A 57,671-nucleotide genomic window follows, 5' to 3' on the forward strand; every position below is an offset into this window, starting at 1 on the left:
GAGCCGATCGGCTGGGTGGAGTGGCTGCCTGGGTGTGGGAGCCGATCGGCTGGGTGGAGTGGCTGCCTGGGTGTGGGAGCCGATCGGCTGGGTGGAGTGGCTGCCTGGGTGTGGGAGCCGATCGGCTGGGTGGAGTGGCTGCCTGGGTGTGGGAGCCGATCGGCTGCGTGGAGTGGCTGCCTGGGTGTGGGAGCCGATCGGCTGGGTGGAGTGGCTACCTGAGAGTGGGAACTGATCCGCCGGGCACGGCGACTATTCGGGCGTGGGAGCCGCGGCCGGGTGGAGTGGCTGCCTGGGTGTGGGAACCGATTGGCCGCGTGGAGCGACTAGTGGGATGTGGACTGCACAACCTGCCGTGAGGCCCTCTCCGCCCGGCTCGACGGCGAGACCGAGCCCGTGCCGGCCGGCGACACCGACGCGCACCTCGCGCGCTGCCCGGCCTGCGTCGAGTGGCAGGTCCGGGCGACGGCCGCCACCAGGCTGATCCGGGTGCGCCCCGCCGATCCCGGGCCCGACCTCGTCGAAGCCGTCCTCGCCCGCCGTCCGCGCCCGGTTGCGCTGGTGCCCAGGCTCGCGTTGGCGGTCGTGGCGCTCACCCAGCTGTGGATCGCCCTGGCCCAACTCCTCTCCGGGGCGACCGGTGGCGACCACGCGGGGCACACCGGCGGCATCGCCGGTCATGTCTTCAACGAGGGCGCGGCCTGGAACCTGGCCCTCGGCGTCGGCCTGCTGTTCGCCGCCGTGTCGGTCACCAGGGCGGCGGGCCTGCTGCCGACCCTCGCCGGGTTCGTCGCCCTGCTGGTCGGCCTGTCCGTCCACGACCTCGCCCAGGGCACCGCCACGGTGTCGCGGGTCGCCTCCCACGCGCCGTTGCTGGTGGGGCTGGTGCTGCTGGTCCTGGTCAGCCGCGCCGCACGCGAGCGCCCCGCGCCGGACAGCACGGCGCTGCGCGACACCGACTCGCACACCGACGCACCCACCGGGTCCACCGGTGAACCGGCGCCCGCGCGCGGCCGGGGCAAGGGACACCTCCGACCGACCGGCCACCACGAGGCGGCTTGATCGGCCCGTGCCACGCCGGATCGGTCACGCACCACCGACCCGGTGTCCGCCCGCCCCGGGTGTGTTCAATGCTGAGCACACCCGGAGCGGGACCCGGTCACGAGCCCGCGGGGCTCGCGGTCCGCTTGCGCCACAGGCCGATCAGGCCGTCCAGCACCAGGAAGGCGAGCAGGCTCACGCCCAGGACCGGCATCGCCCAGCCGATCGCGATCAGCACCAGCGGGGCGGGGACGAGCGCCCACAGCGGGAGCTGCCGCCACGCTCCCCGGCGCGGAGGTGCGCCGACCGACGCGCGGCGGTCGGCGCGCGTGGGGCGGCGTTGCCACCACATGCGGTAGCCGAGCACGACGAGCGTGAGGATCGCCGCGGCCAGCAGGAACAGCGCGATCTGGTTGGCCAGGCCGAACAGCACACCCATGTGGGCCTGGATACCCAGTGAAGACAGTTTCGCCAGCAGCGGCCGGTCGCCCCAATCGGTGCGGGCGGTGACGGCCGCCGTGGTGGGGTCGACCGCGACCTTGTCCAGGCGGATCGGCCACGTGTTGTCGGCCTGCGCGGCGGTCCACGCGGTGCCCGGCTCGCTCGCCACGCCGATGTCGATCGGTCCGTCGAGCCCCGCGGCGCGCGCCGAGTCGAGCACGCGGTCGAAGGTCGCCGGAGCCACGGCAGTGGCTCCGCCCGAGGTCCCACCGCCGTGTTCGGCGTGTTCGCCCGACGCGGTCGAGGACGTGCCGGGCAACGCGGTGTCCAGGACAGGGGCCTTGGCGTTCAGCGCCACCAGCGCCGCGGCGAAGTTGTCGCCTGCGTAGGTGGACCAGGTCAAACCGGTGGCGGACAGGAACAGCGCGCCTGCCAACGTCCACACGCCGAGGCTGGCGTGGAACGAACGGGTCCGGCGCACCCCCTTGCTCTTGGTGTCCGGCAGCACCACCGCCCGGACGCGCCTGCGCGCGGTGCGTTGGCGGACGAGCCACAGGACCACACCGCCCAGCGCGATCACCCACAGCCAACTCGCGGCCATCTCCGAGTAGAGCGAACCCGTCTCACCGAGGTGCAGGTCCCGGTGCAGCTCGTCGAGCCAGGTCGCGGCCGGTGTCGACCCGAACCAGGTGGTCAACTGGCCTTGGACGCGAGCGGTGTAGGGGTCGACGAACACCGCCTTCGAGTGCTCTTCCGGCAGCCCGGGCGCCGTGAACACCACCCGCGTCGCGAGTTCGGGGTCCTCGGGCACTGAGACCGAGGTGACCGTGCCCTCGGGTAGCGCCGCCTGGGCGGCGGCCACCTGTTCGGCCAACGGCCGGGGCGTGCCCGCGGTGGTGGACGCGGTGAGGACGTCGCCGTAGAGCACGTCGTCGATCTGCGGCGCGAGCGAGTACAGCAGACCCGTCGCCGCGGCCACGACGAGGAACGGCGCGACGAACACGCCCGCGTAGAAGTGCAACCGGCGTAGCAGCGGCACCACCGACCACCGTTCGGCCACCGGCGCCTTGGTGGGAATCACATCGTCAACTGGGGGAGCGGACATCGAACACCTCACGCGGGAAGGGGAATCTGACGCAGTGGTCGTGCGCCAGTCCGTCCTGGTTCCCGAGGTGGCCGAGACCACAATGACCGGTGACAAAAGGTGCGTCGCCCGAGGCGGGAATCGCGGATGTCTCGATGCGCGAGTCACTCGTCGCCAATACCTCTCACCGGGACGATCGAATCCGGCGGCGACACTGTAGACGGTGGAGATAACTCCTCGCGATCGCTCGAAATCGGCGCTCTTACCTCATTTGCGGAGATCAGGTGCGCCCGGAAAGAGTAGAGACGATCCGGACCCGCGGCGATACGCTCTTCCGAGCGTCGAATTCGACGCATCGCGGATAGGGGAATCCGGCGGGGTGTCGCGTTTCGCGCTCTCGGTCGCCCCGCATCGAAAGGCGTGGAGTCGTGTCCATTGTGCGAAAGATTGCGGCGGGGGCGTGCGCGGTCCTGTCCGTGGCGGGGTTATCGGTCGTCGGCGCGCCTGCCGCGAGCGCCACTAGCGTAGCGGCGAACCGCTGCGTGCGGGTTTCGGTGGACGCCACCCGCACGGGCCCAGTCAGCTGGTACGTGACCTCAGCCAGTGTGGACAACAACTGTACGCCGTTCTACGGGCACTTCCAGTTGGCCGGCCCCACCTTCAACACCAGCAACCAGGACTCGCCCTCGTCCACCGGTTTCACCGTCACCCTCAACCAGAACTGGGGCGGCACGGCCCCGTCCGTGTGCGGCACGGCGTGGTTCAAGGTCACACCGTCGTACTGGGCCGACTACGGCTACGTCTGCGTGACCCTCACCTGAGCCTGCCCCGCCTTCCCCAAGACAGCCGTGGAGCCAGTGCCGCCGAGGCGGTCACTGGCTCCACGGGCTCCCTGCGAGGAGCGTCTCGGGAAACTAGCGCACCGTGATGGTGTACTCAGTCGTGCCGGTCTTGCCCGCGCTGTCCGTCGCCGTGATGGTCACCTTGTAGGTGCCGCGCTGGTACGGACCCGCGACCGTCATCCGCGAGGTGCCGCCGGGCTTGATGGTCGGCGGCGAGAACGACGGCGCGGACAGGCCACCGGTGCCGGTGAGCTTGATGGTGCCGGTGCCGCCGGTGACGGTGACCGTCGGGTTGACGTAGCCGCCGGGGCCGACGGTGCCCGCGTTCGGGGACACGGACGGCTTGGGGCCGTCGGTGGGCGGGGTGCCGCCGCCGACGGTGAGGGTGTACTCGGCGGTCTTGGACCCGGAGGTCCCCTTGGCCGTCACGGTGACCTTGTAGGTGCCGTTCGGGGTGGTCGCCGAGGTCTGCAGGGTCAGCTTGGCCACGTCGCCGGAGTTGACCGAGGTGGGCTGGAAGGTGGCGGTCGCCCCGGTGGGCATACCGGACGCGCTCAGCTCCAGCTTCTCCGCGCCCTGGTCACCGGCCTTGGTGGTGACGCTGGTGGAGACGTACTTGCCCGCGTCCACCTTGCCGGTGGCCGGGGACAGGGCGACCGCGAACGTGCCGTCGGTCGGCGGGGTGCCGCCGCCGATCTCGGTCTTGGCCCAGTCGCCCATCGCGTTGGTCAGCCTGCCGAAGATGCTGTACCGGTCGCACTTGCTGGAGCCCCACGAGGAGACGCCGATGATCACGCCGTCCACGATGAGCGGGCCACCGCTGTCGCCGGAGCAGTTCGCCGTGCGCCCGTCGTTGTAGCCCGAGCACACCATCAGGTCGCCGTTGACCTTGATGTCGAACACGTTGCAGCCGGACGGGTCGTTGATCGGCAGCGTGGTCTTGCGCAGCTCGCCGGAGCCACCGCTGGACGAGGTCTTGCCGTAGCCGAGGGACAGGGCGGACTTGCCCGGCGCGCTCAGCGCGGTGTCGCCCGACCCGGCCACCTTGGCCCACTGGGCCTCCGGCACCGGGAGGTCGTCGGCGGTGGTGACCACCGCGACGTCCCAGCCGGTCTTCCAGCCGCCGTTGCCGGTGTAGTTGGGGTGGGTCTTGAACGAGGCCACCTTGGTGCGGAAGGTCTCGTCGCCCGGGGAGTTCAGGTCGTCGTCACCGTAGATGTAGCTCTTGTCGCCGACCGCGTCGATCATGCAGTGCGCGGCGGTGATGATCTTGCGCTTGCCGACCACGGAGGCGGTGCAGGACTGCCCCTGCGGGCCGCCGCCCCCGACGCGCATGCCCGCGATGATGAACGGGTTCTCCTTGACGGTGGTCTTGGTCCCGTTGACGATCTGCGCGCTCGCGTCCGGTCCGCGCAGGTCGGCGGTCGGGTTCGCGGCGATGCTGATCCGGTCGGGCTGGGCGGCACCGGCGCTGGTCGTGATCGCCACGGTCACCGCGGCCAGCGCCAGGGTCACGGCGGCGGCGAGGTGTCGTTTCCTCATCGTTCTCCTTCAATGGCAGGGTTCACCGGACTTGGGACAGTCCGGTCAGAACGTGATCGACCAGCCGGTGAGGGTGCCGGTGTCGAACTGGTAGACGTCGCGGACCGCGAGCTTCCAGGTGCCGTTGGCGTCCTCGCGCGAGGCGTCCACGGTGAAGTTCTGGTGCACGCCACCGGATTCGCCCACGCCGCCGGACTTCTTGAGCGGGTAGGACGTCCCGCTCGGGCCGACCAGGTCGACAGCGAGGTCACCGGTGTAGCCGTGGTCGATGTCCACCCGGACCGCGAGCGCGGCCGATGCCTTGCCCGAGCAGGAGTCCTGGCTCACCGAGCTGCCCACCGCGGCGCCCGCGTCGGGGATGGCCACGTCCTCCTCGTTGGCCTTGACCCCGCACTTCGACGGCGGCGTCCCGCCGCCGATGTCGCCGACGTAGAGCAGCTTGTTGGGCGAGCCGGTCCCGGGGTTGCTGACCAGGTCCGGGGAGGCGCTGCGCACCAGCGCGTCGCTGACCTGCGCCGGGGTGGCGCTGGGGTTCGCCGACAGGTACATCGCGGCGGCGCCCACCACGTGCGGGGCGGCCATGGACGTGCCGCTGGAGTTGCGGTACTTCCCGGTCTGGTCGCTGGAGTAGATGTTGCCGCCGGGTGCGAACAGGTCCACGCAGGTGCCGTAGTTCCCGCCGCGGGTGCGGTCCTTGTTGAACCACCCGACGGTGATCACCTCCGGGACGCGGGCCGGGCTGACCCCGCACGCGTCCTGGCCCGCGTTGCCCGCGGAGACCACGACCACGATCCCCTTGGCCACCATGGCCTTGGCCTGCTCGTCACCGACACCCACGGTGTCCATGCCCAGGCTCATGTTCACCACGGCGGGCTTCACCGCGTTCTTGGCGACCCACTCCATGGCGCTGACGGTGGCCGAGTCCGGGCCGGAGCCCTTGCAGTCCAGCGACCGCACGGCCACGATCTTGGCCTTCTTCGCCACGCCGACCGTCTTGCCCGCGATCGTCCCGGCCACGTGCGTGCCGTGGAAGTAGCAGTCGCTCGCGTCGGTGTCGTTGTCGAGGAAGTCGTACCCGTAGCTCGCCCGGCCCTCGAACTCCGTGTGCGCGGCGTACACCCCGGAGTCGATGGTGTAGGCGGTCACGCCCTCACCGGAGTTCGGGTAGGTGTACTTGCTGTCCAGGGTGGTGGTGCGCTGGTCGATCTGGTCCAGGCCCCACGACGGCGGGTTCGGCTGCTCGGCGGTCGCCCTGGTCGTGCCGTCCTGGTGCACCGACTTGACCGACGGGTCGGCCGCCAGCCGCCGCGCCTGCTGCTCGGAGAGCGAGCGGACCGAGAAACCGTTCAGCGTGACCGAGTACGTGTCGGTCACCTGGCCGCCGTAGCGCTGGGTGAGCGCCGCGGCCTGGCCGCCGGCCGCGGCGCCGGCACCGGCCTTGAGCACCACGATGTACTGCCCGGCGTAGGGGTGCTGGGCTTGGACGACGGCTGCTTCCGCCTGCTGCGCCACGGCCACACCCGCGGTCGTCACGGCGGCGGCGGCGGTCACCGCGACGGCGAACCCGCTCGACAACCATCGACTTCTGCGCTCTTGCATCGATTCCTCCATCGTGCGTTCGAGCGGCCGTCGGCAGGGGGTTTGGGACATCGGGCCGCTCGGGATTCACCCTTCGGCCTGGGCGATCGGCGAACAAGTGTGGTGCCGACCCGTATGGGTACGGGATCGGTCACGGGCGCGGTGCCGTGCGGAGCGGGGTTACGCCCGCCCGCTCGCGGACCTACCCTGTCGGGAATTCCCCGCGGGTGGGTCACCGACAGGAGCGAGCATGGCTGAGGGTCGCGCGAGTCCCCTCCAGGTCCGGTCCGGCGCGTTGCCGATGATCGGCCGCGACGCGGAACTGGCCGCCCTGCTCGACGCGGTGCGGTGCCCGCCGTCGGCCGTCTTCGTCGAGGGCCAGGCCGGGGTTGGCAAGACCAGACTGGTCACCGAGTTCGCCGCGGCCGCCCGCGGCGGGCCCGCGCGTGTGGTCATGGGCTCGTGCCAGCCGTTGGCCGAGCCGTTCCCGTACGGGGTCCTGCTGGACTGCCTCAGCCAGTGCGCCGACCAGCTGCGCGACCCCGGCCCGGTGACCGGCGCGCTGCGCGACCACCTGCCCGAACTCGCCGACCGGCTGCCGCCCGCGCCGGGCCCCCTCGGCGATCCCGACGCCGAACGGCACCGGCTCTTCCGTGCCGTGCGCGACCTGCTCGGCGCCCTGGGGCCGACCGTGCTCGTGCTCGAGGACCTGCACTGGGCGGACGAGGAGACCCGCCGGGTGCTGCGGTTCGTGCTGGGGAACCCGCCGCCTGGCCTGTCGGTCGTGGCGACCTACCGCCGCGAGGACCTGCCGACCGGGGCCCCGCTCGGCCGCGCCTTCCACGTCCCGCACGGGGTCGACCTGGTCCTGCGCCCCCTCGGCGCGGCGCAGGTGCGCGCCATGGTCGACGCCCTCGTGGGGGCCGAGGTGACCTCGGAGCGGTTCGCCGAGCTCCTCCTGCGCGAGACGGCGGGGATCCCGTTCGTCGTCGAGGAGACGGTTCGATCGCTGCGCGACCCGGTGCGCGACGTGCGCGCCGAAGACGACCTCGCCCGGCGGGTACTCGACGGGATCGACGTGCCGGTCTTGGTGGCGGACACGATCAGGGACCGGATGGCGGCCCTGCCCGCCGCCGCCCGGTCCATCGCCGAGGCCGCCGCCGTGCTGGGCGTGCCGGAGACGATCGCCGTCCTGGGCGCCCTCGCGGGGGACGCGGGAACGGAGCACCTGACCGCACTGGTGGAGTCCGGTGTGCTCGTGGAGGAGGCGGCGAACAGGTACGGCTTCCGGCACAACATCGCCAGGCGCGCGGTGTGCGCTTCGCTGCCCGGTCCCCGCCGGTGGGAGCTGCACGAACGCGCCGTGGCGGTGCTGTCGGCGCTGGACAACCAACCCGTTGTCCGGCTTTCCGCGCACGCCAAGGCGGCGGGCATGACCGACGAGTGGCTGCGGTACAGCGAGCTCGCCGCCGAGGCCGCGGAGGAGGCCAAGGACGTGCCCGCCGCGGTCCACCTGCTCTCCGAGGTGCTGGTCGACCCGGAGATCAGCGCCGAGGACGCGAACCGGCTGGCCACCAAGCTGTGCGGCTACGCCCTGACCGGACTGCCCGGCGGCGAGGTGACCGCGCGGGTCGAGGCCCTGCTGTCGGACCCGCGGCTGACGCCGGACGTCCGGGGTGAGGTGCACCTGTGGTTCGGGCTGCTGCTGCAGCGCGAGGCAGGGGAGGTCGACCGCGGCGCCGAGGAGATCGCGCACGCCATCGACCTGCTCGGCGACCAGCCGGAACGCGCCGTGCGCGGGATGGCGGCCATGGCCGGGCCGTACCTGGGCAGCGCGTCCATCGCCGAGCAGCAGGTCTCCCTCGACCGGGTGGAGGGGATCCTCGACCACCTGCCCACCCAGGCCCTGCGCACCGCCATGCTCGCCACGACGCTCGGCGGGCGGCTCATCGTCGGCGACCCGAGCACCTGGGAGCGCATCGCCGAGCTGCCCTCGCCCGCGGAGGTGCGCGACCCGGACGACGTGCACAACCTCGCCCGGGCGTACTGCAACCTGGCGGACGCCTGCTCGTGGATCGGGCACTACGCGCGGGCGCGGGAGTTCCTGCGGGTCGGGACGTCCCTGGCCGAGCGGGTCGCCGCCTCCTACGTCGTCGGCACGGCCGAGGAGACCGCGGTCCGGCTGGACTGGTTCAGCGGCCGGTGGTCGGGGCTGGAGCAGCGGATCGACCGCCTGGCCGGGACGTACGCGAACCTGCTGCTGACCAGCCACCTGAACCTCACCCGCGGCTGGCTGGCGGCGGCCCGCGGCGACTGGGTCCGGGCCAAGGGGGCCTTCCGGGCGGCGGAGGGGTCCTACCCGGCGGGCATCTCGGCGGCAGGCGGGATGGCGGGCATGCTGCTCAGCCGGGGCGAGACCGCCGCGGCGGCCGAGCACGTGGAGCGCGGCGTGGCGACACTGCGGCGCAAGGGCGCGTGGGTGTGGTCGGGCGACATCCTGCCCCAGGCCGTCGACTGCTACCTGGCCGATGGCCGGGTCGACGCCGCCCGGCTGCTCATCGCCGAGACGGCCGCCGGTCTGGGCGGTGTCGACGCCCCACTGGCCCGAGCCGCGCTGACCGCCTGCCAGGCGAGACTGGCCGCGACGGCGGGCGACCAAGACGAGACCGACCAGCTCTACCGGGAGGCGATCGACCTGCACCGGGGCCTGGGCCTGACCTACCGGGCCACCCAGCTCGCCGAGCAGGCCGAGGGCGAGACCCCCGCCGACCTCGCGGTGTTCGACGCGCTGGCCCAGACCTACGACTCGCTGGGGGCCACTGTGGACGCCGCCCGCTGCCGCCACCGCATCCGCGGCACCGGCGCGGCCACCCCGTCACGCCGGGGCAGGCGCGGCTACGGCAGCGAGCTGTCCCCGCGCGAACAGGACGTCGCCCGCCTGTTGGCGGGCGGTCACACCAACCGCGAGATCGCCCAGGCGCTGTTCATCTCCCGCCGCACGGTCGAGGAGTACGTCGTCAAGGTCCGCCGGAAGCAGAACGCCCCCTCCCGGCACGACGTCCACATGTGACGGGGCGGGCGCACGGTCGCGAGACCGTGCGCCCGCCGACGAACCAGGGGTCAGGCAGCCGGTGGGGTGCTGAAGGGAGCGCTCCACGTCTGGTTCGGTTGGTAGCTGCCGCAGCTGTAGGTGGCCACGGTCGCGTTCACGTTGTCCAGGGCGCCGCCCGCGATGTCGGCGCACAGCCCGTTCGCCTTGAGCTGGCCCGCGCGGTTGTAGGTCCACGTCTGCTTCGCGTCATTCGCGTTGCAGGCGGCCAGTTTCAGGCCCGTGGTCTCGCCGGAGACGCACAGGCCGGTGTTGGCCAGCGACGCGATCTGGCCGTTCGCCTTGCGCTGCCACTGCTGGTTGTTGTTGCCGGTGCAGCCGTACAGGCCGACCGAGGCACCCGCGGTGGCGCCGCCGTGGGCGTCCAGGCAGAAGGCGGCGGCCTGGAAACCGGGCTGGGCGGCCTGGATCTGACCGACCGGGAGCGCCGCGCCGCAGTTGCCCGCGGCGATCGTGTACATCGCGTTGTCGTGCGCGGGGATGGTCGTGGTGATCGAGGCCGTCACCTGGCTCGTGGTGTGCGTCCACAGGTTCTTGGCCGACCGGGCGCAGGTGAGGTTCCCGAACCCGACCCGCGCCAGGTCGATGGTGTAGTTGGTGCTGCTGGTGCCCTTGTTCAGGACCGTCACCGCGCGGGCGCCGTTCGCGAGCGGCTTGACGACCACGTCCACGCCCGGCGACCGCGAGGCCAGGTAGCCGCCCGCGGTGGTGTCCTGGTCCACGGCGATGATGTCGGCGTTCTTCAGGATGCCCAGCTGGGTCGCGTACGCGGTGGGGTCGGCCGCCATCCTGCGGACGTCGGTGCTGATCATCAGCGGCGAGCCCATCGCCGACCACAGCGCGAACTGGCTGCGCTGCTCGGCGATGGTGAGCTGGTTGTTGTCGCCGATCAGCAGCATGTCGGCGTCGTTGTGGTTGCCGGGGCCGTTGTAGCGGGCGAGGGCGACGGTGTCGGTGAGGTTCTGCAGGACGCCGCCCTCGTAGTAGTCGGCGCCGTGCTGCCAGTCCCACGCCGAGGCCGGGTTCGCGTGCCACACGGCGATGTCCGGGCTCACCCGCCACATCTGGCCGAGACCGCGCACCCAGTCCATCGTGCGGTACTTCTCCGCCTGCGCGGGCGAAGCGCCCGCGGGCGCGGACTCGTTGAAAAGGATCTTGCGCGGGTTGTTGGCCGTCGCCGCGCCGAGCGCCCTGGCCGTGGCGGTGAACTCCTGCTGCCGGTTGTCGAACGTCGTGCCGCAGTTGTCCAGCTTGAGCGAGTCGACGCCCCAGTAGGCCAGCGAGTTCGCGTCGGCCTGCTCGTGGCCCTGCACGCCGCCGGGCACGCCCTGGCAGGTGTTGACGCCGGACGTGCTGTAGAGCCCGGTCTCCATGCCCTGGGAGTGGACGTAGTCGGCGTAGTCGGTCAGCTCCCAGTCGAACCCGGGCTGCGAGCTGCCGCCCCAGTTCGCCGCGCCGTGCAGGTAACCCGCGCTGGTGCGCTGCATCCAGCAGTCGTCGACGGTGAGGTTGGTGTAGCCGGCCGCGACCAGCCCGGTGTCCTTCATGGCCTTGGCCTGGTCCTGCATGAACTGCTGGAACGAGTACCCGGTGCGGGTCCCGTCGAGCCTCGCCTGGGCGGCGCAGGTGAACCTGGCCCAGTTGTTGAAGCCCATCATCGGCTTGACGCCGATCGCGGTGGAGGTGTTGGCGGCGATCGGGTCCGCGATCGCGGGCGGCCCGCTGTCCAGCACCGTCACCGCCGTGATCACCGCCAGGACCGCGTACCCGAAACCGAACGCCACGTGCTGCCTCGCCATGCGCGCTCCCAAGGTGCGTACTGCGTCAATGTGCTCGAAAGGTGGCAACTTCGAGCATTAATGAAAGAAACGGTGACAGGTGAGCGCGGTCACGTCAACCCTCGCCGGATGATCATCCGGCTGCGCGGTTATGGTGAATGTTGGGTGATCTCTTGCAACTTCGTGCAATTGGCTGCACGATGTTGTGCACGCGCCGACCGGATGTCCCGGCGGGCCGGTGGCCCGAGCGGTCGGTGTGCGGCGCACCCGGGTGCGCTGACAACCGCCATCTCCCGTGAGCCCGCGCCGTCGCGAGCGGATCCCGGCGACGGGCCCGCGCGACCGACTGAGGAGTCCCGATGCACCCTGCCACCTGCGAACCCCCACCCGCTCGACGCGGCAGGCGCGCCGCCGCCGTGGCGGCCGTCGTCGCCGTGCTGACCGGCGGCGCGCTGACCGCGGGCCCGGTCGAGGCCGCCCCGCCCACCGGCGGCTACACCGTCTCGGTCGGGTCGAAGGGGTCCTGGTCCTACCCGACCGACGCCCCCGCCAGCCCGTACATCGACAAGGACGGCACGTTCTACTTCCAGCAGTCCTTGGCCCTCTACGGCGCGAGCGACCCGCGGCGGTGGGACTTCTACACCGGTACCAACTTCGACAACGCCACCAGGTCGAGCGCGATCAGCGACGCGGTGAACCCGGCCAACTCCAGCGACAAGAACAACGACACCACCTGGCGCTGCAACAACAGCCCGACTGGGAAGGAGGCCGCCGCGCCGCCCTCGGGGTCGAGCTACGCGCACAAGAACTTCTGCGACCTCATCGGGACCTGGGTCGACCCGGACACCGGCGACTGGTACGGCCTGGTGCACAACGAGTTCACGCCCAACCCGTTCGGCGACGGCCTGCACTACGACGCCATCGACTACGCCGTCTCCACCAACCAGGGCAAGACCTGGGCGATCAAGTCGCACGTGATCACCTCGCCGTACAGCACCAAACGCGGTGACACCACGGCGTTCCCGAACCAGACGTACTACTACGGCGACGGCGACCAGCGCCTCTACGTGGACACCGCATCGGGCTACTTCTACGTCTACTACGGCTCGCGCGTGGTGGACAAGAGCGGTGGCTGGAAGGCGTTCTACTCCCGGGTGGCGCGGGCGCCGATCTCGTCGAAGATGGCCGCGGGCTCCTGGCAGAAGTGGTACGACGGCGGCTGGGCGCAGCCGGGCATCGGCGGCAAGGAGAGCAACCTGGTCCCGGTGTCCTCGGGCAACCCCAACGGTTACACGCCCGCGGCCAAGGAGTACAACCCCGCCAACACCGGCACCGCCGACCAGCAGATCGCGGCGGGCACCATGCCCGCGACCTCGCCGCTGTTCGTCATGGACATCACCTACAACGCCTACCTGGGCCTCTACCTCGGTGAGCCGCAGGCGGTCGACCAGAGCGGCAACGCGCCCCAGCAGTACTACGCCACCGACGACCTCGCCTCCCAGAAGTGGTACGCGATCGGCGGCACGGGCAGCTACCACACGGCGTCGTGGTACCGCTGGTTCGTCGACGGCGTGAACAAGACCAACTCCACCATCGTCGGCAAGAACTTCCGCGCCTACTGCTCCTTCGGTTGCTCCGGCGACGCTTCCGGTGAGTACATCAACGTGTCGGTCGACAACGCCACGCGCCCGGCCGCCCCGTTCGACCCGGCCAAGACCTACAAGATCGCCAACGGCGACGGCCGCGTCCTCGCCCAGGTCTCCGGCGGCTCGGCCACCACCTCGGTCGCCTCGGGCAACGGCTCCACCTCGCAGGCGTGGTCGTTCGCCGGCAACGGCGACGGCTCCTACCGGATCACCAACGCCGCCACCGGCCAGCTCCTCGGGGTGGATTCGTCCACAGTGGGCACCCGGGCTTGGGGCACCGCGCCGACCGTGACCGCGGCGGGCACCGGTGGTCCGACCGTGGGGCAGCAGTGGTTCATCGTCCGGAGCGGCTCCGGCCACCGGCTCGTCAACCGGTACAGCGGCCTGGTGCTCGGCCTGTCCGCGACCTCCGGCAGGCTCGTCGAGACAACCCCCACCCGCCACTGGACCGACAGCACCGGAAACCCGGTCGGCGGCGGCCGCACGGCCGCCCAGCAGACCCTGGCCATCACCGCGGTCGGCACCGCCGGACTCGGCGGCAACCACAGCATCGCGGTGGGCGGCAAGGCACTGGACGTCCCCGGCCACAGCACCACGGCGGGAACCCAACTGAACACCTGGACCGCCAACGGCGGCGCCAACCAGACCTGGACCTTCACCGCCCAGGCCGACGGCTCCTACGAACTCCGCAACGTCGAGTCCGGTCTCTGCGCCGACGTCAACGGCGGCGCCACGACCGCGGGCGCGGCCATCATCCAGTGGACCTGCAGCGGCGGCGCCAACCAGCACTGGAAAGCCACCCAGCAGTCCGACGGCAACTACACCTTCAGCTCGGTGAGCAGCGGCCTACTGCTGACCACAGCGTCCACATCGGATGGCGCGCTGGTGACCCAACAGGCGAGCACCGGCGGCAGCCTCCAGCGCTGGACGGTGAACTGACCTTTGACAGGCGAGGAAAGCGGGGGGTGGCCGAATACCGGCCACCCCCCGCTTTCCCGTCAGCGGGCGAACCTGGCGATGGCGGCTGGGGTGAAGAGGTTGACCAGGTTGCCGTCGGGGTCGCGGAACAGGAGGGAGCGGTTGCCCCAGGGCATCGTGCTGGGCCCGGTCAGGTGATCGGCCACGGCACCGCGCAGGTCCTGGTGTGCGCTGTCCACGTCGTCCACCAGGAACTCGATGATCACACTCCGGTTCTCGGCGGGGCGCGCGGCACCGGGGGTGAAGACGCCGACGGTCCTGGTGCTCGCGATCACGAGGGTGGTCGAGGTGGTCCTGTGGGTCGACGGGACCGCCGAGCAGATCGACCAGCGGCTCCCCGCGTCCGTCGCCACCGTGGCGCAGCCACCGGGCGGGTGGTCCCGCGTGGAACCTCGCGCCGACCGGCTCGGCTGTGCGGCGGCGACTCCGGACGAGGTGGGTGTCGCGGTCAGCCCTTTCCCGTCTGTCGCGTGGCTGAAGGTTGAAACGCACGCCACCGGTTGCGACCGCTCGTCCATCCAGGCGGAAGATGTCCACTATTTGTCCATTGCCGCGGTGAATCTGACCCGTCGTTGGAGGTGTCTGGTGCGCGAGACCAGTGTTATTGTGCGGTGCGCTGCCGAGGGTGATCGGAGGGTGTTGTTGTCGGGCAACGTGCACAACGAGCACTCGGGTGACGCCCACGTGGTACTCCAGGTCGGCAGCATTCAGGGAGGGGTGACATTTACCCTCGCCCAAAACCGTGACATCGAATTATCGCTTCGGCACAAGAGGCGGGAGGCCCGTCTTGTGCCGGGCGTGCGAGAGACATTTTACCTTACCGTCACCAACACGTCGCAGCGTGCCCGCAGTCTCGATTTCGCGGTTCGCGGTGCCGTCGGGCTCGAGTGGCAGGTGGCCACTGGTGGTGCGAAGGTCGAGGACTTCCAGGTCGGCGCGGGTGAGAGTGCGCATCTCAGCTTGTTGGTGCTGTGCAAGCCCACCGAGCCTGTCGCGGGCAGTGGTGAGCTGGCGGTCGTCGCGACGGACAAGGAGTTGGGGAACGAGGAGTGGTGGGCGAGCGATGTCCGGCGCTTTCTCATCGAGGAGAAGCCCGGGATAGCCCTCGTCTTGCTCCCGCCGGAGCGGAAAGTGACGAACTCGGGTCTCTATCGGATGCGTGTTCGCGTCGAGAACCTGGGAAACTCCGAGTTGTGCGGGATTCTGCGAACATCGCCGGACCGCGATGGGTTCGAGCATCCGGATTGGCTTGATTCCAGGCTGGTCAACTTCATCGGCGAGGCCCGGTTTCATCTGATTCCAGGGCAAGGTGGCGTGGTCGCGCTGGATCTCGAGGTGTTGCTACCCCACTGGGGGATGGCGGACAAAGTCTGGCACGTTCCCTTTTTTGCCGATCTGTCGAGTGGTGTTGTGGAGGCGACTACTGTCCACAACACACTCGAACAAGTGGGGATTTGGCGTGAGATTCCCGTGCTGCTGCGTCGCGCCCGCGCGTGGTCGGGTGTCAAGCGGGAACGGCGACGCGGCGTGGTGCTGTTGTGGGGGCTGCTGCTGTTCCTGGCCGGTGTCTTCGGCTCAGGTGTCTTCGGCGCGCCGAAGGAACCGCTTGCCCAAGCACCCCGCGAGACGGTAGCGGCGGAACCCGGTCGTCCCCAGGGGCTCACCTACGCGCCTCGCATGGAGTCCTGTGAGCCGGGCACGGTGTTGCTGGTCCTCGAATCGCTCACCGCGGAGGACCTGCGGCTGCACGGTCAGACCATCCTCGACTACGACGCCATGGTGCTCGACCGCCGAGCGGCGGCTGTGCCCGCGCTTCGGCCGTACCGGGTGCAGTTGAGCAGGCGTCAAGACCTTTGTCAGGTGACCCAGCAGAAGGCCGGGCCCGCCGAGTTCACCGACCTCGTCTCGATCGGGCCGGTGCCCGCGGCGGATGGTCTCCAGCTCTGCTCGGACCTCGGGCGGAGCTACCCGACGTCGTGTATTCCCGTCGCCGTGGCGTGACGGGGGCGCCACCGGCCGGCTGCGGTTGAGCGCGGCGCCCGGTCGGGGGGCCGTCCTCTCGCGCGCCCGGTCCGGCTCGTCCGCGGGACCCGGGTACCCGGGTCTCTCGACGGTCGACAGAATTGCCGTCAATTCTGGGAATGTCCGTGAATTGCGGGTAATTCCGGGCAATGACCTGGGTGACGTCGCCTTCCACCGCGAGCTCTTCTAGATCGAGATTGGCGCGAACGGGCAAGTATGGACACGGGCTGAGCCCTTTATGATAATTACGGTATGTGGAACATTTCTTTACCATCGAGATTTTCGAGGTCCAAGAGATTGGCGGCCGCGGTCGCCGCCGGTATTGCCGTTTCCGTGGCGACGACGATCGTGGTCGCGGGCAACGGGCAGGCCTCACCGCACTCCGCCGCCGCGCTCGCGCCCTGTACCGCCCCCGCCTGGGCCGAGGGCACCACCTACAACGCCGGCACCGAGGTGACGTACCTGGGCAGGCTCTACAGCGCCAAGGTCACGCACACCGCGTGGCCGGGGGCTGGGTGGAACCCGGTCGCGGGGCGGTCGCTCTGGACGGACCTGCGCGCGTGTGACGGCAACCCGCCCACGACGACCACCACCCGGCCGACCACGACGACGACCACGACCACCACCCCGCCGACGACCACCACGACCCGGCCGACGACGACCACGACTTCACCGACGACCACCACGACCACCACGCCCCCGACGACGACCACCACGACGACCGAGCCCGGTGGTGACACCTGCGCGGTCAAGTCGAAGCCCGCCGGGAAGGTCCTCGTCGGCTACTGGGAGAACTGGGACGGCGCTGTCAACGGGGTGCACCCGCCGTTCGGGTGGACGCCGGTGGCCAACCCGGCGATCCGGCAGCACGGCTACAACGTGCTCAACGCCGCGTTCCCGGTGATCCGCTCCGACGGCACCGCGCTGTGGGAAGACGGCATGGACAGCAACGTCAAGGTCGCCACGCCCGCGGAGATGTGCCAGGCCAAGGCCGCGGGCCAGACGATCCTGATGTCCATCGGCGGCGCGGCGGCGGGTATCGACCTGAACTCCGCCACGGTCGCCGACAAGTTCGTCGCCACCATCGTGCCGATCCTGAAGAAGTACAACTTCGACGGCATCGACATCGACATCGAGACCGGTCTCTCCGGCGCGGGCAACATCAACCAGCTCTCCGCCTCGCAGACCAACCTCATCCGCATCATCGACGGCGTGCTGGCCCAGATGCCGTCGAACTTCGGGCTGACCATGGCCCCGGAGACCGCCTACGTCACCGGCGGCAGCGTCACCTACGGCTCGATCTGGGGCGCCTACCTGCCGATCGTCAAGAAGTACGCGGACAACGGCAAGCTCTGGTGGCTGAACATGCAGTACTACAACGGCAGCATGTACGGCTGCAGCGGCGACTCCTACCAGGCGGCGACCGTGCAGGGCTTCGTCAAGCAGACCGAGTGCCTCAACCAGGGCCTGGTCATCCAGGGCACCACGATCCGGGTGCCCTACGACAAGCAGGTCCCCGGGCTGCCCGCGCAGCCGGGCGCCGGTGGCGGCTACATGTCACCCGCGCTGGTCTCCCAGGCGTGGAACAGCTTCGGGGGCAACCTCAAGGGGCTGATGACCTGGTCGCTCAACTGGGACGGTTCGAAGAGTTGGAGCTTCGGCGACAACGTCAAGTCGTTGCAGGGCCGGTAATCCGGGACACGACAACCCGGGTGCACGGCGATGTGAACGCCAAGGGCCCGTCCGGCCCGAACACGAGGGGCCGGACGGGCCCTTTCCCGTGCCCGTCCCGAGGACGCCGGGACCGCGGGTATCGCCGGCGTATCCAAAACTGGATACGCCACCGCAACAGCCCATCGGTTCCAATGGGGGCATGAACCACGGCCCACCCCCGTCGGCACCGCCCCGCGCGCGCACGGTCGTGCTCGTCGTCCTGGCGGTCCTCGTCCTGGCGGGCGCGGTGTTCGCCCTGCGGCGGCCGCTGCTGATGGCCGCTCCGGCGTGCCTGGCCGGGCGGTGGCACGGCTGCCTCAGCACGGAGAACGGCGTGCTGCTCATGATGCTGGTCGGCCTGCCGTTGGCCGTGCTGGTGGCGTGGGCGCTGGCGCTGCGCAGGCGGGCCGCCGGTGTCGCCCGGGCGTGGCGGACGTCGCTGGCCGAGGTGGGCCTGGTCTACGGGACGGTGCCGTGGGTGTGGCTGACCTTGATGCCGGGCTCGGGCGCGGGCGTCGTCCCCGGCAGGCTGAGCCTGGTCCCGCTGCGCGACCTGGTCACGATGGGACCGATCGGGATCGTCGGCAACCTCCTGGTCCTCGCGGCGCTGGGGTTCTTCGCCCCGATGCGGTTCGCCGCGCTGGCGTCCGTGCCGCGGATCTTGGCGCTCGGCGCCTGCTGCTCGATCCTGATCGAGACGGCGCAGTACGTCTTCCAGCTGGACCGGGTGTCGTCAGTGGACGACGTCCTGGTCAACGCGACCGGCGCCGTACTGGCCGGGCTGGCGTCGCGCCGCTGGTGGCGCACCCCGGCGGAGGTGCGACCGGAGCGGCCCCATCCCGTGCCCGCGCACTGAGCGGCGGCCGGGGTGGTCAGCCTTGGCTGGGTGGGGTGAACGGGCCAGCCGGGAGGCTCATCTGGCGCAGGACTCGGCGAGGTTGTAGCAGTCGTCGGCCGAGGTGATCTGGTTGTGCCGCGGGGTGAAGATCGAGGTGGCCTCGACCGAGAGGGAGCGGCCCGCCGGGTTGTCGGGCGGGGCGACTCATCGCGTCTGGCACAAACGCGCCCCCGAGTCTGACGGCGATAGGCATGTCCGGCAATGCAAAGACCGGCATACAATCATCCCGCTCAGCGCAAAGATCCCGGGTGACCTGGCCGTGGAGGGGACGTGGACCTCAACCTGCTCGCCGCGCTCGACGCGCTGTTGCAAGAGTCCAGCGTGACCGGTGCGGCCGACCGGCTCGGTACCTCGCCCGCCGCGATGAGCCGCAAGTTGGCGAGTCTGCGTCGGATCGTGGGCGACCAGCTGCTCGTGCGCTCGGGCCAGCGGATGGTGCCGACCGTCCGCGCGCTCGAACTCCGCACAGAGGTGCGCGCGCTCATCGAGCGGACCGAGGTGGTGCTGACCTCCTCCGGGGAGTTCGACGTCGCGGGACTGCGCCGGACGTTCACCGTCCAGGTCGGGGACCTGCTGCTGGCCGGCCTGGCCACGTCTTTGGTCGGCCGAGTGCGGGCCCTGGCGCCGGGTGTGGGTGTGGTGTTCGCGCCCGAGTCGCTCGAGGGCACCCCCGCGCTGCGCCAGGGGCTCGTCGACGTCGAGGTGGGCGTGCTCGGGCACCTCGACCCGGAGACCCGCGCCGAGCGGTTGACCACCGTGCCGCTGCTCGCCGCGGCCCGGGCGGACCACCCGCTGTTCGACGGTCCGATCGACGCGCGCCGGTTCGCCGCGGCGGAGCACGTCGGCATCTCGCGCACCGGCAAGCGCCACGGTCCGATCGACGCGGCGTTGGAGCGGGAGGGGTTGCGGCGCGATGTCGTCGTCGTGGTGCCCGGGCACACTGCCGCGATGGTGTTGGCGCGCAACACCGACCTGGTGTGCCTGACCACCGCGACCGGTGACCTGGCGGACGCCGCCGCGGCGCTGGGGCTGCGCACGTTCCCGATCCCGTTGGACCTGCCGCCCGTCGAGATCGGGATGGCCTGGCACCCCAGGCACGACACCGACTCCGCCCACCGGTGGTTCCGCGACCACATCAGGGCGACGGTCACCGCCGCGGTCCGCCGACCCGGATGACTGGGCCAATGGCTCACTAGAACCTCGCCAGACTGGACCGGTCCCGGTGCGCGCGTTCATCCGCCTCGACGTCGACACCGCTGACCTGGACGCCATGTTCGCCGGGCTCGAGGAGATCCCCGAGGTCTTGCGGGCGTGGACCTCGACCGGTCAGGGCGACGTGCTGTGCGAGGTCGCCACGCGGGACAACGAGCGGGTCGAGTCGCTCGTCCACAGGCTGGTGGCGCTGCCCGGCGTCACGCGAACCCGCACCGAGATCGCGTTGCGGCAGCAGCTCGCGCCCCGGGTACTGCCGCTGCTGGACCTCGTCGACGCAGAGGACATCGACGCAGAAGACACGCCCACCGACCCGGCGGCACGGCGGTGACCGGCGGGTGGCCGCGGCGCGACCGGGACACCTCGACGACCGTGCTCGGGCAGCGGCTCGCGGTGCCGGTCATGGTGTCGCCCATGGTGTCGCCCATGGGTTTGCTCGGCTTGTTCCACCCGGCCGGTGACGTCGCGGTCGCCCGCGCGGCGAAGGCTGCGGGGCACGGTGTTCGTGCACAGCGCCTGGTCTTCCTCCCCGCTGTGGAGGTCGCCGCCGCCGCGCCGGGCGCGGTGTGGTCGCAGGTGGCGTGTGGACCGACCGCGAACTCACCGCGCGGCGCCTGCGCGCGGCCACCCCGACCGCGGTGGTTGTGGGACATGTGGCGGTCCGGGGGCGTGTCCTTCGGCGACGTCACCGACGGCGGGCGGCGGATGTCGGTCCGGCGGATGGGCGAGTTCATGGGCGCCACCGACGACCCGGCGTCGACCTGGGCCGACGTCGCCGTCCCGCGTGACCAGTCGCCGGGCCACCCGGGCGCTGCCGGAGGTCGCGGGGCAACTCGCGGGCAGTGGACTCGACGTGCTGGTGGACGGCGGGATCCGGCGCGGTGGTGACGTGCTGAAATTGCTCGCGCCCGGCGCGCGCGGCAGGCCCGCCGCTTATGGGCTCGCCGCCGGACAACCCGGCGTCGAAAAGGGTTTCACCATTCTGCGCGACGAGTTGCACCGCCATGGGCAGCACCGGAACCGCGTCGATCGACGCGGCTGGACCGGCGGTGCTCGACCCGGCTCGCACACCGGCCGGGCACCGCCAATACACCGAATACCGGTAGCCACGTTGGGTGAGCGGCCGGTCCGCCCGGCACCCGATTTGCGGTGACCTATCCGATATTCAATTCGCCCGAACCGAATTATCGGCCCACAAGGGATTCGATTTCGCGTGACGCACGATGACCGGTGCCCGCCACCGGGAAATGGGGGCTGGACCGATATCGCGTGAGCGGCGATAGTGGTCGAATCGCTGACCGGGACAGGAGGGCGAGATGTCGGGTGGTGTGGACCTGTCGACGCGCCTGCCCGCCGACCGGGAACTGCGCAGGCTGCTGCGGCACGGGACGTTCGCCGAGGTGCTCGACCACGCGCTGAACGTGCGCCGGTTGAGCCTGGAGCGGGTCCAGCACCACCTCGCCGAGCAGGGGGTGCGGGTGAGTCGGGCGGCGCTGAGCTACTGGCGGCACGGGCGCAGCAGACCGGAGCGGGCCGAGTCGCTGCGGGCGGTGCAGGCGCTGGAGAAGGTGCTCGACCTGCCGCAGGCCTCGCTGGTGTCGCTGCTGGGCCCGCAGCGCCCCCGGGTCCGGGCCGAGCGGGTGCCCGCGGCGGTGGACCGGCGGCGGATGTGGCCCGCGCACGGCCCGCTGCTGGCCGCCCTCGACGCGCCGCCGGACGGGCAGCTGCGGCGGCTGTCGGTGCACGAGCACGTGCTGGTCGCCGACCGGATGCTCGCCCGGGTGCGCACCAGGCTGGTGCTGGAGGCCACCGAGGACCACGTCGACCGCTGCCTGGTGTACCTGTGGAACGAGGACTCGGTGCCGCGGCTGGCCGAGACGCGGTACTGCCGGGCCGGCCGGACCCGGCGCAACGACGACGCGGGCGCCGTGGTCACCGAGCTGATGCTTGACCAGCGGCTCGACGCGGGGGAGCGGACGGTCGTGGAGTACACCTGGCTGTTCGCGGCGGGCGACCCGCTGACCTTCTACCACCGCAGGCTCACCCGGCCGTTGCGCGAGCTGGTGTTGCAGGTGCAGTGCACCGGCGACGTGCCCGCGGGCTGCGTGCCCTACCGGCAGGCGACCGCCGACAGCCCGAAGCGGTTCGGGAGTCCACTGTGGATCGGCGCGTCCGGGGCCGCGCACCTGGTGCTCGACGACGTGGCCCCCAGCGTGGTCGGGCTCTGCTGGGAATGGGACTGACCGACCGCGACCGGGCGCGGTCGCAGTCGGTCAGTCCCGTCCGGGTCTAGTACACGAACCAGCTGAACTGGACCCGGCCCGTGGCGCCCGCCGAGTCGGTGGCGGTCACCGTGATGGTGTAGGTCCGCGCGGTGCCGGTCGGCGTACCGCTGATCACGCCGGTACTGGCGTTGATCGACAGACCCGGCGGCAGGCCGGTCGCCGACCACCGGTACGAACCGGTGCCGCCACTGGCCTGCAGCGGCAGGTTCACCCGGGTGCCGTGCTGGGTGAACTGGAAGCCGGGGTCCCGCACGGTCAGCTTGCCCGGCGTGCCCGACTGGACGGTCAGCGTGAACGTCGTGTCGTGCGCCGCCGTCGCGCCCTTACCGGTGATCTTCACCGGGTAGCTGCCCGCCGGGGTGGACGCGCTGGTGCTGACGGTGATCTTCGACGAGCCGCCCGCGTCGACCGAGGTCGGGTCGAACGACGCCGTGGCGCCGCTGGGCAGACCGCTCGCGCTCAGCGCGATGGCACCGCTGGGCGGCGGCGTGCTGCCGGGCAGGTGCGCCTTGATCTCGTCGGCGTAGGTGGTGACCCGGGCGTACACGCCGTAGGTGTTGCACTGGGTCGCGTCCCACGAGAAGACCCCGATCACCTGGTTGTTGACCAGGAACGGGCTGCCGCTGTCGCCGGTGCAGACGCCCTGGTGGCCGTCGGCGTAGCCCACGCACAGCATCGAGCCGTCGTTCTTCCAGTTGGAGGCCAGAACCGGCTGGTTGGCGCAAGACGTGTCGGTCGCGACCGGCAGTTGCACCGTGCGCAGGACGTCGGAGTACGAGTTGGCGCCGGTCTGGCCCCAGCCGATCCCGGTGCCCATCGTCCCGGCCTTGTTCACGGCCGGGTCGGTCGCGATCGTCGGGTAGGTGATGCCCGAGGGCACCGGGACGTCCCGGTCGAGGGTGAAGACCGCGACGTCGTGGCCGCTCTCCCAGCCGGTGTAGTCCGGGTCGACCCAGGTGTCCTTGATCTCGGCCCGGAAGCCGCTGTCGTTGAGGTTGGTCGCCCCGTAGATGAACCACTTGTTCCCGGACTTCTCCTTGAGGCAGTGCGCCGCGCCGAGCACCGTGTGCGGGCCCATCAGCGCCATGCTGCACGACTGCTGACCCGGGAATACGCTGCCCTCGCGCCGCATCGAGATCATGAACGGGTACTGGTCCACTGTGGTCGGGTTGCCACCGACCACGCCGGGGCTCGCGCCACCGCGCGCTGTGGTCGCCGCCGTCTGCACGGTGGCGGTCGTGGACTGGCCCGCGGTCACTGTCGCCGAACCCGGCGAGACGCTGATCGAGAAGTCGCCCGGCTGGCCGTTCCCGTTGACGGTCAACGAGACAGCGGCGGTGTGCGTGGCGTCGGTCGCCTTGCCGGTGACCGTGACTGTCGCGGTGCCCGGGCTCGCCGACGACGACGCGGCCAGGGTGAGTGTCGCGGAGTTGCCCGCGGTCACCGAGGTCGGGGTGAAGGTCGCCGTCACGCCCGTCGGCAGGCCGCTCGCGGACAGCGCCACGCTCTGCGCGCTGCCCTTGACGACCGCGGTGCTGATGGTCGTGGTGACCGACTTGCCCGGGTCGACGCTGACCGAGGCCGGGCTCGCCGAGAGGGAGAAGTCGTTGCTCGCGGGCGGGGTGGCGCCGTTGATCAGCGGGTCGGCGAGGTTGTCGCCCTGCGGGGAACCCCAGCCGGTGCACAGGTCGTAGCCGGTGCCCGCGTTGTAGGTGCCGTTGCCGCCGGTGGTCACGTCGTGGAAGGTGCTGGCGTACTGCGAGGACTTGGCGATGGCGTACAGCGTCGGGTTGATCCCGCCGAGGTTCGCCTTGCCGCCCGCCTTGGCCTTCTGGTTGACCATCGCGATGTAGCCCGCCCAGAGCGGGGCGGAGAGGCTGGTGCCGCCGACGTCCTGCCAGCCGCCGTTGACGTACACCGACAGCGCCCCGGCGCCGTAGTCGGCGTCGAGCGCGACGTCGGGCACCGAGCGGAACTGGTTGGTGCCGGTCTGCCAGTCGGGGCGGGCGTAGATCGAGGAGTAGCCGCCGCCGGAGCGGGTGTTGCCGGAGCCGCCCTGGTTCCAGCACGACTCGGACTGGTAGGTGCCCGCGCTGTCGGAGGTCTTGAGCTGGGTGCCGCCGACGCCGGTGAACAGCGGGTCGCTCGGCGGGAAGTCGGCCTGGATCGTGGAGTTGTCACCGTTGTAGCCGCAGCCGGTGGCGCCCCAGTCGCCGGAGGCGGAGAGCATCGTGACGCCCTGCGCGGCGAGCTGGGTGTAGGAGTCGTGCGAGGCGGCGATCGGCGCCGATTCGCACTTCTCGCCGTTGAGCCACGAGCCGGACAGGATGGTGATCGCGTTGTCGCTGGCGATCTTGGCCATCTCGTGCACCCAGGCGTCGTCGCTGTTGGGCGCCTCGTAGACGACCTGGGCCGCCTTCGGCGCGGTGGCCGCGACCGCCTCGATGTCGAGGGTCACCTCCAGCTGGTCGCTGCCCGGCGTCGGCTTGCCACCGTCCACCGCGACCACCCTGGGGGTGACGGTCGGCTGGCTGAAGTTCTTGGTCCAGGCGTCGATGTCGGACTGCTTGAACCCGTCGAACTCGATCAGGCCGACGGTCTGGCCCGAGCCGTCGTAGGACGAGGACAGGTTCTTCATGCTGTAGGCGGTGCGGAACTGGGCGGGCGTGTAGCCACCGGCAGGTCCGCCGGGACCGGCCGGACCGCCCGCCCGGTGCGCGAACGGCAGGTCGTTCAGACCGGCCACGGTGCGCACGGTGCCCGCGAGGTCGGCGGGCACCGACGGGGCGCTGTCGTTGGCGAAGAAGTGCGCGCCGTCGGAGCCGGTGTAGCTGCTGATCGAGGTGGCGAACGCGCCGCGCACCTGCTCGGCGCTGCCCGCCGCGCTGATGACCTGCCGGTTCCCGGAGACCTCCGAGACGCTCAACCCGTTGTCCCGCAGGTACTTCACCACTGTGTCCACATCAGACTGTCGTGGCGCGAACAGATCGTTGTACTGCGCTGAGGTCAGGAAGTGGCGGTAGGTGGGGGAGCCCGGGTCGTTGACCGCGGTGACGAACCGGTTGAGACCGGCCTCGTCGTGCGGCCGCAGCGCGACCGCCAGGTCGACCCGGTGGTCACCGGGCAGTGGACCGTCCTTGCGCGCACCGGCGGGCACCGGGGCGCTCTGCCCGGCGAGGGCCACCCGGGGCGCGGCCGGGACCGTCGGCGCCGCGGCCGCGGCGCCGGTCACCGCCATCGCGGCGATGGTGGCGAAGCCGGCCGCCGCGGCGACCACCTTCACTGGGAGCAGGGATCGTGACATGCACTTCCTCCGTGACCGGTGCGGGGCGGACCGGGACGGGCATCCCGATCCGATCTCGAACAAGGGCACGGTAGGTGCGGGGAGTCAGGATTCGGCACGCTGAGTGAACGTTCGGCGCTGTTCAGGTCGTGGCACCGGTTCAGCCGTGTCCACGCAGGTGGGGGGCTTGCCGGTAACCACTGGTTCACAACGGCCCGGGTCGGTAACAACCGGGCGCACCGCTCCGGTCAGGTCAGCGGGCGCACGTCGGCGACGTCGTACTCGGCCACCGAGGCCGACAGGATGGCGGCGCCCTGTTCGTCGCTGGGGCCACTGCCCCGGAACGCCTCGACGTCCGCGCGCGACTCCCACCGCTCGAGGATGACGATCCGGCCGGGGTCCAGCAGGTCCGCGGTGAGGGAGAACTCGAGGCACCCCGGCGCCCGACGACCCTGCTCGACCACGGCGACGCAGTCCGCGAGATAGGACTCCCGCTCCCGCGGGTCGACGACGAGGTACCCCGCGACGATCACCATGTGCTGCTCCTCCGCTGGTCCGACACCTACCGCCGCAGGGTACGACCTCAGACCTCCTCGGCCGCCGCGCCGCACGGGGTGTTCGGCGGTGGACTCCGGGCCGACGACGCCGCTCGCCCCCCGCCTGTCGCGAATGCGGTTCACGACTGTCCGAGCGCATTCCCATTCCCAGTTTCACCGCCGCGGGGTTCGACCGCTGGACGACCACCGACCAGCAGCGCGTCTCCGGCGCCCGGCCGACCGCTCTCGTCCCGGTGCGGAAACGGTGTGCTACGCCGAAAAGACCAGTGCGATTCCATTTTAGGGAGCAATCAATTCGGGCGTCCTTCATGGATACTTCCGGAGAACCGCCCGCACGCGGCGCGTCGCATGGAGGAGAGGGGCGTCAATTGGGTGCGGGGTCCTCGGACGGCTCGGATAGTGCTGTCCACGACGTCTCGGGCGACCGGGACGGCCGAGATATCGCCGTGGTGGGCGCCGGGTTGTCCGGGTGCCTGATGGCGGTGCTGCTCGCCCGGCGCGGGTACCGGGTGCGGGTGTTCGAGCGCAGGCCCGACCCGCGCGTCCGCGGCGGCGACCACGGCCGGTCGATCAACCTGGGGCTGTCCCAGCGGGGGATCACCGCGCTGCGGCACGCCGGACTGCTCGACCAGGTGCTCGCGCACGCCGCGCCGATGCGCGGCCGGGTGGTGCACCTGCCAGACGGGAGCCTCGGCTACCACCCCTACGGCACCAGCGACGACCAGATCCTGCGGTCGGTGCTCCGCCACGACCTGAACGTGATCCTGCTCGACGCCGCCGAGGCCGCGAACGTGGCGCTGCACTTCGGCGCCCGCCTGACCGACCTCGACAAGGGGAGCGACAAGGGCGGCGACAAGGGTGCTGGCGACACCCCGGTGACGCTGCGGTTCGAGGACGGCACGGTGGTCGAGGCGGGCACCGTGATCGGCGCCGACGGCGCGTTCTCCACCGTGCGGGCGCGGATGCAGCGCGGCGAGCCCGCCGACTACCACCAGGAGTTCTTGCCCTGGGGCTACAAGGAACTCGCCATCGCGGCGGGCGCGGTCGGTGACCGGCGCGCGGACCCGGAGGCGCTGCACGTCTGGCCCGCCGACGACGGACTGGTCGTCGCGCACCCGAACGCCGACCGGTCGCTCACCGGGACGATCTTCCTCCCGCTGACCGGCCCGGGCGGCTTCGACGCGCTGCGCACCCCCGAGGCGGTGCGCGCGTTGGTCACCGAGCGCTTCCCGGACCTGACCGGCCTGGTGCCCGACGTCGTGGCGCAGTTCCTCAGCCAACCGACCGGTCACCTGGTGACCGTGCGCACCTCGCAGTGGCACTGGCGCGGCCGCGTGGTGCTGCTCGGCGACGCCTGCCACGCGGTCTACCCGTTCTACGGGCAGGGGATGAACTCCGCGTTCGAGGACTGCGTGACCCTCGACGGCTGCCTCGAGCGCCACCCGGCCGACCACGGCGCCGCTTTCGCCGCGTACCAGGCGATCCGCAAGGTGGACACCGACGTGCTGGCGGACCTGTCCGCGGCCAACTTCGTCGAGCTGCGCGACCGGTTGTCCTCACCGCTGTTCCTGGCCCGCAAGAGGGCCGACCTCGCGCTCAACCGCCTGCTCGGCCGCCGGTGGGTGCCGCTCTACACGATGATCGCGCACACCACGACGCCCTACGCCGAGGCCCTGCGGCGCTCCCGCAGGCAGAACACGACTCTCGGCTGGCTCGCGGGCGCCACCGCCACCGCCGCGGCCGCCGCGGGGACCTTGCTGGTTCGCCACCTGTCGCGTCAGGGGAAATGATGCTCACCAACGCCAACGACCCCGACAGACTCCTGCTCGAGGTCGACGACATCGAGGACGACCTCCTCCCGTCCGCCCTCGCGCCCTACCGGGCGCAGCTGCGCACCATCCTGGACTGGGCCCGGCAGTACCTCGCCCGGCCGCACGAGAGCCTGGGCAGGCGGGGGAGCGTGTGCCCGTTCGTCCAGTCCTCTTTGGACCGGGGCCGGTTCTACCTGGCCGTCTACCCCGGCCACCCGGCCGATCCCCGGGCGGTCGCCGAGGCGGTGCTGCCCTACCGGGACTGGTTCCTCGAGCTGGCGCCGAACCCGTCCGGCACGGCCCAGCTCACCACCATCCTGGTGCTCTTCCCCGACCTGCCCGCCCAGGACGTCGACCGGATGATCGACGGCTCGCAGGAGGCCCTCAAGACCGACTACGTGGACCGGGGCCTGATGATCGGCGAGTTCCACGACGGCCCGCCGGACAAGGCCGGGCTGTGGAACCCGGACTTCCGGCCGCTGCGCAGCCCGGTGCCGCTGCTGGCGATCCGGCACATGGTGCCGACCGACTTCGCCTTCCTCGCCGGCAACCGCGACCACGCGTCGGCCTACCTGCGCCGGTTCGCCGGTGAGCTGCCCGCGTTCGTCCGCGAGGCGATGGTGCGCGCCCTCGTCCGCGAACAGGTGGCCCTGTGACCCCGCCCGGCGCCGATCCCGGTTCCGGTGTGGTCGCCCCGCAGTCCTTCGCCCAGCGGCGGATGTGGTTCCTCGACGCGCTCTACCCGGACTCGGCGCTCTACAACGTCCCGGTCTCGGTCCGGGTGCGCGGCCCGCTCGACCTGACCGCGGTGCGCGGCGCGGTCGAGGTGCTGGTGGCCAGGCACGACGCGTTGCGCACGGTGTTCGCCGACCACGACGGCGAACCGGTGCAGATCGTGCGACCCGCCGGCGCGGCGGGCGTGACCCCGGTGGACGTGGTGGCGGTGGCCGACCCGGCCGACATCGAGCGGCTGACGCTCGCCGAGGCCCGCCGCCCGTTCGACCTCTCGGCGGGCCCGCTGCTGCGCGTCCTGGTGCTGCGGCTCGCCGCCGACGACCACCACCTCATGATCACGCTGCACCACATCGTCACCGACGGCTGGTCCCAGGCCGTGCTGTTCGGCGAGCTCGGCGCCGCCTACGCCGCGCTGGTGCGCGGCGAGGTGCCCGCCCTGCCGCCGCTTCCGGTGACCTACGCCGAGTTCACCCGCTGGCAGCGTCAGGAGGCGGAGAGCCCGCTCGGTGAGATGTCCCTGGAGTTCTGGGCGGACGCGCTGCGCGGCGCGCCCGAGCTGCTCGCCCTGCCGACCGACCGGCCGCGGCCCGCCACCCAGTCGTTCGAGGGGGCCGTGCACCGGCGGGTGCTGCCGTCGGCGGCGATCAAGGCCGCGCTGCCCGGGCTGGGCGGCACGATGTACATGGTGCTGCTCGCGGCGTACCAGGCGCTGCTGGCGCGCTACAGCGGTCAGGACGACATCGTGGTGGGCACCGCGGTCACCGGACGGACGCGACCGGAGGACGAGCCGCTGGTCGGCCTGTTCGTCAACACGATCCCGTTGCGCACCTCCCTGGCGGGTGACCCGACCTTCCGCGAGCTGGTGGCGAGGGTGCGGGACGTGGCGCTCGACGGGATGGGCTACGCGGACGTGCCGCTGGAGCGGATCGTCGCCGCGGTCACGCCGTCGCGGGGCCAAGGGCACGCCCCGGTGTTCCAGGCGGGGTTCACCCTGACCAACACCCCACCCGCCCGGCTTGAGCTGGCCGGGACGGTGGTGTCGGAGCCCGAGTTCGTCCACTCCGGCACCGCGAAGATCGACCTGACGGTGGGCGCCCTCGAGGTCGGCGACGAGATCATCGTGGACTTCGAGTACGACGTGGCGCTGTTCGACCCCTCGACCATCGAGCTGTTCGCCGACCGGTTCGCCCGGTTCACCGCCGCCGTGGTCGCCGCGCCGGACACCCGCGTGCGGGACGTCGACCTGACCACCGACGCGGAACGCGCCCTGATCAGTGGCGGGGACTTCTCCCCGGCGCCGCTGGTGCCGGGCCTGATCGCCGCGCGCGCCGCGGTCGCGCCGGACGCCGTCGCGGTGGTCGACGGGGATCGGGTGCTGACCTACGGCGAGTTGGCCCGCCGGGCCAACGCCCTGGCGTGGCGGCTGCGCGAACTCGGTGTCGGCCCGGAAACCATTGTGGCGCTTGGGTTCCCCGCGAGTGTCGAGGCCATCGTGGCCATCACCGGGATCCACGCCGCGGGCGGCGCGTACCTGCCGGTCGACCCCGCGCACCCGGCCGACCGGCTGGCCGCGCTGCTGGCCGACGCGGCCCCCGAGGTGTTGGTGACCAACCGGCCCGAGGCGTTCCCTGGGTTCACCGGGCCGGTGCTCGCGGTGGGCACCGACGAGCGGGAGAAGCCGCCGCCGACCGGGCTCGACCGCGACCACCTCGCGTACGTGATCTACACCTCCGGCTCCACCGGCGCGCCCAAGGGCGTCGCGGTGCAGCACGGCACGCTGGCCAACCTCGCCGCCGCCTTCGCCGCCGCGCACCCGTTCGGCCCCGACGACCGGGTGCTGATGATCCCGCCGCTGACCTTCGACGCCTCCGCGGGCGACGTGTTCCCCGCGCTGATCAGCGGGTCGGCGCTGGTGCTCTGCCACGACCCCGCGGCGCTGTCCGGCGCCGACGTGCTGCGCCTGTGCGCGGACAAGGGCATCACGATGGTCGACACCGCGGCGCCGTTGTGGCGCAAGTGGGTGGACGACCTCGCCGCGACCGGTGTTCCCGGCCCGTCGCCGCTGCGCACGATGATGGTCGGTGGCGACGCCGTCGATGTCGCCGCTGTGCGCGAGTGGACGGCGCTGACCGGTGCGACCCTCGTCAACCACTACGGCCCCACCGAGGGGACCGTGTGCGCCACCCTGCACACCGTGGTCGGCGACGAACCCGGCACCCGGCTGCCGATCGGCAGGCCGCTGCCGCACGTGCGCGCGTACGTCCTCGACGACAACCTGCGGCCGGTCCTGACCGGGTTGCCCGGCGAGCTGTGCCTCGGCGGGGACACCCTCGCCCGCGGCTACCTGGGGCGCGGCGACCTCACCGCCGCGCGGTTCGTCCCGGACCCGTTCGGCCCGCCGGGATCGCGGCTCTACCGCACCGGCGACCTGGCCAGGTGGCGGTCCGACGGGGTGCTGGAGTTCCTCGGCCGGGTCGACCGGCAGGTCAAGATCCGCGGCCACCGGGTCGAGCCCGCCGAGATCGAGGCGGCCTGCCGCGCGCACCCCGAGGTCGCCGACGCGCTCGTCGTCGCGCGCCCCGACGAGCTGGGCGACCAGCGCCTGGTCGCCTACCTCGTCCCGGACCACCCGGCCGACCTGCGCGCGGTGCTGCGCGCGGCGCTGCCGGAGTACCTGGTGCCCGCCGAGTTCGTCGGCCTGGCCCGGTTCCCGGTGACCGGGAGCGGGAAGCTCGACGTCGCCGCGCTGCCGGACCCGGTGCGGCGGCCCAGGTCCGCGGTGCCGCCGCGCTCGGCGACCGCCCGCGTGCTGGCCGCCGAGTGGGCCGCGCTGCTCGGGGTGGACGCCGTCGGCGAGGACGACGACTTCTTCGCGCTGGGCGGGCACTCGCTGCTGGCCGCGCGCATGATCACCCGGGTCCGACTGGCCCTCGGCGTCGACGTCCCGCTGCGCGCGGTGTTCGACGCTTCCTCACTCGGTGAGCTGGCCGCGATCATCGACCGCCAAGCTCCCGCCGCCCACGTCGACCTGCGCGCGGAAACCTTGCTACCTAACGACATCCGACCTGTCACCGCACCGGACGCGGTCGACCGGGCCTGCTCGCCTGCCGCGATCCTGCTAACCGGGGCAACCGGCTTCCTCGGCGGGTACCTGCTCGCCGATGCCTTGGAGCACACGACCGCGCGGGTGTATTGCTTGGCGCGCGCGGACTCGGCGGCCGACGCGTTGGCCAGGATCGAGCGCGGGCTGCGCGGGTACGGGCTCTGGACGCCGTCGGCGGCCGAGCGGATCGTGCCGGTGCCCGGCGACCTGGGCGCGCCCCGGCTCGGCCTCGACGAGGACCGGTTCGACGAGCTGTCCCGCTCGGTCGACCTGATCGTCCACTGCGGCGGGACTGTCCACTTCGCACAATCCTATGCGGAGCTCAAGGCCGCCAACGTGTCCGGCACGATCGAGGTGCTCCGGCTGGCCACCCGGCACGGCGGCGTCCCGGTGCACTTCGTCTCGACGCTCGGGGTGTACCCGCTGCACCTGCCCGGGACGGTCACCGAGGACCAGGCGCCGCAGCAGCCCGAGCAGCTCGACCGGGGCTACGAGCAGACGAAGTGGGTCGCCGACGTGCTGGTCCGCGCCGCCCGGGAAGCCGGTCTGCCGGTCAGCGTCCACCGCCCGGCGCGAGTCACGGGCGACAGCCGCACCGGTGCTAGCTCCGGCGCCGACCTCTTCGCGGGCGAGCTACGCGCGATCACCGCGCTCGGTGCGACCCCCGACCTCGACGTCGCCGAGGACATGGCCCCCGTCGACCACGTGGCCGCGGCGATCGGCTGGCTGACCCGCCAGCCGTCGGCCTACGGCCAGGACTTCCACTTCTACAACGGCCGCACGATCAGCTCGTCCGCGATAGCCGAGACACTGCGCGACTACGGCTACCCGGTACGCGAGGTCCCGTACGCGCAGTGGTACGAGGACTTGCTCACGGCAGCGGCTGCGTCGGGCGACCCGGCACTGTCGGCGATAGCGGCGGCCTCCGGCCCGGTCCCGGACGTCCGCGTCCGGGAGTTCGACTGCACCGCGACCGAGACCCGCCTCGCCACGGGCGGCATCGTCTGCCCACCCGCCGACCCGACGCTACTGCGCGGATACCTGGACCACTTCGTACGGACCGGAACCCTCCCCGCCCCCACCGCGGCGGTGTCGCGTGCACACTGACGAGACCGACGGCCAGACCAGAGAACCCGCGAACCCCGGCCTGGTCTCCGATCCCGGAGCTGTCCACAACCAAGATCATCGAGGCCCCGTCATGTCGGCCCCACCCGGTAGCATGGATATCGGGGGGACGGCGGCCGCCCTCGATCTCGCCGGGCCCCGATCCGCCGCCGCTCATGCGAAGCGCCGCATCCCACCCGACCAGGCACCAGCTCGTGCCCGGTACCCCGCCGAACTCGCCGGGAGCGGCATCGACCACGGGACTGCCGTGTGTGGGCCAAGGCGCGCAGAGGGCGTTGCGCGTGGTTCGGGCGTTCGGGTTCCGCCTGCGGTCGCGCACCCGCGCCACCCGGCGCGGACGGGCCACCTCACGGCGGTGTCGCGTGCGCACTGACGGCATTGGCCGCTTCGCCGCGATCTGGGCCGGGCAGCTCGTCTCGATCGCCGGCTCCGGGATCACCGGCTTCGTGCTCGGCGTCTGGGTCTTCCAGCTCACCGGGTCGGCCACCCGGTTCGGCCTGATCATGCTGCTGGAGGCGGCGGCGGCGATCGCGGTGGCGCCGGTCGCCGGGATGGCCGTCGACCGGGTCGACCGGCGGGCGGTCCTGGTGGTCTCCGACGTCGTGGCCGCCGCGGCGACCGCCGTGCTGCTGGCGCTCGTCGCGGGCGGTGGTCTGCGGGTCTGGCACGTCTACCCGATCGCCGCGGCGACCGCGATGTGCGCGACGTTCCGGATGGTCGCGTTCACCACGGTGCTCCCGCTCCTCGTGCCCGAGCGGCACCTCGGCCGTGCCAACGGCCTGGCGCAGACGCTGCCCGCGGTGCAGATCGCCGCCCCGCTCGCAGCCGGCGGCCTGCTCGCGGCGGTGCAGCTGCGCGGGGTGGTGCTGATCGACCTGTGCACCTACGCCGTGGCACTCGCGATCACCCTGCTGATCGGCCTGCCGGAGCGGGCGATCCGCCCGGACCGCGCCGGGTCGGCCGGGGAGGGCGCCTGGGCGGAGCTGACCGGCGGGTGGCGCGAGCTGCGCCGCAGGCCGGGCCTGCCGCACCTCCTACTGCTACTCGGCGGTTTCCACCTCGCCGCCGGGATGGCCGGGGTGCTGGTCCAGCCCCTGATCCTGACCTTCGCCGGCCCCTCGACCCTCGGCGTGCTGATGTTCGTCGGCGGCGCGGGCATGTTCGCGGGCAGCGCGGTGATGACCGCGTGGGGCGGCCCGACCCGCCGGATCACCGGCGTCCAGGTGTTCCTCGCGATCGGCGGGATCGCCCTCGCACTGCACTCGCTCGCCCCGTCGGCCCTGCTCATCGGGGTGCTCGCGCCCGCGTTCCTGTTCACCCTGCCGGTGATCACCGGCAGCGCCATGTCGTTGCTGCAGACCAAAGTCGACCCAAGCGCACTCGGCCGCGTGATGGCCGGCGTGCGGATGACCGCCCAGGGCGGCACCGCCCTCGGCTTCGCCGCCGCGGGACCACTGGCGGACCTGGTCTTCGAGCCGCTGCTACGACCGGGCGGCGCCCTCGCCGGGTCGGTCGGCACAGTGATCGGCGTGGGGGATGGTCGGGGGATCGCGCTGATCTTCGCCATCACCGGCGCCGCACTCATCGCCCTGGCCGCCTGGGCCGCCACCTCGCCCGTACTGCGCGCCGTCGACGACCTCCCCGACCTGCTGACAACACCGGACGACAACACGCCAACCGACAAGGGGGAAGCCGATGCTCGAACAGTTGCGGGCTGACCGCCAGCCCCCCGTCAACGGCGCCCGACCTCGTGGACACACTGCCCTTCCGCGCAGCCGAGCACACGGCCTGCCTACCGCCGGTAGCCTGCGGACCGCAGTGATCGAGGGGTTGGTGCCCGAGTCGCGGTGGATAGACCACCGGACCTCCGCGAATAGCGCTCGGCCTCATGGAAACGCTGCCCTTTCGCGCGGTGGGAGCCGAGCACACGGCCTGCCTTCCGCCGGCAATCCGCGGACCGTGCTGATCGAGAGGTCGGTGCTCGAGTTGCCCTGGGTCGGCCACCGGACTTCCGCGAATAGTGCCGGGTCTCGTGGTGGCGCTGTCCTTCCGCGCGGTCGGAACCGCCTTTCCGCCGCCCGGCCCGCCGTCGACAACCTGTCCACCACACTGATCGACAAGGGGGAAGCCGATGCTCGAACTGCCGCAGGCTGAACGCCAGGCTTTCACCGACGGTGCCGCGCCCGCGCCGCACCTGGACCTCGTGCACGCGCTGTCCTTCCGCGCCGCCGGGGCCGCTCTGCGTCTTGGCGTGTTCGACCACCTCGGTGACGAGTCCCGAACCGCCGACGCCATCGCTGCCGGGATTGGGGGCGATCCGCGCGGTGTGCGGGTACTCCTCGACGCCCTAACCGGCTTCGGCTACGCCACCCGGGACGGCTCCGGGTACCGCGCTACCCCGGCTGCGGCTTGGTTGGGCACCGGCTACCGGTCGGCTTTCTCGTTCTGGCACCGCGTCCTCGTCGACCAGTGGACCGACCTAGAGCAGTCCATTGTGGACGGCAAGCCGGTCGGTGACTTCTACGGCTGGCTCGGCGCCGACCCGGCCGCCCTCGGCGAGTTCCAAGCCATGCTCGGCGAGCTGGCCGACGCGGTGGCGCCGGACGTAGCGAGCGCGGTTCCCGGTACCGCCCGGCGGTTGCTCGACATCGGTGGCGGACACGCCCGCTACGCCACCGCCTGCTGTGCGGCGAACCCCGAGCTGCGCGCCGACGTCGTAGACCTTCCTGGTTCCCTCGACGCCGGCCGCGCATACGCCGCAGCGGCCGGAGTCGGCGACCGTGTCCGATTCCGGGAGGCCGACTGGTCGACCGGCGACCTCGGCGCGGACTACGACGTCGTGCTGGTGTTCAACGTGTTGCACTGCCTGAGCCCCGACCGCGCCGAGGACCTCCTCCGGCGGGCGGCCCGGGCGCTGCGGCCCGGCGGGACGGTCCTCATCCTGGAGGAGACCGCGGACGTGCCCGCCGAGGCCGGCGCGCTCGGCGCCGCCTGGGTGCCCGCGTCGAGTCTGAACCTGTTCCACACCCAGGGCGGGCAGATCTACGACCGCGAGCGGTTCGTCGAGTGGCTGGGCCGGGCCGGGCTCGCCGCGCCCGAGGAGGCCCGGATCGCCGCCGCGCCGACGTTCACCTTGTTCAGCGCCACCAAGGAGAACGCGCCGGGTCGGACGCTGACCGCGGCGCAGCGAAAGATGCTGCTGTTCGACCAGACGCGCCCGGACTCGACCTGGTGCAACGTGCCGCTCACCGTGCGGATCGCCGGGCCGCTCGACGCCGCCCGGCTGCGGGCGGCCCTGCGGCGGTGCTGGCTGTCGCACGAGGCGCTGCGCAGTACCCACGACGGCGACACCGCCATGACCGGCGTCCTCCCGGAACTGCGGGAGGTCACGGTGACCGACGAGGCGGGTTTGGCCGAGCTGCGAGAGCGGGAACTGCGCACGGGGTTCGACCTGGCACACGAAGCACCGCTGCGAGCGACCTTGGCCCGGCTCGCCGACGACGACCACGAACTGATCCTGATCACCCACCACATCGCCACCGACGGGTACTCGCTCACCGTTCTGCGGCAGGACATCCTCGACGGGTACGCCGATCCGTCCCGCCCACCGCGGGCCGCTCACCGCCCAGTGCCCGCCGACGATCACGACGAGGACATCGAGTTCTGGGCCCACACCCTGGCGGACCTGCCGGAGGACACGGCGCTGCCGTTCGCCACGCCCGCAGGCCCGTCCCTGGCCGCGGACGTGGTGCCGTTCGAGCTTCCCGACGACGTGACCACCATCGTCCGCGAGGTCGCTCGAAGTGGGCGGTCCAGCCCGTTCATGGTGCTGCTCACCGCGTTCGGCGTGCTGCTCGACCGGCTCGGTGCGGGCGATGACCTCGTGATCGGCACGCCGGTCGCCGGGCGTGACGCGCCGGGCAGCGAGGACGTCGTCGACTGCCTGGTGAACATGGTCGCGCTGCGCCTGCGCCTGCGCGGGGCCACCACCTGGGCGGACGCGCTGGACACGGTGCGGTCGACCGCCCTGGACGCCTTCGACCACACCGGCGCGCCGTTCAGCGAGGTCGTGGACCGGCTGGCCGCGCCCAGGTCGGCGCACCCGCACCCGGTGTTCCAGGTCGTCTTCGCCGCCCCGCCCGCGGTAGCCGGACCGACTACAGTGGACGGTGTTACCTTCGACTTCGCGCACGGCACCAGCGCCGAGTCGCTCTTCGACATCGAGGTGCAGGTCTTCGACGACGGCGACGGCATGGGCGGCTACCTCAAGTTCCGCACGGCCCGCTTCACCCGGGCCCAGATGACCGCGGTGCTGGACCAGTTCCGCACCCTGCTCGGCGGGCTCGACCCGACCGCCCGGTTGGCCGACGCAGTCCTGCTCACCCCGGCGGAGCGCCACCGCGCGGTGGTCGAGTGGAACGCCACCACGACCGACTACCCGCGCGAGCGCACCCTGGTGGAGCTTTTCGAGTCGCGTGTGGACGAACGGCCGGACGCGGTCGCCGCGGTGTACGGCGCCGAAGTCCTCACCTACCGGGAGCTGGACGAGCGGGCGAACCGGCTGGCCGCGCTGCTGCGCGACCGCGGGGTCGGGCTGGAGGACCGGGTCGGGATCCGGCTCGGGTTCGGCGCCGGCTGGGTGGTCTCGGCCCTCGCCGTGCTCAAGGCGGGCGCGGCGTACGTGCCGCTCGACCCGCTGTACCCTGCGGCCAGGCTGGACCACATGTGCGCCGACAGCGGGGTGGCGACCGTCGTCACCGACGAGGTGCTCGGCGAATCGCCCACCTTCCCGGCCGACCGCGCGGTTCGTTGTGCCCGCCCGGATTCGTTGGCCTACGTCATGTACACCTCCGGCTCCACCGGGCGGCCGAAGGGGGTCGGCGTCACCCACCGCGACATCGTGCGGCTGGTGTGCCGGACCGACTACGTCCACTTCGGACCGGACGACGCGGTCGCGCAGGTCTCCAGCCCGTCGTTCGACGCGGCCACCTTCGAGCTGTGGGGCCCGCTCTGCGCGGGCGGCCGGATCGTCGGCGTGCCCAAGGACGACCTGCTGTCCCCACCCGACCTGGCGAAGACGTTGCGGGACAACGGTGTCGCCCTGATGTTCCTCACCACGTCGCTGGCGCGGCGGCTCGCCGCCACCGCGCCGGAGACCGTCGCCGGTCTGCGCCAACTGCTGATCGGCGGGGAGCAGCTGGACGCGGACACCGTGTCACGGCTGAGATCCGTGCCCGGCTTGACCGTGGTGAACGGCTACGGTCCAACTGAGACCACCACCTTCGGTGTGACCTGGGCCGCCGGAAGTGTTGTTGCCGGGGAGGTCGTGCCGATCGGGCGGCCCATCTCGAACAGCACCGCCTACGTCCTCGACGCCTGCCTGGAACCCGTGGCGCCCGGCATGGTCGGGGAGATCCACCTCGGCGGTGACGGCGTGGCCCGGGGCTACCTGGGCAGGCCCGGCCTCACCGCGGCCCGGTTCGTGCCCGACCCGTTCGGTGTGCCCGGTTCCCGGATGTACCGCACCGGCGACCTCGGCCGGTACCGCCCCGACGGCCTCATCGAGTGCCTCGGCCGGGTCGACCGGCAGGCGAAGATCCGCGGTTTCCGGGTCGAGCCCGGCGAGGTGGAGACGGTGTTGCGGGAGACCGGGCGCGTGGTGGACGTGACCGTCCAGGTGCGGGTCGAGGAGGAGCTGCTGGTCGGTTACGTCGTGCCCACCGACCCGGCGGAGTCCATGGCGGATCTGCGCGCGCAGCTCAGTGGACTGCTCCCGGAACACCTGGTGCCCGCGGTGCTGGTCGCGCTCGACGTGCTCCCGGTGAACCAGAACGGAAAGCTCGACACCGCCGCTCTGCCCGACCCGTTCGCGGCCGCCTTGACCGGGTCCGCCGGGGCCACCGCCGAGCCCACCACGGACACCGAGCGCGTCGTCCGCGACATCTGGCGCGAGGTCCTCGCCAACCCCGACATCGGCCTGCACGACGACTTCTTCGCCCTGGGCGGCCACTCGGTGAAGGCCGGGCAGGTGCTCGCCCGGATCCGCGCCGAACTCCGGGTCCCCGCCTCCCTGCGGCTGGTCTTCGACAACCCGACGGTGGCCACCCTGGCCGCCGCACTGCCCGTCCCGAGGAGCTGACGCCGGGTCCCTTGAGTCCACAATAGACAGGCGGCCGACCTTTCGGTCGGCCGCCTGCGGGTTCTCGCGCGTTACCCGGGCAAGCGGTGGCCACCGGTACCCGAGTGGCCGCCAACCTCGCCGGAAATGGTGCTAGCTGGGCAGCTCGGGGGCGTAGAGGGTGCGGAAGTACCAGCCCGCCGGGAACTGGGACGTGCTCTTGTACAGGCACTCGCTCGCCCACGCGGACCGGTCGCTGCCGTTGTCCCGCCACGCCTGGGCCTGGACCTCGCACTCGGTCACGGTGGTGTAGGGGCCGATGTAGGTGAACGGCGGTGGGGCCGCGACGGCGGGTGCGACCGCCCCCGCGACACCCACGGCGGCGAAGCAGACGGCGAGGAACAGTCGACGCATGTTGTGGACCTTTCGGTGATCAGCACCCGGACAACGCGAACGTACAGCGCTGAATCGGTTCGCGGCAGGGTTGGCGGCAGAGTGCGGCCGAGTGGATCAGCACCGGCGTCCGCGCGGCGGCGGCCCCGATCCGCTGTCGTACCGCGTTTTCCTCGACCGGTTGTCCGTCCGGCCGTTGCGCCCCGACCATCCTATTAGGACTCGTTGCCCCGTGGTCGACTCGGCGCACGGCCCACGAGGGGCACGCCGCGGCTCGGCTGACCAGCAGGGCGCGCTCACGGTCGTTGTCGGACAGCCCGGCCGCCCGCTCGAACTCGGTTCGGGCTCGCCCGGCGGCACGAGTTTGACCAGCAGGTCGGCCCGCACGGCGGGCAGCAGGTGGTAGCGGGCCGGCGCGTTCTCCTCGACGAGGGCGTCCCGACCACCCGGTCGAGCGCGGCCAGTCCGCGCCGGATCAGCGACTGGTCCCAGCGGGCGCGGTCCCGAGCAGGGTGACGATCTCGCCGGCGGCGTCGGTGCAGGCCCGCAGCAGGATGCCTGCAGCTCCATCAGCGCGAGCCGTCCGTGCGCCTCGGGCTCGTCCGGCGCGGGGGCGGCGAGTACCCGGCCCAGCCGCAACGCCCCCCACGCACAGCGCCGAGCGGGCGAGGTCGGGACCGGCGGTGGCCGAGTAGCCCGCGTTGAACAGCAGGTAGACCACGCCGAGGGCGGACGCCAGCCGGGGCACGAGCTCGGCGCCGGTCGGCACCTCGAAAGGCACCCGCGCGTGGTGGGTCCCGCTGGGCAACTCGGACAGCCTCTGCACGAGGACGGTGCTGGCCTCCCGGGATCAGCGCACTCGCGCCCACGTTCCGAGCTAGGCCGAGGTAGCAGGCCCACCGCACGGCGAGGGTCTTCTTGGCCCGAACAACGCGCTGGGCCATCGTCGCCGTTGGGGACCAGGAACGCCCGGGCGATCTCCTCGGTGCGCAGCCCGGCCTCGGCCCGACCGACGTCGCGGACCAGGCGGGCCAGGTCCCCGGTGAGCCGGGCCGCCTCGCTCCGCCAGACCGCCTCGATCGCCCGGTGCGTGGCGGGTGTCGGATCGGGGGCCCAGGCTCAACCGCACCGGGCGGACGCGCGCGACCGCCCGCGGTGACCGCGCTCTCGTGAGGTTCGGCGCGTGGTCGACCGCACCGAGAGCACGATCATCCGCGGGGTCAGTTCCCACCCTGTTCCTGCTGGGCGGCGGCCTCGGCGCGCCACTGGGCCACGTTGGCCCGGCCCAGCTCACCCACGCCGTCGGCGAAGGCGGCCACCTCGGCGGTGGCGTTGTCGCCGAAGTCCGCGGCCTCGAAGATCTGCCGGATCTCGACCTCGCCGACCTGGCCGGGCGGCAGGTTCGGGGCCCGCCTGACCCACTCGATGGCCTCCTCCCTGGAGGCCACCTCCAGGATCGAGTAGCCGGCGATCAGCTCCTTGGTCTCGGCGAACGGCCCGTCGACCACCGTGCGCTCCTCGTCCTCGAACCGGACCCGCACGCCCCTCGAGGTCGGGTGCAGGCCGTCGGCGGCCACCAGGACGCCCGCCTTGACCAGCTCCTCGCTGTACCGACCCATCGCCACCATCGCCTCGGTCGTGGGCAGCACGCCTGCCTCGGACTCGGCCGTCGCCTTGGCGATCACCATGAACCGCATCGTCATCATCTCCAAGTGGTCCGGGGTCCCGGGCCGTTCGCCCGGTCGCAACCCCGATTCACCAGGGCGTCGAACGGGCGACCCCGATTTCGACACCCTCACCGAACAATCTTGCAAAAGATTTCGCGGGGGACCCGGTCGTGCGGCGTCACGGGCCCGACCAGCGGTCCAGCGGGCGTTCGGTCGGCACGGGTGGCAGGGTGACCGGCGTGCGTGACACGTTGAACGCCGCCAAGACCAGGTCCGCGCTGCGCACGTCGGCGCGGGTCTCGTTGGACGCGCTGCTGGTCCTGCTGCTGACCGCCGTGGCGCTGTGGGTCCTGGGCTGGATGTGGTCGGTCGTCTGGCCGGTCGTGATCGCCCTGCTGCTCACCACGCTGACCTGGCCGGTGACCCGGTTCTTGCGCGGCAAGGGCTGGCACCCCGCGCTGGCGGCTTCCGTGGTGACCCTGCTGTTCCTCGTGGTCGCCGCCGGGACGGTGCTGCTGATCGCGATACCGGTGGCGTCGCAGTCCGGTGACCTGGCCGACGGTGTGGGCCGGGGGATCGAGCAGGTGCGGCAGTGGGCGTCGGGCCCACCGCTGAACATCCGGGACGACCAGGTCACCGGCGCGCTCGACGCCGGGGTCGACCGCCTCCAGGACAGCGTCGGGAGCATCGTCAACGCCACCGTGACCGGCGTGGGCGCGGTGGCCAACGGGGTGGTCGTCGCCGTGCTGGCGCTGTTCCTGATGTTCTACTTCCTCAAGGACGGCCCCCGCTTCCTGCCCTGGCTGACCCGGCAGCTGCCCGGGCGCCTGGCCGCGGACGTGCCGGTCGTGGCCGCGCGCTGCTGGGACACCCTGGGGTCGTTCGTGCGCTCCCAGGCCCTCGTGGGCCTGCTGGACGCGGTGTTCATCGGCCTGGGGCTGTGGATCATGGGCGTGCCGCTGGTGCTGCCGCTGGCGGTGCTGACGTTCGTCTCGGCGTTCGTCCCGATCGTGGGCGCCCTGTTCGCCGGGTTCGTCGCGGTGCTCATCGCCCTGGTGTCCAACGGCCTGACCGACGCCCTGATCGTGCTGGCGATCATCGTCGCGGTGCAGCAGCTCGAGGGCAACGTCTTCCAGCCGATCCTGCAGAGCCGGAGTCTGGGCCTGCACGCCACCGTGGTCCTGCTCGCCGTCACCCTGGGCGGCACCCTGGCGGGGATCACCGGCAGCCTGCTGGCCGTGCCCCTGGCCGCCCTCCTCGCCGTGGTCTGGGACTACCTCCGCGACCAGCTGAGCACCCCGCGACCAGACCCCGCGGCTGAACCACCGCCCACGACCGACACACCCTGACGACCGGCGCCGGTCGCTACTTCGGCGAGTCGGGACTCGGGGACAACGGGACCGCGGACTGGCCGTAGGCCTGGTTGGCCGCGATCACCACCCACTCCTGCCGTCCGGTGACACCGTGGGCGAATGAGCGGACCTCGGGCCCGAACTCGAACACGCGGCCGCTGACCCGCTCGACCACGATGTAGGACTCCACCGGCGCCTGGGCCGGGGTCGGCGCGGCCTCGAGCCAGGTGAGCGGGCTCGGGATCGCGACCCTGGGGGCGGGCGGCACCACGCTGGCCGCCTCGAAGGTCGCGGGGGCGCCGATGTCGACGGTCACCTTGGTGGCCGGACCGAGGCCCCAACTCCAACTGCGCGGCACGATCTCCAGTACGTACCGCCCCGGCGGGAAGCGGCTGTCGAGCACGCGCGAGAGGACCGGGGGCGCGCCGGCCTCCACCGTGTCCAGCGTGCGCCGCCTGCCCTGCGGGTCGGTGTAGTAGAACGAGTAGAGGTCCGGGGTGGCGTGCTGGCGGTACCGGGTGAGCGGCACGTTCAGCGTCGGCTGGAAGTCGTTGCGGGTGTCCCAGCTGAGGACGAGCTGGGCGTCGGTGACCCGCGCGGTCAGCGTGCGCGGTGCCGTCGGCGGCCGCAGCGGCAGGTAGTGGACCGTGGTGCGGACCTCGGGGGCTGGGCCGGCGAGGTTCGCGTCGCGTGTGGACACCACGAACCTGTCCCCGTACACCGCGCCCGCGGGGAGCGCCAGGTCAGCGGCCGTGATCGTGGTGTCGAGCTGCGTGATCGGGTTGGCGCACTGGGGATCGGTCCCGGCGCACAGGCGGGTCAGGGTGTGGTTGACGTCCTCGACCGCGCCGGGGCCGCGGGTCCACCGCACGCGCAGCGCGCCGGGGCTGGAGGTGACCTCGACCGGGTTCACCGCGGTGGGCGGCGGGCCCGCCGCGACGTAGCGGGAGTACTGGTAGGTGATCTGGTCGCCGGACTGGTTGAATCCCGCCGGGACCCGCGCGAGGCCGTTGGCGTTCTCCGGCAGCACGAACGCGCCCCACCGTGCCCCGGTGGGCACGTCGAAGGACGCCATCGTCGCGGTGGTCCGGACCAGCTTGCGGTCGGCGGCGTCGGCGGGGTTGACGAGCACGGCGGTGTACGCGGACACCGGCGGGCTCGAGGTCGCCGGGTTCCAGGAGAGGCGGACCGAGGTGCTGGTCGCGGTGGCGGTGAAGTCCGTGATCGAGGCGGGCAGGTCCGGGCGGGGACCGAGACCGTCCACAGTGGTCCAGCGGACCGCGGTCCCGACGACGCCGGTGATGAAGTCGCGGTGGTCGGGGGTGAACTCGGGGACGCCGGTGACCGGGTTCGGCGCGCCGTAGGTCATGAGGCCGACGAGGTGGCCGGTCGGGTCACCGGGGCGGTGGTAGAAGGCGGGGCCGCCGCTGTCGCCGGGGATCGCCGTGGGCGGGGCGGCCAGGGACGCCAGTTCCGGGTTGCCACCGGGCGTCGTCCACGCCGCGGTGAGCTTGCCGCCGCCCAAGCCCACGACCAGGGTGTTGCCCGCGTAGGTGAGGTCGTGCTCGAGGATGCCGCTCTCGACGAGGTCCGGGAACGCGGGCGCCGGGATCGCCGTCGTCAGGTGCGACACGCTCAAGTCGCAGCTGTTGCCGACGCACGACGTGACCGCGTCGATCGTCGCGGTCCCGTAGGCGTTCGCGAAGGTGCCGCCCACGCGTCCCGGCGCGTGCCGGGTGGTCAACACCCACTCGGGCGCGACCTGCACGCCCGAGGCACTCGCCCGGCCCGCCAACCGCCACTCGTCGACCACCTGACCGCTCAGCGGTTCCCGGATCGCGGTCACCACCGGGTCGACCCCGTTGCCCACCGCCGCGGCGGGGGTCACCGCCGCCGACAAGGAGACCGCGCACACCGCGGCCGCCATCGCCATCCGCTTGATCATGCCGCCACGCTAGGCCGCCGCGGACGCGCCGCTCCAGCACCGGATCCGCCCCTTCACGCGCTGTTCGTCGCCGGTTCCCGCACTCACCCGTTCGGCCCGCGACGGCCGCAACCGGCCCAACCACACCGCGCCCGCCATCTCTCCACAATGGACTCTTTGCGTCCGACCAAACCGGTTGCCAAGCCGGGCGGGCCGACAAACTGGCCCTGGGGACCACCGTCCACATCGCCGCGATCAACGAATGGCTCTGACCGACTTCGATACCGGCCCTAGGCCGCCTCGCGCAGCAGTTCGGTGAGCTCGGCGGGCATGGTGATCATGCAGTCGTGGCCGGTGGGCAGGTCCCGCACCCGCTCGCCCGCCGGGACGGGGCGCCGGGTGATGCCCGCCGGTCGGCTCCCGACGCAGTGGATGTGCGTGCGCGGGACCCCGCGCGCGGCCGGGTCGCCCGGCCGGACCGGCTCCTGGAGGCAACGCACCGGTTGGTCGGACAGCATCGCGCGCAACCAGGCGACGTCGTCGGGGTCGGTGACCCCGAACAGGCCGAGCGGCGGCGGTTGCTCCGGCATCGGCGGGACCCGCCAACCGTCCACGGCGGCGTCGACGAGGTGCTGGGTGACCGGGAGGACGTCGACGGCGGTCTCGCCGTCCTCGGGGACCATCGCGTCGAGGAACACCAGGTGCGCGATCCGGTTCGGGACCCGGTTGACGACCCCGGAGATGACCATCCCGGCGTAGCTGTGCCCGACGAGCACGACGTCGCGCAGATCCTCGGCCTCGATCAGGCCGGTGACGTCGTCGACGTGGGTGCCGAGCCCGACCTCGGGACCCAGCAGGTGGGCCTTGTCGCCGTAGCCGGTCAGCGACGGCGCGAGGACCCGGTGCCCGGCCGCCTCCAGCAGCGGGACCACCCGGTCCCAGCTCCGCCCGCTGTGCCAGGCGCCGTGCACCAGCAGAAATGTGGCCATGGTCGTGCGGTTCCTCCCCGTGCCCCGGTACCTTTTGGTAACCGGGACCATCGTGGTCCGCACGACGCGCACCGGGCAATAAGGCACTTCTCGGTGCCCCGGTTCTCTGGAGGTAACCGTGCCGGACCCGTGCCAGGCCCGCGAAGTCCTGGGGATCGTCGGCGACAAGTGGGCCCTGCTGATCGTGCGCACCCTCAAGGACGGCCCGCGGCGCTTCACCGAGCTCAAGCGGGCCGTCGACGGCATCAGCCAGCGGATGCTCACCGTGACCCTGCGCGACCTGGAGCGCGACGGGATCCTCACGCGCACGGTCCGCGACGTGATGCCACCGCACGTCAGCTACGAGCTCACCACGATGGGCCGCACCCTGCGCGAGGCCACCGCTCCGCTGCTCGAGTGGAGCCTCGCCCACCTGCCCCACATCGACGCCGCCCGCGCCGCCTACGACAACCGCTGAGCCGCCCCGTTGGTGGACCGAACCTGCCGCCCGCGGCACCAGGGCGCAGGTCAGTCTGCACCGGAGCTGATTCCGGCCGCGATCGGGCAAGCCGGGCGCCCAGCCGACCGACCCGTCAGGCGCCACCGGTGATCCCCGGCCCAGCGCACCCGCCCAGGGCCGTCGTCCATCGGCTCCCTCGCCCCCGCTGTGGGGACGAGGGAGTCGCCTCACCCGGCGAGCAGGTCGCGCCCCCGCTTGCCGACCGAGCGCAGACCCTGCAGCGGTCGCTGCTGCTCACCCTGCTGCGCGCCGAGCACGACGAGGACGCCGGTCAGCACCGGGGTGGCCCACTGCAGCAGGCGCAGCTGCCGCTGTGCCGCCGCGACGTCGGTCGGAGTCGCGTCCCCCGGCTTGGTACCGCTCTCGGCCGGGACGTCGCCCGCCGCCGCCACCTTGGCGCCCAGCACCCCGCTGTAGGCCGTGGTCGCCAGCGCCGCCGCGGTGAGCACGGTCTTGACGATGGTGTTGGCCTTGGCCCCGGGCTGGGCCCGCACCCGCTTGCGCTGCGCGATGACCAGTCCCGCGCCCCCGACCAGGTGGGCGGCGATCGACGCGGCGGACACCGGCGACCACCGCGCCCACCCGGACGAGGCGATCTTGGTGCGCTCGGTCTCGTCGTCGACGTCGGCCGCGGCGCCGTTCACCCCGACCGCGCCCATCAGGGCACCGCCGAACCAGGCGCTCAGACCCACGTCGTGCAGCGAGCGGATGATGGTGTTCCTGCCATTGCTCATATTCCCTCAAATCTGGAAAGGGCCGGAAACGGCCCGGAGACCAGCGCGGTCGAGGCGTGGCGCGCTCAGGGAGATCCGGACGACACCGGGGCTGGGGTGCGTACCTGGAAATGGGAAGAGCGCGTTCCACTGGCCGTGTGGCTGGTAGTGGGCGGATACCCGACACCGCGTTCGGCAAACGGGAATCCGATGTCAGCCCGGTCGCACCCGCACGACCGGGTGAAACCGCCCCGGCTCGCCGAACGGGCCCCACGCGGCCGGGGCGACGTCGGTGTCGAAGGTCGCGGACCGCGGGACGAGCAGTCGCGGCGGGTTGCCGCGCGTCGCCTTCAGGCGGTCACGGTCCCGCCCGGTCAGCGCCTGCCGGTGGCCAGGATGACGAGGAACTGGCCGCCGCCCGGCTCGACGTTGGCGGTCACCGGCAGCCCGGGCACCAGCCGGGAGAAGCGGTCCACCAGCCAGTCCGCCGCCTCGCGCGCGTCCCGTTCGGTCGGGCAGCGGGCGACCATCTCCCGGCCACCCTTGCGCTCCAGCCGCCCGGCGACGGTGATCAGGGGAGCGGGCTCGGCCACGTGCAGGCGGTCCGGCCAGGCGATGACCACCTTGACCGCGCCCTTGCGGGTGTTGCACCCGCGGTGCGCGAGCCGCTCGGTGACCTTGGCCTTCCGGTCGGCGGTCCGGCTGTCGACGCTGGGCCCCCGCGGGTCGTTCACCGACATGTCCGCGTCGACCGGCTCATCGCACACCCAGCACCGCCAGCCGTCGCGCTCGGCCACGTCATCGAGGAGACTCACCCGAGCAAACTAGCCTGCCCGGTCGCCGTCGCGCTCACCGCGCCCGGGTGAGCGCCACCAGTCCCGTGCCACACCCTCGCCGTCGAGCCGGTTCCATGCGGACACCGACCGCCGTCGTCGGGCACGCGCGGCATGGCTCATTCCTGCATCGCCCGCTTCGCTTTCGCGGTGGCATCCATTCGGTGCGCCACAACACCCAACTCTCGCCGCGCGGTCCGTGTAGTCGAGATCTTGCAGCTGCGCTAAAAGGAATTGTCGGATGCGGCTGTTACGTTCGCGTCGCGAGCCGGTGGAGTGAGGAGGACATCAGTGGTGGGAGTGGCACTGCGGCTGGTCGAGGATTCGGACCTCGACGCCCTGTTCAACCAGATGCGCGACCCCGAGTCGGTCTGGATGGCCGCTTTCACCGCCCGGGATCCCGACGACCGGCAGGCGTTCGACGCCCACATGTCGAAGTTGCGCACCTCCCACGACATCACCCTGCGCGCGGTGACCCGCGACGGACACCTCGTCGGCAGCATCGGTTGTTTCGTCGTGGAGGGCGACACCGAGATCACCTACTGGATAGACCGTTCGGTCTGGGGTCAAGGGGTCGCCGGCCAAGCCCTCGCCCTGTTGCTCGACTTGGTCAAGGTTCGGCCCTTGCGTGCCCGCGCCGCCAGCGACAACCTCGGCTCGCTCAGAGTCCTGCGGCGGGCGGGCTTCACGACCACCGGCACCGAGATCGCCTACGCGGCCGCCCGGGACGCCGAGATCGAGGAAACCATCCTGCGCCTCAGCTAGCCCAGACCCGCAGGCGCCGCCCCACCCGGGCCGTCAGGGCTTGAAGACGACCTTGATGGCGCCGCTTTCCTTGCGTTGGAACATGTTGTAGGCCTCGGGTGCGTCGGTGAGTGGGATGGTGTGGGTGGCGAAGGTGTCCACGCCCAGGGGGTCGTCGTCGGTGAGCAGGGGCAGGATGTCGGGGACCCAGCGGTGGACGTTGGCCTGGCCCATGCGCAGTTGGACCTGCTTGTCGAACAGGGTGAGCATCGGGATCGGGTCGGTCATCCCGCCGTAGACGCCGACCAGGGAGATGGTGCCGCCGCGGCGGACGATGTCTATGGCGAGGCGTAGTGCGGAGAGGCGGTCGACGCCCGCGGTGCGCATGATCTTGGCCGCGGCGGCGTCGGGCAGGAGGCCGACGGCGCGTTGGGCGAGGCCGGCGACGGGGGCGCCGTGGGCTTCCATGCCGACGGCGTCGATGACCGAGTCGGCGCCGCGGCCGTTGGTCAGGTCGCGGACGGCGTCGCCGAGGTCGTTGCCGAGTTCGCGCACGTCCAGGGTGTGCACGCCGCGGGCGGCGGAGCGGGCCAGCCGCTCGTCGACCAGGTCGATGCCGATCACGTTCTCGACGCCGCGGTGCTGGGCGACCCGTGCGCACATCTCGCCGATGGGTCCGAGGCCGATCACGGCGAGCGTTCCGCCGGGGGGAACCGCGGCGTACTCGACGCCCTGCCAGGCGGTGGGCAGCACGTCGGAGAGGAACAGGAACCGGTCGTCCGCGGGGCCCTCGGGGACCTTGATCGGCAGCTTGTCCGCGAACGGCACGCGCAGGAACTCTGCCTGGCCGCCGGGCACGCCGCCGTAGAGCTTGGTGTAGCCGAAGAGGGCGGCGCCCATGCCCTGGTCGCGGACCTGGGTGGTCTCGCACTGCGAGTGCAGGCCCTGGCCGCACATGAAGCAGTCACCGCAGGAGACGTTGAACGGCACCACCACCCGTTCGCCGACCTTGAGCGAACTCACCCCCGGCCCGACCTCCTCGACGACGCCCATCGGCTCGTGCCCGAGGATGTCGCCCTCGGTGAGGAACGGGCCGAACACCTCGTAGAGGTGCAGGTCCGAGCCGCACAGGCCGGTGGAGGTCACCCTGATGACCGCGTCGGTCGGGTCCTGGATGACCGGGTCGGGGTGGGTGTCCACCCGGACGTCGCGCTTTCCGTGCCAGGTCAGAGCCTTCATCGAGTCGCCTCCAGGGCGGTGTCGGGGGTGCCGCGGTCGGTCAGGACGGACTGGGTCGACGCCCGCGGGCCAACAGGACGACCGCGACGACGCCGACCACCGCCCCCACCCCGATGAGCGGTCTTCAAGTGTGCCGCGTCCCGCCCGCGGGAGTGCGGTCAACGTCCTGTTCGGACTCGTCGACCGTCGGCTCGACCTCGGCGCGCAGCTCGTCGTCGAGCGCGTGGGTGTCCCGGGGCGGCAGGAACGGTTCCTGTTCCGCGGGCACCCCCTCGGTGATCTGCTTGGCCCGGGCGAGTTCCGCGTCCAGTTCGGCGCCCAGGAGCACGGCGATGTTGGAGATCCACAGCCACACCAGGAACCCGATGACGCCGCCGAGGGAGCCGTAGGTCTTGTTGTAGGAGCCGAAGTTGGCCACGTAGAAGCCGAACGCGCCGGAGGCGATGACCCACAGCAGGACGGCGAGCAGCCCGCCGGGGCTCAGCCAGCGGAACTTGGGCTGCCGGACGTTGGGCGCGGCCCAGTACAGGATGGCGAACGCCAGCCCGACCAGCAGCGCGATCACCGGCCACTTGGCGATGTCCCAGATCCGCACCCCGGTGTCGCCGACGCCCAGCAGCGCCCCGACCCGGTCGGCGACGGTGCCGGTGGCGACCACCCCGACCGCGCAGACCGCGAGCAGCACGACCACCGCGGCGGTCAGCAGCAGCCGCAGCGGGACGGTCTTCCACACCGGCCTGCCCTCGGGCATCTCGTAGATCGAGTTCGCCGCCCGCATGAACGCGCCGACGTAGCCGCTGGCCGACCACAGCGCCCCGGCGATGCCCACGACCGCCAGCACACCCGCGGCGCCGCTGGTCCGCTGCAGGCCGGTGATGGCCTCGACGATGATGTCGGCCGACTCGCCCGGCGCGACCAGCCGGACGTTGTCGACCAGGGTCGCGGTGGCCGACGGGCCGAGCATCGCCAGCACCGAGGTGAGCACGATGATCGCGGGGAACAGCGAGAGCACGGCGTAGTAGGTCAGCGCGGCGGCCCAGTCGAGCAGGTTGTCCCGCTGGAACTCCTTGGCAGTGCTGCGAAGCACCGCCCACCACGACCGCTTGGGCAGGTCCGTCGGACCGTCTGGCACAGGCATCGCGATCCTCCGGGTAGTCCCGGCAGGTCTGCCCACCTCGATGTGCCGCGAAACATGGGCCACCGGAGCGCACGCCACTTGCCCCGGACTGGTGAGAGCGGGGTGGTCGCCGACCCGAAATCCGCGGCCGACCGGGCGCTGTCGTCACCTCGTGTTCCCTGCTCCGCCCGCGCGTCGCCACTCGTGGGTGTCGCCGGGTGTCACGGCGAGTCGTCGGCGTGCGCCTGCGGTTAGGCTTTCCCGGTGCCCGATCTGTCAGGCCCCGCCGATCGCGTGAGCGTGCTGGAGGCGATCACCGATGTCGCGCTGCGCCACCTGGAGCTGGAGGAGTTCCTGGGCGAGGTGCTCCGGCGGGTGCGCGAGCTGTTCGAGGTCGACACCGCGACCGCGGTGCTCTACGACCCGGGGACCGAGCGCCTCGCGGTGACCGCCACCGCGGGCATGGAGGAAGAGGTCCGGCAGGGCACGACCATCGCGCTGGGTGAGGGGTTCACCGGCCGGATCGCCGCCAGCCGGGAGCCGATCGTCCTCGATCGGGTGGACAACACGACCGTGCTGAGCCCGCTGAAGTGGCGCAAGGGGTTGAGCGCCCTGCTCGGGGTCCCGATGCTGGCCCGCGGGGACCTGGTCGGGGTCCTGCACGTGGGCTCCCTGGTCCCGCGCCGGTTCACCGACGCCGACACCCGGCTGCTGCACCTGGTGGCCGACCGGGTCGCGCTGACCGTCCAGGCCGAGACGACCAGCGCCGAGCGCGCGGCGACCACGGCGTTGCAGCGCAGCTTGCTGCCCACCCGGTTCCCGCTGGTGGACGGCATGAGCTTCGCCGCCCGCTACCTCCCCGGCGCGCCGACCGCGGTGGGCGGGGACTGGTACGACGTGTTCCCGCTGCCCGGCGACCGGCTCGGCGTCGTCATCGGCGACGTCGCGGGCCACGGCCTCGCCGCGGCGGTGGTGATGGGCAGGCTGCGCAGCGCGCTGCGCGCCTACGCCCTGGACTACGACAGCCCCGCCGAGGTGCTGGGCAAGCTGCACCGGAAGGTCTCGCACTTCGAGGACCGCGCGATGGCCACGGTCAGCTACGGGATCGTCGACCTGGCCACCCGGCGGATCACCCTGTCCTCGGGCGGGCACCTCCCGCCCGTGTTCGCCGCGCCGGAGCGGGCGGCGTGCCTGGTGCCGGTCGAGCCGGACCCGCCGGTCGGGCTGAACATCCCGGTGCCGCGGGGCAGGCGCGAGACCACCCTGGACCTGCCCGCGGGCTCGGTGCTGGTCTTCTACACCGACGGCCTGGTCGAGCGGCGGGGGCACTCGATCGACACCCACCTGGCCCGGCTCACCGCCGCGGTGGTCCCGGCACCGCCGGACACCGTGTGCGCCCAGGTGGTGGACGCGCTCATCGGCCCCGAGCCCGCCACCGACGACGTGGCCCTGCTCGTCCTGCGGCTGCTCCCCCGCGACCAGGACGGGGGAGCCGGGGGCGCCGGGGGCGCCGATGACAGCGTCCACTGTGGTCAGTAGCGCGTGCGGCCGAGGACCGTTCCACGTCCCGAACCCGTGCGGCACAACATGATCCAGATCGCGAACACGGTGCTCGGCCGCCACTGGCTCCGCACGGCCGAGCACGGTGAGGCTGGTGGCATCGACGCGAACCGCGCTCACATCCAGGTCGCGGGCGTGGCGGCGGTGGGACATGGCACCATTCGTCCGACTGTCCCGCCCACCGCACGCCGAGGAGCAGGCCATGACCGACCACACGACGGCCCGGGGCGACTCGACCGACGACGCGGCGGCCCCGTTCGACGTGCTGCTGGTCGAGGACGACGAGGGTGACGTGATCATGATCCGCGAGGCCCTCGAGGCCCGCGGCACCAGCACCACGCTGCACGTGGTCCACGACGGCGTCGAGGCGGTCGCCTTCCTGCGCCGCGCCGAGGCCTATCACGACGCGCCCCGGCCGCGGCTGGTCCTGCTCGACCTCAACATGCCCCGCAAGGACGGCCGCGAGGTCCTCGCCGAGGTCAAGGCCGACCCGGACCTGGCCGCGATCCCGGTGGTCGTGTTCACCACCTCCGCCGCCCAAGCCGACGTCCTGGCCAGCTACTCCCTGCACGCCAACGCCTACGTCACCAAACCCACCGACCTCGACGAGTTCATGTCCGCCATCGGCAAGATCGACGACTTCTTCGCCGCCACCGTGCGCCTGCCCGCCTGACCCGTCCCACGCGCGCGGACCTGCGGGCGCCGCACTGTCCGAAAAGGACCGTGCGGGACCCCTGGCGGCGAGCACCCCGCTCGAGCGGCGGGACCCCGCGCCGACACGCCGGGTGGATCAGCGGCGGCCGAGTCTTGTCCACGTCGGCGCCGCGCGGTGGGCGGCCGTACTGTTGGGGATCGCACGGAGGTCGAGTGGAGGCCCATGGTGGAGGACCGGCTCCAGCGGTTGCGGGACCTGCTCGCCGCCGACCGGCTGAGCCGACCCGCCGCGGCGGTGCGCCTGGTGTGCGAGCGGTGTTTGGTCGAGCTGTCGATCTCCGGGGCGGGCGCCACCGTGCTGAGCCACCTGCCGGGGGTCGACAGCGATGACGACCGGCTGGGGCGGGGTCTGGTCTACGCCACGAACGCGGTCAGCGCCGGGCTGGAGGACCTGCAGCTGACGGTCGGTGAGGGCCCGTGCCTGGACGCCTTCGCCTCCGGTGGCCCGGTGCTGGTGGCCGATCTCGCCGCCGAGACGGCGCGGTGGCCCGCGTTCACCCGCGCGGCGTGCGACCTGGGCGCGGCGGCCGTCTTCTCCTTCCCGTTGGAGGTCGGCGTGGTGCGGTTGGGGTCGTTGGACCTCTACCGGGACACGGCCGGGCCGTTGACCCGGGTGGAGTTGGCCGACGCGCTGATCCTGGCCGATCTGGCGACGCAGGGGGTGGTGGCCGACCTGGACGGCCACGACACCGAGGACGTGAGCTGGCTCGCCGACCCGCACGTCGAGGTGCACCAGGCCGCGGGCATGGTGCAGGTGCAGCTGGGGACGACCACGGACGTGGCGCTGATGCGGCTGCGCGCGCACGCCTTCACCCACGACCTGCCGCTGGCCGAGGTCGCCCGGCGGGTCGTGGGGCGCACACTGCGGTTCACCGACGACAAGGATGGGCACTAGTGCTTGGTGGAAGAAGGTCGACGTGATGGGCGATGTGACGGGCCGCGTGCCAGGCGGCGCTCGGGACCAGCGGCTCGCGAGCACGTTCGTGGCGCTGGCCGACACCCTGGTCGCGGACTTCGACGTGCTCGACTTCCTCGGTCTGCTCACCGAGCGCGCGGTCGAGCTGCTCGCGGTGGACGCCGCGGGCGTGATCCTGTCCGACCAGCGCGGTGGGTGGCGCCCCGCGGCGGCGTCCTCCGAGCACGCCCACCTGGTCGAGGTGTTCGCCGCGCAGACCAAGCAGGGTCCGTGCCTGGACTGCGTCCGCACCGGCGCGGTGGTCACCAGCGCGGACCTGGCCGACGAGCGGCGGCGCTGGCCGCAGTTCGCCCCGGTGGCGGTCAGCGCGGGGTTCCGCGCGGCCTGCGCGGTGCCCATGCGGCTGCGCGACGACGTCATCGGCGCGCTCACCCTGCTCAGCGCCGAGCCGGTGGCCATCGATGACGCCAGTGTCGCGCTGGGGCGGGCGCTGGCCGACGTCGCCACCATCGGGATCCTGCAGCAGCGCGCGATCCGGCACGACGAGATCGTGGCCGAGCAGCTGCAGACCGCCCTGCACCACCGCACGGTCGTCGAGCAGGCCAAGGGCGTGCTCGCCGAGCTGGGCGGGCTGGACATGCACCAGGCCTACACCGCCCTGCGGGCCCACGCCCGCGCCCACCGCCGCAGGCTCTCCGAAGTCGCCCACGACGTGGCCACCGGCGCGCTCGACCCCAACACCCTGCTCAGCGACCCGGCCACGGTGCCAGGGGCCTAGCCGACGCCAGGGGCCCAGTCGAACAAGCCCATCAGGAGGCTCTCGTGCCGGACACCTCTGACGCCGTGGCGGCGCCGGCCCGGGAACAGCGGATCTCCCGCACGTTCGTGGCGCTCGCCGACTCCCTGGTGGACGATTTCGACATCGCCGAGTTCCTCGACGTGCTCACCGAGCGGGCGGTGGAGCTGCTGTCGGTCACCGCCGCCGGGGTCATCCTGCTCGCGCCGGACGGCAGGCTCGAGGTGCTGTCGAGCACCTCCCGACGAGCGGACCTGCTGGAGCAGTTCGCGGTGGAGATCAACGACGGCCCGTGCGTCGAGTGCACCCGCCGCGGCGTGCCGGTGACCTGCGCCGACCTGGAGGTCGAGGCCCGCAGGTGGCCCCGGTTCGCCGCCGCCGCCCGCGAGTGCGGGTTCCGCGCCGCCCACGCGCTGCCGATGCGGCTGCGCAAGCAGACCATCGGCGCGCTGAGCCTGCTCGGCGCCCAGCCGGGCAGCCTCGAGGGCGACCAGCTCGGCCTCGGGCAGGCACTGGCCGACGTGGCCACCATCGCGATCCTGCAGCAGCGCAGCATCGAGCACGGCGACCGGCTCTCCAGCCAGCTGCAGACCGCGCTCAACACCCGCGTGGTGATCGAACAGGCCAAGGGCGTGCTGGCCCAGCGCGCCGCGCTGTCCATGGACGAGGCGTTCGCCCTGCTGCGCGGCCACGCCCGCGCCCGCAGCCAGCGCCTCGTCGACCTGGCGACGGCCGTCGTGGCCAACACCGCCGACCTCGACTCGATCACCCTCCCGGCTCGCCCGCCGACCGGTCGGGGCGAGGGCCGGAGCTGACCGTGGGCGTCCACTGTGGATGGTCGCCGCGATCCGGTCGGCGCTCCCGCCCACGTCTCCGTGTCGGAATTGCCCGGGCCGGGTAGTTCCCCGGTATGGCGGTCTACGGCTTACACGCATCCCATGAGCAGGTCCACCCGGCGCGACTGCTGGCCGCGGTGCGCCGCGCGGAGGACGCCGGGTTCGGCGCGGCGATGTCCTCCGACCACTTCGCGCCGTGGACCTCGGCCCAGGGCGAGTCGGGTTTCGCCTGGTCGTGGCTGGGCGCCGCGCTGCAGGCGACCTCGCTCGGGTTCGGTGTGGTGACCGCCCCCGGCCAGCGCTACCACCCGGCGATCACCGCCCAGGCCATCTCGACGCTCAGCGCCATGTACCCGGGCAGGCTGTGGGCGGCGCTGGGCACCGGCGAGGCGTCCAACGAGCACATCACCGGCGCCGGGTGGCCGCGCAAGGACGTGCGGTCGGCGCGGCTGCGCGAGTGCGTCGACGTCATCCGGGCACTGCTCGCCGGTGAGGAGGTCTCGCACGACGGTCTGGTGACCGTCGACCGGGCCCGGCTGTGGACGCTGCCGGAGACGCCGCCGAAGCTCTACGGCGCGGCGGTCAGCGTCGAGACGGCGCGCTGGTGCGCGGAGTGGGCGGACGGCCTGATCACCGTCAACGCGCCCGTCGAGCACTTGCGGTCGGTGGTGGGCGCCTACCGGGACGCGGGCGGGCGCGGGGAGCTGGCGTTGCAGGTCCACCTGAGCTGGGCCCCGTCGGAGGACGAGGCGCTGGCCGTCGCGCACGAGCAGTGGCGCGGCAACGTGTTCCCGCCGCCGGTCTGCTGGGACCTGCTCCCGGCCCACTTCGACGAGATCTCCCGCTTCGTCACCCCTGAGCAGGTGCGCGCCTCGGTGAACGTCTCGGCCGACCTCGGGCAGCACGCCGCCTGGCTGCGCGGGTACGCCGACCTCGGCTTCGACCTGATCCAGTTGCACCACGTCGGCACGGAGCAGGACGCCTTCATCGACGCGTTTGGCGCCAAGGTGCTGGGGGAGCTGTGAGACTGACCAAGACCTCGGACCTGTGGTGGAAGAACGCGGTCGTCTACTGCCTGGACGTGGAGACGTTCCAGGACGGGAACGGCGACGGCTGCGGTGACTTCCGCGGGCTGACCCAGCGGATGGACCACTTCGAGCGGCTGGGCGTGACCTGCCTGTGGCTCATGCCGTTCCTGCCCTCGCCCGACCGCGACGACGGCTACGACATCACCGACTACTACTCGGTCGACCCGCGGCTGGGCACCGTGGGCGACTTCGTGGAGTTCATGCGCACGGCGCGCGACCGCGGCATCCGGGTCATCGCCGACCTGGTCGTCAACCACACCTCCGACCAGCACCCGTGGTTCCAGTCGGCCCGCGAGAGCCGCGACTCGCCCTACCGCGACTGGTACGTCTGGCGCGACGAGCCACCGGCGGACGGTCCGGAGGGCGTGGTGTTCCCGGACAAGGAAACCAGCCTCTGGGAGTACGACGAGAAGACCGAGCAGTACTACCTGCACCGGTTCTACAAGCACCAGCCCGACCTCGACGTGGCCAACCCGGCGGTGCGCGACGAGATGGCGCGGATCATGGGGTTCTGGCTGGAGCTGGGCCTGTCCGGCTTCCGGGTGGACGCGGTGCCGTTCCTCCTGGAGACCGAGGGCGCCCTCGACGCCCACGACCTGCCCGACCCGCACGACTACCTGGTCGACCTGCGCGCGTTCATCTCCCGCCGCGTGGGCGACGCGGTGCTGCTCGGCGAGGTGAACCTGCCGTACGAGGACACCATGGAGTACTTCGGCGCGGGCGTCGGCGACCAGCTGACGATGTGCTTCGACTTCATCGGCATGCAGAAGATGTACCTGGGCTTGGCCCGCGGCTCGGCGGCCCCGCTGGTCGAGGCGCTGACCGAGCGCCCGGAACCGCCCCGGGACGGGCACTGGGCGACGTTCGTGCGCAACCACGACGAGCTGACCCTGGACAAGCTCACCGACGCCGAGCGCGCCGAGGTCTTCGCGGCGTTCGGCCCGGCTCCGGAGATGCAGCTCTACGACCGCGGGCTCCGCCGCCGCCTGCCCCCGATGCTCGACGGCGACCGACGACGGATCAGGATGGTCTACAGCCTGCTGTTCTCCCTGCCCGGCACCCCGGTCCTGTTCTACGGCGAGGAGATCGGCATGGGGGAGAACCTCGCCGTCGAGGGCCGCTCGGCCGTGCGCACCCCGATGCAGTGGGAACCCGGCGTCGGCGCGGGCTTCTCCACCGCCGACCCGTCGACGTTCCCCGCCCCACCCCCCGTGGGCACCTACGGCCCCTCCGAGGTCAACGTCGCCCGCCAACGCCACGACCCCGACTCCCTGCTGTCCTGGATCCGCCTCCTGATCGAGCGCTACCGCGAGAACCCCGAACTGGCTTGGGGTGACTTCACCCCCCTGCCCACCGACGACGACGCCCTCCTCGCCCACACCTGCACCGC

At 72.0% G+C, this 57,671-nt stretch carries 42 protein-coding genes and 2 pseudogenes (1 of these 44 only partly in view); 28 read left to right on the top strand and 16 right to left on the bottom strand.

Features of this window, described 5'->3' with window-relative positions; translation table 11 throughout:
* Positions 1-336 precede the first annotated feature (336 nt).
* Complete coding sequence (locus QSK30_RS08080) at positions 337-1,062, top strand: zf-HC2 domain-containing protein (RefSeq protein ID WP_285500904.1); 726 nt, start codon at positions 337-339, stop codon at positions 1,060-1,062.
* Positions 1,063-1,159: 97 nt separating this feature from the next.
* Here QSK30_RS08080 and QSK30_RS08085 read toward each other — a convergent pair whose 3' ends face one another.
* Positions 1,160-2,587, bottom strand: coding sequence for a PepSY-associated TM helix domain-containing protein (locus tag QSK30_RS08085; RefSeq protein WP_285500906.1), 1,428 nt, complete (start codon positions 2,585-2,587; stop codon positions 1,160-1,162).
* A gap of 569 nt (positions 2,588-3,156) precedes the next feature.
* Between QSK30_RS08085 and QSK30_RS08090 the strand changes: the two genes are divergently transcribed.
* Entirely contained in the window at positions 3,157-3,387 is a 231-nt protein-coding gene (locus QSK30_RS08090; protein WP_285500908.1) for a hypothetical protein, read from the top strand.
* Positions 3,388-3,480: 93 nt separating this feature from the next.
* On the opposite strand, the gene QSK30_RS08095 is transcribed toward QSK30_RS08090, so the two are convergent.
* Positions 3,481-4,950, bottom strand: coding sequence for a trypsin-like serine protease (locus QSK30_RS08095; RefSeq protein WP_285500910.1), 1,470 nt, complete (start codon positions 4,948-4,950; stop codon positions 3,481-3,483).
* Between the two features lie 45 nt (positions 4,951-4,995).
* On the bottom strand, positions 4,996-6,549 hold the full coding sequence (locus QSK30_RS08100; RefSeq protein WP_285500912.1) for a S8 family serine peptidase: 1,554 nt from the start codon (positions 6,547-6,549) through the stop codon (positions 4,996-4,998).
* A gap of 229 nt (positions 6,550-6,778) precedes the next feature.
* Between QSK30_RS08100 and QSK30_RS08105 the strand changes: the two genes are divergently transcribed.
* A complete protein-coding gene (locus QSK30_RS08105; protein WP_285500914.1) occupies positions 6,779-9,598 on the top strand; it encodes an ATP-binding protein in 2,820 nt (939 codons plus the stop codon).
* Between the two features lie 50 nt (positions 9,599-9,648).
* Here QSK30_RS08105 and QSK30_RS08110 read toward each other — a convergent pair whose 3' ends face one another.
* Positions 9,649-11,436, bottom strand: coding sequence for a ricin-type beta-trefoil lectin domain protein (locus tag QSK30_RS08110; RefSeq protein WP_285500916.1), 1,788 nt, complete (start codon positions 11,434-11,436; stop codon positions 9,649-9,651).
* A gap of 338 nt (positions 11,437-11,774) precedes the next feature.
* Between QSK30_RS08110 and QSK30_RS08115 the strand changes: the two genes are divergently transcribed.
* Entirely contained in the window at positions 11,775-14,000 is a 2,226-nt protein-coding gene (locus tag QSK30_RS08115) for an RICIN domain-containing protein (RefSeq protein WP_285500918.1), read from the top strand.
* Positions 14,001-14,059: 59 nt separating this feature from the next.
* On the opposite strand, the gene QSK30_RS08120 is transcribed toward QSK30_RS08115, so the two are convergent.
* Complete coding sequence (locus QSK30_RS08120; protein ID WP_285500920.1) at positions 14,060-14,314, bottom strand: VOC family protein; 255 nt, start codon at positions 14,312-14,314, stop codon at positions 14,060-14,062.
* A gap of 4 nt (positions 14,315-14,318) precedes the next feature.
* On the opposite strand from QSK30_RS08120, the gene QSK30_RS08125 reads away from it, so the two are divergent.
* The 9 genes and pseudogenes from QSK30_RS08125 (at position 14,319) to QSK30_RS08160 (ending at position 22,127) form a co-directional block, all read left to right on the top strand.
* The gene (locus QSK30_RS08125) at positions 14,319-16,040 is read left to right on the top strand and encodes a COG1470 family protein (protein WP_285500921.1); all 1,722 of its coding nucleotides are present in this window, start codon (positions 14,319-14,321) and stop codon (positions 16,038-16,040) included.
* A gap of 273 nt (positions 16,041-16,313) precedes the next feature.
* Positions 16,314-16,595, top strand: a pseudogene (locus tag QSK30_RS36810) (carbohydrate-binding protein); the annotation flags it as partial.
* A gap of 201 nt (positions 16,596-16,796) precedes the next feature.
* Positions 16,797-17,753, top strand: a pseudogene (locus tag QSK30_RS08130) (chitinase); the annotation flags it as partial.
* A 181-nt stretch (positions 17,754-17,934) separates the two neighbouring features.
* Positions 17,935-18,630, top strand: a complete 696-nt coding sequence (locus tag QSK30_RS08135) for a VanZ family protein (protein ID WP_285500923.1) — start codon at positions 17,935-17,937, stop codon at positions 18,628-18,630.
* A 312-nt stretch (positions 18,631-18,942) separates the two neighbouring features.
* On the top strand, positions 18,943-19,848 hold the full coding sequence (locus tag QSK30_RS08140) for a LysR family transcriptional regulator (protein ID WP_285500924.1): 906 nt from the start codon (positions 18,943-18,945) through the stop codon (positions 19,846-19,848).
* A 46-nt stretch (positions 19,849-19,894) separates the two neighbouring features.
* Positions 19,895-20,215 carry an Lrp/AsnC family transcriptional regulator gene (locus QSK30_RS08145; protein WP_285500926.1) on the top strand — a complete coding sequence of 107 codons (321 nt, stop codon included), beginning with the start codon at positions 19,895-19,897 and terminating at the stop codon, positions 20,213-20,215.
* Positions 20,212-20,772 (top strand): alpha-hydroxy-acid oxidizing protein, encoded by a 561-nt coding sequence (locus QSK30_RS08150; protein ID WP_285500928.1) that lies wholly within the window; start codon positions 20,212-20,214, stop codon positions 20,770-20,772. The genes QSK30_RS08145 and QSK30_RS08150 overlap by 4 nt, the downstream gene beginning before the upstream one ends.
* Entirely contained in the window at positions 20,738-21,037 is a 300-nt protein-coding gene (locus tag QSK30_RS08155) for an alpha-hydroxy-acid oxidizing protein (protein WP_285500929.1), read from the top strand. Before QSK30_RS08150 ends, QSK30_RS08155 begins: the two co-directional genes overlap by 35 nt.
* A 163-nt stretch (positions 21,038-21,200) precedes the next feature.
* Positions 21,201-22,127, top strand: coding sequence for an XRE family transcriptional regulator (locus QSK30_RS08160; RefSeq protein WP_285500930.1), 927 nt, complete (start codon positions 21,201-21,203; stop codon positions 22,125-22,127).
* A 46-nt stretch (positions 22,128-22,173) separates the two neighbouring features.
* Here QSK30_RS08160 and QSK30_RS08165 read toward each other — a convergent pair whose 3' ends face one another.
* Positions 22,174-25,473 carry a trypsin-like serine protease gene (locus QSK30_RS08165; RefSeq protein ID WP_285500932.1) on the bottom strand — a complete coding sequence of 1,100 codons (3,300 nt, stop codon included), beginning with the start codon at positions 25,471-25,473 and terminating at the stop codon, positions 22,174-22,176.
* A gap of 227 nt (positions 25,474-25,700) precedes the next feature.
* Positions 25,701-25,988 (bottom strand): putative quinol monooxygenase, encoded by a 288-nt coding sequence (locus QSK30_RS08170; RefSeq protein WP_285500934.1) that lies wholly within the window; start codon positions 25,986-25,988, stop codon positions 25,701-25,703.
* Positions 25,989-26,377: 389 nt separating this feature from the next.
* On the opposite strand from QSK30_RS08170, the gene QSK30_RS08175 reads away from it, so the two are divergent.
* The 5 genes from QSK30_RS08175 (at position 26,378) to QSK30_RS08195 (ending at position 38,922) form a co-directional block, all read left to right on the top strand.
* Positions 26,378-27,799: an FAD-dependent oxidoreductase gene (locus tag QSK30_RS08175; RefSeq protein ID WP_285500936.1), complete on the top strand. Its 1,422-nt coding sequence runs from the start codon at positions 26,378-26,380 to the stop codon at positions 27,797-27,799.
* Positions 27,796-28,476 carry a DUF6875 domain-containing protein gene (locus QSK30_RS08180; RefSeq protein WP_285500938.1) on the top strand — a complete coding sequence of 227 codons (681 nt, stop codon included), beginning with the start codon at positions 27,796-27,798 and terminating at the stop codon, positions 28,474-28,476. The genes QSK30_RS08175 and QSK30_RS08180 overlap by 4 nt, the downstream gene beginning before the upstream one ends.
* Complete coding sequence (locus QSK30_RS08185; protein ID WP_285500940.1) at positions 28,473-32,765, top strand: non-ribosomal peptide synthetase; 4,293 nt, start codon at positions 28,473-28,475, stop codon at positions 32,763-32,765. Before QSK30_RS08180 ends, QSK30_RS08185 begins: the two co-directional genes overlap by 4 nt.
* A gap of 380 nt (positions 32,766-33,145) precedes the next feature.
* Positions 33,146-34,501, top strand: coding sequence for an MFS transporter (locus tag QSK30_RS08190; protein ID WP_285500942.1), 1,356 nt, complete (start codon positions 33,146-33,148; stop codon positions 34,499-34,501).
* 413 nt (positions 34,502-34,914) lie between these two features.
* Complete coding sequence (locus tag QSK30_RS08195) at positions 34,915-38,922, top strand: non-ribosomal peptide synthetase (RefSeq protein WP_285500943.1); 4,008 nt, start codon at positions 34,915-34,917, stop codon at positions 38,920-38,922.
* A 132-nt stretch (positions 38,923-39,054) separates the two neighbouring features.
* Here QSK30_RS08195 and QSK30_RS08200 read toward each other — a convergent pair whose 3' ends face one another.
* The 3 genes from QSK30_RS08200 to QSK30_RS08210 form a co-directional block, all read right to left on the bottom strand.
* Positions 39,055-39,315 carry a hypothetical protein gene (locus tag QSK30_RS08200; RefSeq protein ID WP_285500945.1) on the bottom strand — a complete coding sequence of 87 codons (261 nt, stop codon included), beginning with the start codon at positions 39,313-39,315 and terminating at the stop codon, positions 39,055-39,057.
* A 454-nt stretch (positions 39,316-39,769) separates the two neighbouring features.
* On the bottom strand, positions 39,770-40,120 hold the full coding sequence (locus QSK30_RS08205) for an RNA polymerase sigma factor (protein WP_285500947.1): 351 nt from the start codon (positions 40,118-40,120) through the stop codon (positions 39,770-39,772).
* Between the two features lie 394 nt (positions 40,121-40,514).
* On the bottom strand, positions 40,515-40,991 hold the full coding sequence (locus QSK30_RS08210) for a YciI family protein (protein ID WP_285500949.1): 477 nt from the start codon (positions 40,989-40,991) through the stop codon (positions 40,515-40,517).
* A gap of 209 nt (positions 40,992-41,200) precedes the next feature.
* On the opposite strand from QSK30_RS08210, the gene QSK30_RS08215 reads away from it, so the two are divergent.
* A complete protein-coding gene (locus tag QSK30_RS08215; RefSeq protein ID WP_285500951.1) occupies positions 41,201-42,310 on the top strand; it encodes an AI-2E family transporter in 1,110 nt (369 codons plus the stop codon).
* A gap of 16 nt (positions 42,311-42,326) precedes the next feature.
* Here the strand turns inward: QSK30_RS08215 and QSK30_RS08220 are convergent, their stop codons facing one another.
* Both QSK30_RS08220 and QSK30_RS08225 read right to left on the bottom strand, forming a co-directional pair.
* On the bottom strand, positions 42,327-44,258 hold the full coding sequence (locus QSK30_RS08220; RefSeq protein ID WP_285500952.1) for a hypothetical protein: 1,932 nt from the start codon (positions 44,256-44,258) through the stop codon (positions 42,327-42,329).
* Between the two features lie 269 nt (positions 44,259-44,527).
* Entirely contained in the window at positions 44,528-45,226 is a 699-nt protein-coding gene (locus QSK30_RS08225) for an alpha/beta fold hydrolase (protein WP_285500954.1), read from the bottom strand.
* Between the two features lie 118 nt (positions 45,227-45,344).
* On the opposite strand from QSK30_RS08225, the gene QSK30_RS08230 reads away from it, so the two are divergent.
* Positions 45,345-45,683, top strand: a complete 339-nt coding sequence (locus tag QSK30_RS08230) for a winged helix-turn-helix transcriptional regulator (RefSeq protein ID WP_285500956.1) — start codon at positions 45,345-45,347, stop codon at positions 45,681-45,683.
* A 209-nt stretch (positions 45,684-45,892) separates the two neighbouring features.
* Here QSK30_RS08230 and QSK30_RS08235 read toward each other — a convergent pair whose 3' ends face one another.
* Together QSK30_RS08235 and QSK30_RS08240 are read right to left on the bottom strand one after the other, a co-directional pair.
* A complete protein-coding gene (locus tag QSK30_RS08235) occupies positions 45,893-46,459 on the bottom strand; it encodes a hypothetical protein (protein ID WP_285500958.1) in 567 nt (188 codons plus the stop codon).
* Positions 46,460-46,812: 353 nt separating this feature from the next.
* Positions 46,813-47,253, bottom strand: coding sequence for a hypothetical protein (locus QSK30_RS08240; RefSeq protein WP_285500959.1), 441 nt, complete (start codon positions 47,251-47,253; stop codon positions 46,813-46,815).
* Positions 47,254-47,562: 309 nt separating this feature from the next.
* Here QSK30_RS08240 and QSK30_RS08245 point away from each other — a divergent pair, with 309 nt between their 5' ends.
* Complete coding sequence (locus QSK30_RS08245; protein ID WP_285500960.1) at positions 47,563-48,036, top strand: GNAT family N-acetyltransferase; 474 nt, start codon at positions 47,563-47,565, stop codon at positions 48,034-48,036.
* Positions 48,037-48,069: 33 nt separating this feature from the next.
* On the opposite strand, the gene QSK30_RS08250 is transcribed toward QSK30_RS08245, so the two are convergent.
* The gene (locus QSK30_RS08250; protein ID WP_285500961.1) at positions 48,070-49,254 is read right to left on the bottom strand and encodes a zinc-dependent alcohol dehydrogenase; all 1,185 of its coding nucleotides are present in this window, start codon (positions 49,252-49,254) and stop codon (positions 48,070-48,072) included.
* A 124-nt stretch (positions 49,255-49,378) separates the two neighbouring features.
* On the bottom strand, positions 49,379-50,392 hold the full coding sequence (locus QSK30_RS08255) for a YihY/virulence factor BrkB family protein (RefSeq protein ID WP_285500962.1): 1,014 nt from the start codon (positions 50,390-50,392) through the stop codon (positions 49,379-49,381).
* Between the two features lie 243 nt (positions 50,393-50,635).
* Between QSK30_RS08255 and QSK30_RS08260 the strand changes: the two genes are divergently transcribed.
* From QSK30_RS08260 to QSK30_RS08290, 7 genes are all read left to right on the top strand, one after another.
* Positions 50,636-51,910: a PP2C family protein-serine/threonine phosphatase gene (locus QSK30_RS08260; RefSeq protein WP_352231555.1), complete on the top strand. Its 1,275-nt coding sequence runs from the start codon at positions 50,636-50,638 to the stop codon at positions 51,908-51,910.
* Positions 51,911-52,133: 223 nt separating this feature from the next.
* The gene (locus QSK30_RS08265; protein WP_285501188.1) at positions 52,134-52,604 is read left to right on the top strand and encodes a response regulator; all 471 of its coding nucleotides are present in this window, start codon (positions 52,134-52,136) and stop codon (positions 52,602-52,604) included.
* 204 nt (positions 52,605-52,808) lie between these two features.
* Positions 52,809-53,540, top strand: a complete 732-nt coding sequence (locus tag QSK30_RS08270) for a GAF and ANTAR domain-containing protein (protein WP_285500964.1) — start codon at positions 52,809-52,811, stop codon at positions 53,538-53,540.
* A 25-nt stretch (positions 53,541-53,565) separates the two neighbouring features.
* Complete coding sequence (locus QSK30_RS08275) at positions 53,566-54,339, top strand: GAF and ANTAR domain-containing protein (RefSeq protein ID WP_285500966.1); 774 nt, start codon at positions 53,566-53,568, stop codon at positions 54,337-54,339.
* A 44-nt stretch (positions 54,340-54,383) separates the two neighbouring features.
* On the top strand, positions 54,384-55,172 hold the full coding sequence (locus QSK30_RS08280) for a GAF and ANTAR domain-containing protein (protein ID WP_285500967.1): 789 nt from the start codon (positions 54,384-54,386) through the stop codon (positions 55,170-55,172).
* A gap of 95 nt (positions 55,173-55,267) precedes the next feature.
* Positions 55,268-56,218: a TIGR03885 family FMN-dependent LLM class oxidoreductase gene (locus QSK30_RS08285; protein WP_285500970.1), complete on the top strand. Its 951-nt coding sequence runs from the start codon at positions 55,268-55,270 to the stop codon at positions 56,216-56,218.
* Positions 56,215-57,671, top strand: partial view of an alpha-amylase family protein gene (locus QSK30_RS08290; protein WP_285500972.1) — the 5' portion only. Its footprint extends 175 nt past the window's final position; only the first 1,457 of its 1,632 coding nucleotides appear in the window; the start codon lies at positions 56,215-56,217; its stop codon lies beyond the right edge, outside the window. The genes QSK30_RS08285 and QSK30_RS08290 overlap by 4 nt, the downstream gene beginning before the upstream one ends.

This window comes from Actinokineospora sp. NBRC 105648 (genome assembly GCF_030269645.1).
GTDB lineage: Bacteria > Actinomycetota > Actinomycetes > Mycobacteriales > Pseudonocardiaceae > Actinokineospora.

What these genes read in the sequence shown, in the direction of transcription:
- QSK30_RS08200 (WP_285500945.1), bottom strand. Translation starts at nt 39,315, where the DNA reads ATGCGTCGACTGTTCCTCGCCGTCTGCTTCGCCGCCGTGGGTGTCGCG.
- QSK30_RS08115 (WP_285500918.1), top strand. Translation starts at nt 11,775, where the DNA reads ATGCACCCTGCCACCTGCGAACCCCCACCCGCTCGACGCGGCAGGCGC.
- QSK30_RS08170 (WP_285500934.1), bottom strand. Translation starts at nt 25,988, where the DNA reads ATGGTGATCGTCGCGGGGTACCTCGTCGTCGACCCGCGGGAGCGGGAG.
- QSK30_RS08285 (WP_285500970.1), top strand. Translation starts at nt 55,268, where the DNA reads ATGGCGGTCTACGGCTTACACGCATCCCATGAGCAGGTCCACCCGGCG.
- QSK30_RS08220 (WP_285500952.1), bottom strand. Translation starts at nt 44,258, where the DNA reads ATGATCAAGCGGATGGCGATGGCGGCCGCGGTGTGCGCGGTCTCCTTG.
- QSK30_RS08110 (WP_285500916.1), bottom strand. Translation starts at nt 11,436, where the DNA reads ATGGCGAGGCAGCACGTGGCGTTCGGTTTCGGGTACGCGGTCCTGGCG.
- QSK30_RS08180 (WP_285500938.1), top strand. Translation starts at nt 27,796, where the DNA reads ATGATGCTCACCAACGCCAACGACCCCGACAGACTCCTGCTCGAGGTC.
- QSK30_RS08235 (WP_285500958.1), bottom strand. Translation starts at nt 46,459, where the DNA reads ATGAGCAATGGCAGGAACACCATCATCCGCTCGCTGCACGACGTGGGT.
- QSK30_RS08255 (WP_285500962.1), bottom strand. Translation starts at nt 50,392, where the DNA reads ATGCCTGTGCCAGACGGTCCGACGGACCTGCCCAAGCGGTCGTGGTGG.
- QSK30_RS08265 (WP_285501188.1), top strand. Translation starts at nt 52,134, where the DNA reads ATGACCGACCACACGACGGCCCGGGGCGACTCGACCGACGACGCGGCG.
- QSK30_RS08095 (WP_285500910.1), bottom strand. Translation starts at nt 4,950, where the DNA reads ATGAGGAAACGACACCTCGCCGCCGCCGTGACCCTGGCGCTGGCCGCG.
- QSK30_RS08085 (WP_285500906.1), bottom strand. Translation starts at nt 2,587, where the DNA reads ATGTCCGCTCCCCCAGTTGACGATGTGATTCCCACCAAGGCGCCGGTG.
- QSK30_RS08165 (WP_285500932.1), bottom strand. Translation starts at nt 25,473, where the DNA reads ATGTCACGATCCCTGCTCCCAGTGAAGGTGGTCGCCGCGGCGGCCGGC.
- QSK30_RS08135 (WP_285500923.1), top strand. Translation starts at nt 17,935, where the DNA reads ATGAACCACGGCCCACCCCCGTCGGCACCGCCCCGCGCGCGCACGGTC.
- QSK30_RS08270 (WP_285500964.1), top strand. Translation starts at nt 52,809, where the DNA reads ATGGTGGAGGACCGGCTCCAGCGGTTGCGGGACCTGCTCGCCGCCGAC.
- QSK30_RS08195 (WP_285500943.1), top strand. Translation starts at nt 34,915, where the DNA reads ATGCTCGAACTGCCGCAGGCTGAACGCCAGGCTTTCACCGACGGTGCC.
- QSK30_RS08275 (WP_285500966.1), top strand. Translation starts at nt 53,566, where the DNA reads ATGGGCGATGTGACGGGCCGCGTGCCAGGCGGCGCTCGGGACCAGCGG.
- QSK30_RS08210 (WP_285500949.1), bottom strand. Translation starts at nt 40,991, where the DNA reads ATGCGGTTCATGGTGATCGCCAAGGCGACGGCCGAGTCCGAGGCAGGC.
- QSK30_RS08100 (WP_285500912.1), bottom strand. Translation starts at nt 6,549, where the DNA reads ATGCAAGAGCGCAGAAGTCGATGGTTGTCGAGCGGGTTCGCCGTCGCG.
- QSK30_RS08160 (WP_285500930.1), top strand. Translation starts at nt 21,201, where the DNA reads ATGTCGGGTGGTGTGGACCTGTCGACGCGCCTGCCCGCCGACCGGGAA.
- QSK30_RS08225 (WP_285500954.1), bottom strand. Translation starts at nt 45,226, where the DNA reads ATGGCCACATTTCTGCTGGTGCACGGCGCCTGGCACAGCGGGCGGAGC.
- QSK30_RS08105 (WP_285500914.1), top strand. Translation starts at nt 6,779, where the DNA reads ATGGCTGAGGGTCGCGCGAGTCCCCTCCAGGTCCGGTCCGGCGCGTTG.
- QSK30_RS08250 (WP_285500961.1), bottom strand. Translation starts at nt 49,254, where the DNA reads ATGAAGGCTCTGACCTGGCACGGAAAGCGCGACGTCCGGGTGGACACC.